This window comes from Streptomyces sp. NPDC004542 (assembly GCF_040610035.1).
Taxonomy (GTDB): domain Bacteria; phylum Actinomycetota; class Actinomycetes; order Streptomycetales; family Streptomycetaceae; genus Streptomyces.
In genome coordinates this window covers 1-50805 of the sequence record NZ_JBEXLP010000053.1, presented here as the reverse complement: position 1 = coordinate 50805, position 50805 = coordinate 1, and the positions used below count along the sequence as shown (strand labels likewise).

At 73.2% G+C, this 50805-nt stretch carries 38 protein-coding genes and 3 pseudogenes; 20 read left to right on the top strand and 21 right to left on the bottom strand.

What is annotated here, in order from left to right; genetic code table 11:
* Window positions 1-102: 102 nt before the first annotated feature.
* Window positions 103-702, bottom strand: coding sequence for a TetR/AcrR family transcriptional regulator (locus ABZX30_RS25360; RefSeq protein WP_355937292.1), 600 nt, complete (start codon window positions 700-702; stop codon window positions 103-105).
* A gap of 118 nt (window positions 703-820) precedes the next feature.
* Between ABZX30_RS25360 and ABZX30_RS25355 the strand changes: the two genes are divergently transcribed.
* Window positions 821-1696 carry an NAD(P)-dependent oxidoreductase gene (locus ABZX30_RS25355; protein ID WP_355937290.1) on the top strand — a complete coding sequence of 292 codons (876 nt, stop codon included), beginning with the start codon at window positions 821-823 and terminating at the stop codon, window positions 1694-1696.
* A 130-nt stretch (window positions 1697-1826) separates the two neighbouring features.
* On the opposite strand, the gene ABZX30_RS25350 is transcribed toward ABZX30_RS25355, so the two are convergent.
* Window positions 1827-2264, bottom strand: a complete 438-nt coding sequence (locus ABZX30_RS25350; RefSeq protein ID WP_355937288.1) for a PPOX class F420-dependent oxidoreductase — start codon at window positions 2262-2264, stop codon at window positions 1827-1829.
* A gap of 69 nt (window positions 2265-2333) precedes the next feature.
* Here ABZX30_RS25350 and ABZX30_RS25345 point away from each other — a divergent pair.
* Window positions 2334-2819: pseudogene (locus tag ABZX30_RS25345) on the top strand (MFS transporter); the annotation flags it as partial.
* 68 nt (window positions 2820-2887) lie between these two features.
* Entirely contained in the window at window positions 2888-4111 is a 1224-nt protein-coding gene (locus ABZX30_RS25340) for a serine hydrolase domain-containing protein (RefSeq protein WP_355937286.1), read from the top strand.
* 35 nt (window positions 4112-4146) lie between these two features.
* Here the strand turns inward: ABZX30_RS25340 and ABZX30_RS25335 are convergent.
* Window positions 4147-4314, bottom strand: a pseudogene (locus ABZX30_RS25335) (saccharopine dehydrogenase); the annotation flags it as partial.
* 162 nt (window positions 4315-4476) lie between these two features.
* Window positions 4477-5136, bottom strand: a complete 660-nt coding sequence (ribA, locus tag ABZX30_RS25330) for a GTP cyclohydrolase II (RefSeq protein ID WP_355937283.1) — start codon at window positions 5134-5136, stop codon at window positions 4477-4479.
* A 39-nt stretch (window positions 5137-5175) separates the two neighbouring features.
* Here ribA and ABZX30_RS25325 point away from each other — a divergent pair, with 39 nt between their 5' ends.
* Window positions 5176-5964 carry a creatininase family protein gene (locus ABZX30_RS25325; RefSeq protein WP_355937281.1) on the top strand — a complete coding sequence of 263 codons (789 nt, stop codon included), beginning with the start codon at window positions 5176-5178 and terminating at the stop codon, window positions 5962-5964.
* Between the two features lie 104 nt (window positions 5965-6068).
* Here the strand turns inward: ABZX30_RS25325 and ABZX30_RS25320 are convergent.
* The 5 genes and pseudogenes from ABZX30_RS25320 to ABZX30_RS25300 all read right to left on the bottom strand — a co-directional run.
* A pseudogene (locus ABZX30_RS25320) lies at window positions 6069-6824 on the bottom strand (lysylphosphatidylglycerol synthase transmembrane domain-containing protein); the annotation flags it as partial.
* A 425-nt stretch (window positions 6825-7249) separates the two neighbouring features.
* A complete protein-coding gene (locus ABZX30_RS25315; RefSeq protein ID WP_355937293.1) occupies window positions 7250-8212 on the bottom strand; it encodes a class I SAM-dependent methyltransferase in 963 nt (320 codons plus the stop codon).
* Between the two features lie 146 nt (window positions 8213-8358).
* Window positions 8359-9543: a glycosyltransferase family 4 protein gene (locus tag ABZX30_RS25310; protein WP_355937278.1), complete on the bottom strand. Its 1185-nt coding sequence runs from the start codon at window positions 9541-9543 to the stop codon at window positions 8359-8361.
* Window positions 9540-9938: a 6-carboxytetrahydropterin synthase gene (locus ABZX30_RS25305; RefSeq protein ID WP_355937274.1), complete on the bottom strand. Its 399-nt coding sequence runs from the start codon at window positions 9936-9938 to the stop codon at window positions 9540-9542. Before ABZX30_RS25305 ends, ABZX30_RS25310 begins: the two co-directional genes overlap by 4 nt.
* Window positions 9939-10111: 173 nt before the next feature.
* The gene (locus tag ABZX30_RS25300; protein WP_355937271.1) at window positions 10112-11092 is read right to left on the bottom strand and encodes a zinc-binding alcohol dehydrogenase; all 981 of its coding nucleotides are present in this window, start codon (window positions 11090-11092) and stop codon (window positions 10112-10114) included.
* A gap of 121 nt (window positions 11093-11213) precedes the next feature.
* On the opposite strand from ABZX30_RS25300, the gene ABZX30_RS25295 reads away from it, so the two are divergent.
* Complete coding sequence (locus ABZX30_RS25295; protein WP_355937268.1) at window positions 11214-11999, top strand: CDP-alcohol phosphatidyltransferase family protein; 786 nt, start codon at window positions 11214-11216, stop codon at window positions 11997-11999.
* Between the two features lie 100 nt (window positions 12000-12099).
* Here ABZX30_RS25295 and ABZX30_RS25290 read toward each other — a convergent pair whose 3' ends face one another.
* Window positions 12100-12876 carry a YcnI family protein gene (locus ABZX30_RS25290; RefSeq protein WP_355937265.1) on the bottom strand — a complete coding sequence of 259 codons (777 nt, stop codon included), beginning with the start codon at window positions 12874-12876 and terminating at the stop codon, window positions 12100-12102.
* A gap of 40 nt (window positions 12877-12916) precedes the next feature.
* A complete protein-coding gene (locus tag ABZX30_RS25285) occupies window positions 12917-13528 on the bottom strand; it encodes a hypothetical protein (protein ID WP_355937262.1) in 612 nt (203 codons plus the stop codon).
* A gap of 357 nt (window positions 13529-13885) precedes the next feature.
* On the opposite strand from ABZX30_RS25285, the gene ABZX30_RS25280 reads away from it, so the two are divergent.
* Both ABZX30_RS25280 and ABZX30_RS25275 read left to right on the top strand, forming a co-directional pair.
* Window positions 13886-16036 carry a competence protein CoiA family protein gene (locus tag ABZX30_RS25280; protein WP_355937259.1) on the top strand — a complete coding sequence of 717 codons (2151 nt, stop codon included), beginning with the start codon at window positions 13886-13888 and terminating at the stop codon, window positions 16034-16036.
* 447 nt (window positions 16037-16483) lie between these two features.
* The gene (locus tag ABZX30_RS25275; RefSeq protein ID WP_355937256.1) at window positions 16484-17398 is read left to right on the top strand and encodes a YceI family protein; all 915 of its coding nucleotides are present in this window, start codon (window positions 16484-16486) and stop codon (window positions 17396-17398) included.
* A 13-nt stretch (window positions 17399-17411) separates the two neighbouring features.
* On the opposite strand, the gene ABZX30_RS25270 is transcribed toward ABZX30_RS25275, so the two are convergent.
* The 4 genes from ABZX30_RS25270 to ABZX30_RS25255 are packed head-to-tail and all read right to left on the bottom strand — an operon-like array spanning window position 17412 to window position 21964.
* Window positions 17412-18776 carry a GH1 family beta-glucosidase gene (locus ABZX30_RS25270; RefSeq protein ID WP_355937253.1) on the bottom strand — a complete coding sequence of 455 codons (1365 nt, stop codon included), beginning with the start codon at window positions 18774-18776 and terminating at the stop codon, window positions 17412-17414.
* A gap of 29 nt (window positions 18777-18805) precedes the next feature.
* Complete coding sequence (locus ABZX30_RS25265) at window positions 18806-19660, bottom strand: carbohydrate ABC transporter permease (RefSeq protein ID WP_355937252.1); 855 nt, start codon at window positions 19658-19660, stop codon at window positions 18806-18808.
* Window positions 19653-20642 (bottom strand): sugar ABC transporter permease, encoded by a 990-nt coding sequence (locus ABZX30_RS25260; RefSeq protein ID WP_355937250.1) that lies wholly within the window; start codon window positions 20640-20642, stop codon window positions 19653-19655. The genes ABZX30_RS25265 and ABZX30_RS25260 overlap by 8 nt, the downstream gene beginning before the upstream one ends.
* A gap of 5 nt (window positions 20643-20647) precedes the next feature.
* Complete coding sequence (locus ABZX30_RS25255) at window positions 20648-21964, bottom strand: sugar ABC transporter substrate-binding protein (RefSeq protein WP_355937248.1); 1317 nt, start codon at window positions 21962-21964, stop codon at window positions 20648-20650.
* A 1247-nt stretch (window positions 21965-23211) separates the two neighbouring features.
* On the opposite strand from ABZX30_RS25255, the gene ABZX30_RS25250 reads away from it, so the two are divergent.
* From ABZX30_RS25250 to ABZX30_RS25240, 3 genes are all read left to right on the top strand, one after another.
* Window positions 23212-24468 carry an MFS transporter gene (locus ABZX30_RS25250; RefSeq protein WP_355937246.1) on the top strand — a complete coding sequence of 419 codons (1257 nt, stop codon included), beginning with the start codon at window positions 23212-23214 and terminating at the stop codon, window positions 24466-24468.
* 120 nt (window positions 24469-24588) lie between these two features.
* Window positions 24589-24798 carry a hypothetical protein gene (locus ABZX30_RS25245; RefSeq protein WP_355937243.1) on the top strand — a complete coding sequence of 70 codons (210 nt, stop codon included), beginning with the start codon at window positions 24589-24591 and terminating at the stop codon, window positions 24796-24798.
* 58 nt (window positions 24799-24856) lie between these two features.
* On the top strand, window positions 24857-27415 hold the full coding sequence (locus ABZX30_RS25240) for a SpoIIE family protein phosphatase (RefSeq protein ID WP_355937240.1): 2559 nt from the start codon (window positions 24857-24859) through the stop codon (window positions 27413-27415).
* Between the two features lie 23 nt (window positions 27416-27438).
* Here the strand turns inward: ABZX30_RS25240 and ABZX30_RS25235 are convergent, their stop codons facing one another.
* The 4 genes from ABZX30_RS25235 to ABZX30_RS25220 all read right to left on the bottom strand — a co-directional run bounded on the left by ABZX30_RS25235 (window position 27439) and on the right by ABZX30_RS25220 (window position 32787).
* Entirely contained in the window at window positions 27439-29073 is a 1635-nt protein-coding gene (locus ABZX30_RS25235; RefSeq protein WP_355937237.1) for a PucR family transcriptional regulator ligand-binding domain-containing protein, read from the bottom strand.
* 178 nt (window positions 29074-29251) lie between these two features.
* A complete protein-coding gene (locus ABZX30_RS25230) occupies window positions 29252-30646 on the bottom strand; it encodes an FAD-dependent oxidoreductase (protein WP_355937235.1) in 1395 nt (464 codons plus the stop codon).
* Window positions 30647-30698: 52 nt separating this feature from the next.
* Window positions 30699-31364: an HAD-IA family hydrolase gene (locus tag ABZX30_RS25225; RefSeq protein WP_355937233.1), complete on the bottom strand. Its 666-nt coding sequence runs from the start codon at window positions 31362-31364 to the stop codon at window positions 30699-30701.
* A gap of 52 nt (window positions 31365-31416) precedes the next feature.
* Window positions 31417-32787 (bottom strand): MFS transporter, encoded by a 1371-nt coding sequence (locus ABZX30_RS25220; RefSeq protein ID WP_355937231.1) that lies wholly within the window; start codon window positions 32785-32787, stop codon window positions 31417-31419.
* Window positions 32788-33198: 411 nt separating this feature from the next.
* On the opposite strand from ABZX30_RS25220, the gene ABZX30_RS25215 reads away from it, so the two are divergent.
* From ABZX30_RS25215 to ABZX30_RS25200, 4 genes are read left to right on the top strand one after another with little or no spacing between them, the layout of a single operon-like run.
* A complete protein-coding gene (locus ABZX30_RS25215; protein WP_355937228.1) occupies window positions 33199-34458 on the top strand; it encodes an aminotransferase class III-fold pyridoxal phosphate-dependent enzyme in 1260 nt (419 codons plus the stop codon).
* Complete coding sequence (locus ABZX30_RS25210; protein WP_355937225.1) at window positions 34455-37406, top strand: FAD-binding and (Fe-S)-binding domain-containing protein; 2952 nt, start codon at window positions 34455-34457, stop codon at window positions 37404-37406. Before ABZX30_RS25215 ends, ABZX30_RS25210 begins: the two co-directional genes overlap by 4 nt.
* Window positions 37403-38896, top strand: coding sequence for an NAD-dependent succinate-semialdehyde dehydrogenase (locus ABZX30_RS25205; protein WP_355937223.1), 1494 nt, complete (start codon window positions 37403-37405; stop codon window positions 38894-38896). Before ABZX30_RS25210 ends, ABZX30_RS25205 begins: the two co-directional genes overlap by 4 nt.
* A complete protein-coding gene (locus ABZX30_RS25200; protein ID WP_355937221.1) occupies window positions 38889-39881 on the top strand; it encodes a D-2-hydroxyacid dehydrogenase in 993 nt (330 codons plus the stop codon). The genes ABZX30_RS25205 and ABZX30_RS25200 overlap by 8 nt, the downstream gene beginning before the upstream one ends.
* A gap of 18 nt (window positions 39882-39899) precedes the next feature.
* Here the strand turns inward: ABZX30_RS25200 and ABZX30_RS25195 are convergent, their stop codons facing one another.
* A complete protein-coding gene (locus ABZX30_RS25195; protein WP_355937218.1) occupies window positions 39900-40787 on the bottom strand; it encodes a LysR family transcriptional regulator in 888 nt (295 codons plus the stop codon).
* A gap of 125 nt (window positions 40788-40912) precedes the next feature.
* Between ABZX30_RS25195 and ABZX30_RS25190 the strand changes: the two genes are divergently transcribed.
* The 5 genes from ABZX30_RS25190 (at window position 40913) to npdG (ending at window position 47381) form a co-directional block, all read left to right on the top strand.
* Window positions 40913-41803 (top strand): MaoC family dehydratase N-terminal domain-containing protein, encoded by an 891-nt coding sequence (locus ABZX30_RS25190; RefSeq protein WP_355937216.1) that lies wholly within the window; start codon window positions 40913-40915, stop codon window positions 41801-41803.
* A 236-nt stretch (window positions 41804-42039) separates the two neighbouring features.
* Window positions 42040-43566 (top strand): PucR family transcriptional regulator ligand-binding domain-containing protein, encoded by a 1527-nt coding sequence (locus ABZX30_RS25185; RefSeq protein ID WP_355937213.1) that lies wholly within the window; start codon window positions 42040-42042, stop codon window positions 43564-43566.
* A 154-nt stretch (window positions 43567-43720) separates the two neighbouring features.
* Window positions 43721-45073 (top strand): 4-aminobutyrate--2-oxoglutarate transaminase, encoded by a 1353-nt coding sequence (gene gabT / locus ABZX30_RS25180; protein WP_355937212.1) that lies wholly within the window; start codon window positions 43721-43723, stop codon window positions 45071-45073.
* 126 nt (window positions 45074-45199) lie between these two features.
* Window positions 45200-46642, top strand: a complete 1443-nt coding sequence (locus ABZX30_RS25175; protein WP_355937209.1) for an aldehyde dehydrogenase family protein — start codon at window positions 45200-45202, stop codon at window positions 46640-46642.
* Between the two features lie 61 nt (window positions 46643-46703).
* The gene (gene npdG / locus ABZX30_RS25170) at window positions 46704-47381 is read left to right on the top strand and encodes an NADPH-dependent F420 reductase (RefSeq protein ID WP_355937206.1); all 678 of its coding nucleotides are present in this window, start codon (window positions 46704-46706) and stop codon (window positions 47379-47381) included.
* A 21-nt stretch (window positions 47382-47402) separates the two neighbouring features.
* Here npdG and ABZX30_RS25165 read toward each other — a convergent pair whose 3' ends face one another.
* Window positions 47403-48935 (bottom strand): PucR family transcriptional regulator, encoded by a 1533-nt coding sequence (locus ABZX30_RS25165; protein WP_355937204.1) that lies wholly within the window; start codon window positions 48933-48935, stop codon window positions 47403-47405.
* Between the two features lie 194 nt (window positions 48936-49129).
* Here ABZX30_RS25165 and ABZX30_RS25160 point away from each other — a divergent pair, with 194 nt between their 5' ends.
* Window positions 49130-50722: a hypothetical protein gene (locus tag ABZX30_RS25160; RefSeq protein WP_355937203.1), complete on the top strand. Its 1593-nt coding sequence runs from the start codon at window positions 49130-49132 to the stop codon at window positions 50720-50722.
* Window positions 50723-50805 lie beyond the last annotated feature (83 nt).

Sequence of the window (50805 nt, the reverse complement as noted above, 5' to 3'; positions counted from 1 at the left end):
CCTTTATCTAGGAGACGTCGGAATCCTAGATTTGTGTTACGGTTACTTGTGTTCAGTCTTGTTGAATTACTATCCGCCCTCGCTCGCGGGGGGCGGCGGCGCTCAGGACGGCCGTACGACGGCGGAGTCCAGCAGGGGGCCGAGTTCCGCGGCCACGGTGGTCAGGGGACGTACGTCCTGTTCGGCGCGGGCGAGCAGGAGAGCGCCCTCGATGGCGCTGATCATGAGGGTGGCGAGCGCGTCGGCCCGGGCGGCCGGCACACCCATGTCCGTGAGGGCGCGGGCGAGCGGGCGCCGCCAGGCCGTGAAGGCGTCGGCGGCCGCGGCCCGGGTGGACGTCCCGGCCGAGGCGCAGTCCACGGTGGCCGCCGCGACCGGACAGCCCCCGCCGAAGCCGGCCGCCTCGTACTCGTCGGTCCACTGCCGCACCATCGCCCCGAACAGCCCGCTAGGCGTCGCCCCGTCCCCCAGCCCGGCCAGGAAGCGCTCGATCCGCCTGCCCGCGTAGCGGCCCGCCCAGTCGACGGCCTCGTTGACGAGCTGTTCCTTGCCGCCGGGGAAGTAGTGCTGGAGCGAGCCACGGGGCGCCCCGGCGTGCGCGGCGACGTCCCGCATGCCGGTCGCCGTGACTCCGTCCCGCCGGATGAGCTGGGCCGCGCTGAACACCATCCGCTCGCGCGGTCCCCGCCCCGACTCCGCCATCGTCGACCTCCCGGCACCCCGCGTCGGCCCGTCCCGGAATCCACTCTATGACCGGCGTCATAACCGCCGCTACTATGACCGCTGTCATAGTCGTTCCTCGAGCGGAGGACGGTCCGCCATGCCCGTCGGTTTCATCGGTCTCGGAGTGATGGGGCAGCCCATGGCGCTGCGGCTGGCGGCCGCGGGCACCCCCCTGGTGGTCCACAACCGGACGGCCGCCCGGACCGAGCCGCTGCGCGCGGCCGGCGCCGAGGTGGCCGAGGACGCCGGCGAGGTGTTCGCCCAGGCCGAGGTGGTGCTGCTGATGCTGGCCGACGACCTCGCGATCGACGCCGTCCTGGGCCGCGGCACGCCCGGCTTCGCCACGCGGGTCGCCGGGCGGACCGTCGTCCACATGGGGACCACGTCCGCGGAGTACTCGCGGCACCTGGAGGCCGAGGTGCGGGCGGCGGGCGGGCGGTACGTCGAGGCTCCCGTCTCCGGATCCCGCCTCCCGGCGGAACGGGGTGAACTGGTGGTCATGCTGGCCGGGGAGGAGACGGCCGTGGAGACCGTGCGGCCCCTGCTGTCGCCCTTGTGCCGGGAGGCGTTCGTCTGCGGTCCGGCACCCGCCGCCCTGCTGATGAAGCTGTCGGTGAACCTGTTCCTGATCACCCTGGTGACCGGACTGACGGAGGCGTTCCACTTCGCCGAGCGACAGGGCCTGGACCGGCGGCTGTTCCTGGACGTACTGGACGCGGGCCCCATGGCCAGTGGCGTCTCCCGCATGAAGGCACCCAAGCTGCACGCCCGGGACTTCGCGGTGCAGGCGGCGGCCGTGGACGTGCTGAAGAACAACCGGCTGATCGCCGAGGCCGCCCGCAGGGCCCGCCTCGCCTCGCCGCTCCTCGACGTCTGCCACAGCCTCTTCGAGGAGACCGTGGAGCGGGGGCACGGCGGGGAGGACATGGTGGCGGTGCTGCGGGCGATCGAGGGGCGGACCGACCGGGTGTAGAGGTGCGGACCGTATGCACGGTTCGTATACGAAAACCGTATGCGAAAGACGCGGACAACGGCCGGGGCCCCGCAGACGGTCGCCCGGCCGCACCCTCTACGACTGCCGCACCCCTACGACTGCCGCACCCCTACGATTTCGGAATGCCGTAGGCGCGCTCCACCCGAAGCCTCAGCACCAGCCGGCGGTCGCGGACCATGGCGGTCCGGTAGTCGTCCCAGTCCGGATGCTCGCCCTGCACATCGCGGTAGAGCCGGATCAGCTCCTCCACCGTCTCGTCGTGCGGGTCCCCGGCGACGGGCGAGAGGTCGGCGGTGCCCTCGGCGACCGTGTACGCCCACCGGTCCGCGGTGGTGACGTGGTAGGAGGCCCTGGGATCCCGGCGGAGGTTCCGGGTCTTGGCGCGGTCGTCGGTGAGCGAGACCCGGATGATCCGTTCGTCGGGGTAGTAGGCGTGGCTGACGTTCGACAACTGGGGCCGGCCGTCGCGCTTGAGGGTGACCAGCACTCCGCCGTGGCCCTCGGAGAGCAGCCCGAGCAGTGCGTCCTGCGTCGCGTCGTGAGTCATGCCTGGATCAACCGCCCCGTCACACCCGCGCATTCCCCGGCAGACACCGTCTACGCAACCCTGCCCACGGTGGGCGCGGCGCTGGGCATCCTGGTGGCCGCGTCCGCCTCGCTGCTGTCCGCGCCCGGGTGCGCGGTGCTGCTGCGCCGGGTGGGCGCCCGCCGTACGACCGGGGCGGCGACGGCCGTCCTCGCGGCCGGTGTCCTGGTGCTCTCCCGGGCTTCGGGCACGCTCGCGCTGGGCGCCGGGTTCGGCACGGTCATGGTGGCGGCCACGCACGTCGTCGTACGGCGGGCGGACACCCGTACGGCCGGGGTGGCGGGCGGGCTGCAGCAGACCGCGCTGCGCGTCGGGCCGGCCCTGGCAGTGGCCGCGGCGACCTCGCTGCTGGACGCGGGGACGGCGTCGGCGCCGACCGTGCCGGCCGTCGTGGCCGCGCTCGGGACGGTGGCCTGCCGGGCACTGCCCGGGCACCGCGTCGAGTCGATCACACCCCGCGCGGATCCGCGAGAACCGGCCGGTGTTCCTGCGACGATGAACTCCGACGACGTGTGAACAGGCCTGGGACCGTCCCGGTGGGGCAGGACGATCCGCACCGGGACGGACACGATCGAAGGAGAGCGATGGCACAGCTGATACAGGAAGCCGACCCGGGTGAGGCCGGGCTGGACGCGAAGGCGCTCGACCGCCTCGACCAGTACCTCGCCCACCACGTCGACGAGGGACGCCTCCCCGGCTTCCTGGTGGCGCTCTCGCGCGGCGGCCGCGTCGCCCACCTCACCGTGCACGGGCACCGCGACCTGGCGGCGGGACTGCCGGTCGAGCCGGACACCCTGTGGCGCGTGTACTCCATGACCAAGCCGGTCACCGCGGTCGCCGTGCTGCTCCTGGCGGAGGAGGGCAGGCTGTCGCTGGACGATCCGCTCGAGACCCACCTGCCCGCCTTCGCCGACCCGCGGGTGTACGTCTCCGGTTCCGGCTCCGACGTGGTGACCCGCCCGGCCGACGGGCCCGTCCTGCTGCGCCACCTGCTGACCCACACCGCGGGTCTCACCTTCGGCTTCTACTACTCCCACCCCGTCGACGCCCTCTACCGCGAGGCAGGCCTGGAGTCGTCGGTGCCACCGGGCGCGGACCTGGCCCGGACGATGGACGTGTACGCCCGTCTGCCCCTGCAGTTCGAGCCGGGCACGCAGTGGAACTACTCGGTCGCCTCCAACGTGCTCGGCCGGGTGATCGAGGTGGTCTCCGGGCAGCCCCTCGACCGGTTCTTCGCCGACCGGATCTTCGGGCCGCTCGGCATGACGGACGCCGGTTTCGAGGTCACGGCCGAACAGTCCGGCCGCCTGGCCGAGTTGTACGGGGAGACGGACACCGGCGGCATCCAGCCGATCGCCGGGCTGCCGCTGCACGGCCGCCCCCGCTTCCTGTCCGGCAGCGGCGGCATGGTCGCCTCGGCCCACGACTACCACCGGTTCATGGAGATGCTGCGCCGGGGCGGCGAGCTGGACGGCACCCGCCTGCTCTCCGCCGAGTCGGTGGCCCTGATGACCAGCAATCACCTCCCCGGCGGCGCCGACCTGCGGTCCTTCGGCACCCCCACCCACCAGGAGCCCGGCAACGCGGGCGTCGGCTTCGGCTTCAACGTCTCCGTCGTCACCGACCCCGCCCGGACGGTGGCACCGGTGGGCCTGGGCACGTACGGCTGGAGCGGCGTGGCAGCCACCACGTTCTGGATCGATCCGGGCCGGGACCTGACCGTGCAGTTCATGACCCAGGTGCGTACGAAGACGCTGAAGATCTTCCCGGAGCTGAAGCGCCTGGTGCACGAGACCGTCGTCGACTGAACAGCGGCCCGCTCGTGCGGTTGCCCTTCACCGCGGCCCTGACCGAGGCCGAGCTCACGGCAGGCGAGGGTGAAGCTGTCGAGGCAGCGCCGCCAGGGTCCGAAGGCGGTGGTGAAGTCCAGCAAGTGGGGCAGCAGGCCGGCGGAGAAGTCGGTGCCGGACTCCCGGGGCAGCAGGGACGGCAGGTTGTCGATGGCGATCAGGTGCCGGTCGCGGAGCCGGGTGTCCCGTCGGGGTCGGGCATGCCGACGAGCAGGCCGGGGCCCTCGGCGTGGGCGTCCGGGGCCCGGAGAGGAAGAGGACGCCCTCGGTCATGGCCTCGTCTTCCTGTCCGGATCTCCGGGCTCGTACGCGCGACAGGTGGTTCAGGACAGGTGGGCGACGGCGTCCAGGTGGGGCAGGTGGTGGTCGAGTCGCTCCCGCTTCGTGCGCAGATAGGTGATGTTGCTCTCGCACGGCGGGATCAGCAGCGGCACCTGCTCGGCGACGTGGATGCCGTGCCGCAGCAGCGCGTCCCGCTTGCGCGGGTTGTTGGACATCAGGCGGACCGAGTTGACGCCGAGGTCGCGCAGCATCCCGGCGGCGACGCCGTAGTCGCGGGCGTCGACGGGCAGCCCGAGGGCGAGGTTGGCCTCCACGGTGTCGAGACCCTCCGCCTGCAGGGCCATCGCGCGCAGCTTGGCGAGCAGGCCGATGCCACGGCCTTCATGCCCTCTCAAGTAGACGACGATGCCGCTGCCTTCGGCGACGACCGCGCGCAGCGCCGAGGCCAGCTGGTCGCCGCACTCGCAGTGCTGGGAGCCGAACGCGTCGCCGGTCAGGCACTCCGAGTGCAGCCGGGTGAGCACGTTCTCGGAGCCGATGTCGCCGTAGACCAGCGCCACTTGCTCGTCACCGCGGTCGTGGTCCAGGTAGCCGACGGCCTGGAAATTGCCGTACACCGTGGGCAGTGGCGCATTGACGACGCGTTCCACGCCCGTGCGCTGCGCTGCCTTCTTGCCGAGTACGCCGATTTTTTCTGTCATGATCTGATTCCTAAAGCAGAGACGAAGGGCCGTGAAGAAATGAGTGGTTCGGGCGCGGGTGGGGCGACGTACGGTACACGGGGCCTGCTTCCGGCGGACACCACGGAAGACGTACGGGCACGGGCGGCGGGCGTCTCGTCACAGGTGGCCGTCCTTCCCGTCGGCAGCTTCGAACAGCACGGCCCTTTCCTCCCGTTGGCGACCGACACCCTGGTCGCCTGTGCCATCGCCCGGGAGATCGCCGCGGCGCACCCGGTGCACCTCCTTCCTCCGGTGACGGTCGCCTGCTCGCACGAGCACGCGGCCTGGCCCGGGACCGTCAGCATCTCCTCGGTGACCCTGCATGCGGTGGTCCGGGACATCGCGGCGTCGCTGCGCCGCTCGGGCGTCGGCGCGCTCGTCGTGGTCAACGGGCACGGCGGCAACTACGTGCTGGGCAACGTGGTTCAGGAGGCCTCCGCGCGCGGGGAGCGGATGGCGCTGTTCCCGTCCGCGGAGGACTGGGAGGAGGCGCGGCAGCGGGCCGGGGTGGTCACCTCGCTGCTCACCGACATGCATGCGGGAGAAATCGAGACGTCCATTCTGCTGCACGCTCATCCCGAATATGTCCGTCCTGGTTATGAGTCCGCCGATTTCACCGCGGACGACCGCCGCCATCTGCTCACCGTGGGAATGTCCGCCTATACCGAGTCGGGCGTCATCGGCCGTCCTTCCCTGGGATCGGCGGAAAAGGGGAAGGCACTGCTGGCGAACCTCGTCGAATCCTTCGGCGCGTACCTGGAGTTGCTGACCTCGCCGGAGGGCGGTTCCGGCAGCGGGCGCGGGTAGCCGCCGCGCAGTCGGGTGTACCAGCGGGCGACGAGGACGAGCGCGCCGGGCAGGGCGGCGACGAAGCTGAGCACGCCGTACACCACGGCGACGGCCAGCCCGCTGCTCGCGCCCAGCCCGGCCGCGCCGAACGCCCAGGCGGTGGCGCCCTCCCGCGGTCCGAAACCGCCGACGTTCAGCGGCAGGCCCATGGCGATCAGGGCGAGCACCGCGAGCGGCAGCAGCACCGGCACGGAGGCGCCGGATCCGGCGACCCGGGCGGCGACGACGAACATCGCGAGGTGTCCGGCCAGGACGACCACGGAGGACAGGGCGACGCCCGGGCCGTAGTGGCGCGACAGCAGCGCGCGGCGGGCCTCGCCGAGGCTGGTGCGCCGGGTGCCCCGGCGTGAGGGGGCGCGGTTCATGCGGACCGCGAGGACGACGGCGAGCGCGCCGGCCGCGGCGCAGGCGGCCGGCAGGGCCCAGCTGCGGACCTCGTCCCGCACCGGCGAGGGCAGTGTCAGCAGCACGGCCCCGCCGATCACGGCGAGCGCGACCTGGCCCGCGACCCGTTCCAGCACCACGGCCCGGACGCCGCGCGCCATGTCGCCGGCGCTCTGCCCGTGGCGCACCGCCCGGTGCACATCGCCGAGGACGCCGCCGGGCAGGGCCGCGTTCAGGAACAGCGCCCGGTAGTAGTCGGCGACGGCCGCACCGAGCGGCAGCCGGATACCGAGGCCGCGGGCCACCAGCTGCCAGCGCCAGGCGCTGAACACGGTGGTGACGACGCCGGTCGCGAGCGCCGCGAGCAGCGTTCCCCCGTCGATCCGCCGCAGCCCGTCGAGGAAGACGCCCGTGCCCAGCCGCCACAGCAGCACGCTGAGGATGACGACTCCGGCGACGGTGCCGAAGTGGGTTCGTACGGCAGGGGTGTTGAGGCGCGCGAGGAGGGCGCGGGCGGCGGAGCGGGGTACGGCGGCCGGGTCCGGGCCGGGGGCCTGGGCGGGTGCCGGTACGGGACCGGCCGTCCGGGAGGACGGTGCCGCGGTGTCCGGGACGCGCAGGGGCGTGGCGGTCCTGCGCACGCGGGCGTGCCCGGCCGCGGTGGGCTGCACGCGCGCGTGGGTGGCCGCACGGACCGTCCTCGGCTTCGCGGCACCGTACGCCTGCGCAGTCCTGGCGGCGTGGGCCCGCGGGGTCCGGGCGGTGCCCGGCCGTGCGGTGCGGGCGCTGGCCGCGAGGGTGGTCCGCGCGCTCGCCGGACGCGTGGCCCCGGCGCTCCCCGGCTGCGGGGCCGCCGCGCTCACTCGGCGCCGCCCCTCGGCCGGGGCAGCGCCAGCAGGTCGCTGTGGTGGACGGTGACGCGCAGTTCGCCGGCGGCGCAGGCGGCCAGGCGCTCGCGGAGGTAGCGGTCGGCGCGCGCGGCGAGTTCGGGACGCTGCTCGACGGCCGCGCCGACCCAGCCGCGCAGCCACTGGGCGGTCAGTTCGGCGTCGTCGGGGCCCAGCCGCCAGGGGCTGGGGTTGACCCGTACGGTGACGCCGCGCTCGCCGAAGGCCTCGCAGGCCGCGGTGACCGCGTCGGGGCCGAGCAGGCCGCCGCGCCGCTGGTGGGCGTTGAACGCCTCGGCGATCTCGGCGTCCAGCGGGTCGGACGGGGCGAATTCGACGCGCCCGGCGACGGACAGGGTCAGCAGCGCCGGGCATCCGGCGCCCACGCAGGCCTCGGCGAGCGCCTCGATCTCCTCGCGGGTGAGGACGTCGAGCAGTGCGGAGGCGGTCACCAGGCAGGCGCCGGACAGGGCGTCGGGGGTGAGGCGGGCGACGTCGGCGCGCCGCGTCTCCACGGTGACCCGGCTGCCGTCGGCGGCCACCCGGGGGGAGGCGACGGCGGCGAAGTGCAGCAGGTAGGGGTCGCGGTCGTGCAGGATCCAGTGCTGGGAGCCGTCCAGGCGGGGGGCGAGCCAGCGGCCCATCGAGCCGGTGCCGCAGCCCAGGTCGTGCACGACCAGGCTCCCGGACCGGCCGGGCAGGTTGGCCAGCCGGATCCGCAGCGGGTCGAGCAGGTCGAGGGCCCGGGCGGCGCCGTCGGCCGGTTCGCGCAGCTGGAGCCACTCGGGCGCGTACCGGGGCGCCTCCTCCGGCTCGGCGTCCCGCAGCCGTACCGTGGCCCGCTCGCCGGGCCGGCCGACGGGTCCCGCGCCGGCGATCACGCCGGACGGTCCGGGTTGGCCGGCGCTGTCGTGCCGCGGTGCCGGTTCCGTCATGTCCGTCCCGCTCTGCTTCGTACGGTCGTTCGCGCTGTCGGTCGCATTCTCCATCGCACTGTCCGTCGCCGCCTTCGCTGCCGCGTCCGGGACGTCCCTGGGGCCGGGCTGGGCCGGGATGGCGTCGGTCGTCGTGGTCGTCCGGCTCATGCCGCCCTCCGGGGTTCGTCGGGGAGTCGCAGCAGGACTCCGGCCAGGCTGCGGGCGGTGGCCGCCCAGCCGCCGAGGGCAGCCCGGCGGCCGCGCGCGGCGGCCTTCAGGCGGCGGCGCACGTCGGCCTCGCCGAACCAGCCGCGCAGTTCGGCGGCGAGCGCGGCGGGGTCCTCCGGCGGTACGAGGATGCCGGGCACGCCGCCGTCGGGGGCGCGGCCGACGGCCTCGGGCAGCCCGCCGACGTCGGTGGCCAGCACCGGGATGCCCCGGGCGAGTGCCTCGGTGACCGCCATGCCGTAGGTCTCGGCGTAGGAGGTGAGGACCATCAGGTCGGCGGCGGCGTAACTGGCGTCGAGGTCGGCGCCGGAGCGCGGGCCGGCCAGGTGCAGACGGTCGCTCAGGCCGTGCTCCTCGATGAGGGAGCGCAGGTGGGCGACGTACTCGGGGTCCTGGTTCAGACCGCCCACGCAGGTGCAGGTCCACGGCAGGTCGCGTACCGCGGCGAGTGCCTCCACCAGCCGGTGCTGGCCCTTGCGGGGAGTGACCGCGGCCACGCACACGAGGTGGGAGACGCCGTCGGTGCCGGCGGCGAGGGGGGCGATGTCGGCGCCGGGGGCGGCGACGTGCACCCGGTCGGGGGCGAGGCCGTGGTGGGAGACGAGGCGGCGCACCGCCCAGTCGCTGGTGGCGATCACGGCGGGCACCGCCCGCAGCACCTCGCGTTCCCGGGCGTCGAGGGCGGCGGCGACGGACGGCTCGAGGCCGGTCTCGTCGCCGAGCGGCAGGTGGACCAGGACGGCCAGGCGCAGCCGTTCGGTCTCGGGGACGACGATCTCGGGGACGCCGCAGGCGACCAGCCCGTCCAGCAGGACGACGGCCCCGTCGGGCAGTTCCCGAAGGGTGCGGGCGAGCGCGTCTCGGGCGGCGGCGCCGGGGCGGGGCCAGGCGCCGTCCACCGGGTGCTTGGTGACCTGCCAGCCGAAGCCGGGCAGGTCGAGGCAGACCCGGCGGTCGTAGGCGTTGCCGCCGCTGGGGTTGGCGGGGTCGTCGACGCCGCCCGGCAGGACGAAGTGGACGGTGCGCAGGGACATGGGGATGATCCCGACGTTGTTCAGGGCCGCGCGCGGGGCGGGCACGTAGGCGAGGGCCGGGCCCCGGCCGATGGTCGTGTCGGTCACAGGGCACGCTCGTAACTCGCCCAGGCGACGTGCGACTCGTGCAGGGTGACCGTGATGCCCGCCAGGCCCTTGGCGCCCTCGCCGAGGGCACCCTCGTGGACGCGTTCGGCGAGCCGGTCGGCGATGACCTTGGCGAGGAACTCGGTGGAGGTGTTGACACCGGCGAAGTCGGGCTCGTCGTCGAGGTTGCGGTAGTTCAGCTCGCTCACCACGGCGCCCAGTTCCTGGGTGGCCAGGCCGATGTCGACGACGATGTTGTCGTCGTCCAGCTGCTCGCGCCGGAACGTGGCGTCCACCAGGAAGGTGGCGCCGTGCAGCCGCTGGGCGGGCCCGAACACCTCGCCGCGGAAGCTGTGGGCGATCATGATGTGATCGCGGACGGTGATGCTGAACAACGGACGACCCTCCAGGTGCGGCGCGTCTGGCTCCCCAGCGGTTCCCTGCCGGGGGATGCCGTGTATTACGGCTCTTCGGTTCCCCGCGTTCAGCCGTTCCTCACTCTTTTCTCAGGTCAGACCCTCTTGCCGGGTCATGCCGGGTCACCGGCCGTCCGGGACCGGACGGCACGTCAGCCGGATTCGGCGTACCGCACTCGGTGGCACAGTGCGGGGATGTCCCCGGAGGCGAGTTTCGGCAGCACGTCGGGGAGCTCCTCGAACGCGGACTCACCGGTGATGAGCGCGTCCAGGGCGGGGTCGGCGAGCAGGGCGAGGGCGAGGGCGAGCCGGTCGGCGTAGGTGCGGCCGGGGCGGGCCGGGGAGACGGTGCCGACCTGGCTGCTGCGCACGGTCAGCCGCCGGGAGTGGAAGGCCTCGCCGAGGGGGAGGCTGATCCGCCGGTCGCCGTACCAGCTGAGTTCGACGACGGTGCCCTCGGGGGCGAGCAGTTCCAGCGACCGGGTCAGGCCCGCTTCGGTGGCGCTGGCGTGCACGACCAGGTCGCAGTCGCCGAGGGCGTCCGCGGGCGAGGCGAAGCCGGCGCCGAGGGCCTCGGCGGTCCTCGCGCGCGCGGGGTCGGCGTCGACGAGTTGCAGCCGGACGCCGGGGAAGCGGGCCAGCAGCGCGGCGACCGAGCAGCCGACCATGCCGCCGCCCACCACGGCGATCCGGTCACCGATCAGGGGGGCCGCGTCCCACAGGGCGTTGACGGCCGTCTCGACGGTCCCGGCGAGGACGGCCCGCTCGGCGGGCACGTGGTCGGGTACCACGGTCACGGCGCTCGCCGGGACGACGTAACGGCTCTGGTGCGGATAGAGGCAGAAGACCGTGCGGCCGACCAGTTCGCCCGGCCCCTCCTCGACGACGCCGACGCTGAGGTAGCCGTACTTCACCGGGCCGGGAAAATCGCCTTCCTGGAACGGCGCCCGCATCGCGGCGTGCTGGCTCTCGGGGACGCCGCCGCGGAAGACGAGCGTCTCCGTGCCCCGGCTCACCCCGGAGTACAGCGCGCGGACCAGCACCTCCCCCTCGCCCGGTGCCGTGAGCGCCGTGTCGCGGATCTCGCCGTACCCCGGTGAGGCGAGCCAAAACGCGCGGGCCGAGTGGTTCATCGGCGTCCTCCTGAACGATCGGGAAGCGGTTCACGTACCGAGGTGTGCACAGGGAGATGTGCACAGGCCGCGCACAGTACGCGGCGATGATCGACTCTGTCACTCGGCCGGAGGATGTGCGGTGGCCCTGAACAACACGTACGGTGCAAGGCTGGTCCAGCAGGAGACCGCTGTGGGAGCGGGCGTCCAGATCCTGCTGCTGGCCCTGCTGGGCTCGGCCATCGGACTCGGGCCGGCCGGCTGGCTGACGGGCCTGGTGTTCGCGATCGCGACCTGGGCGGTGCTCTCCCGGGCGCTGCACCGCTCCCGGCTCACCTCCTTCGGGCCCGCCAACCGCGTCACCCTCGGCCGGGCCACCCTGGTCGGCGGGGTGACCGCGCTGGTGGCGGACTCGTTCGAGAGCTCCCCGCCGGTCACGCTGCTGGTCGGTCTGACCGCGGTGGCCCTGATCCTGGACGGCGTCGACGGCAAGGTGGCCCGCCGCACGGGCACGTCGACGGCGCTGGGCGCCCGCTTCGACATGGAGGTCGACGCGTTCCTGATCCTGGTGCTGAGCGTGTACGTGGCCATGCAGCTCGGCCCGTGGGTGCTGCTGATCGGCGGTATGCGGTATGCGTTCGTCGCCGCCGCCCGTGTCCTGCCCTGGCTGAACGCGCCGCTGCCGCCGTCCTTCGCCCGCAAGACGGTCGCCGCGCTGCAGGGCGTCTGCCTGCTGCTGGCCGGCTCCGAACTGCTGCCGCGCACCGCCAACCTGGCCGTGGCGCTGCTGGCGCTGGGGTCGCTGCTGTGGTCGTTCGGGCGGGACGTGCGCTGGCTGTACCGGACGTCCCGGACCGCGCCGGTGCCGGTGCCGGTGCCGGTGCCGACGATGGAGGTGGCGGAGCTCCTCGAGCCCGCGCTGCGGTGAACCGTCCCGGCGGGCACGCACGAAGGGCCCCGGACCATCGACTGGTCCGGGGCCCTTCGTGCGTGCGGTGGCACGAGCGCGTCACTGGCGCGGTGCGGTGCTACGAGCGCGCGGACCGGCCGCGTACGAGGGCGAAGGCCGCCGCCGCGAGGCCGAGCACTCCGACGATCAGGCCCGCGACGCCGAGACCGCGCGCCGTCGAGTCACTGCCGGAGACGACGCTCGACGTGTCGCCCGTGGAGCTCCCGGCGTCCGGGGACCCGGCCTTGCCGCTCGCCGAGGTGCTGTCGTCGTCCCCGGCCGCGCTCCCGGCGGTGAGCTTCAGCACCGGCGCCGGGTTCTCCGCCTCGTCGGCGCCGCCTTCGGACTGCGCGATCCAGCGGACCGTCTTGCCGTCGGAGTACGTCTGCAGCGTCTTGAACGTCAGCCGGTCGGTGTCGTCGGGCAGTTGCCCGAAGGCGATGTCGAAGTCCTCGTAGTGCCCGGCGGTGATCTTCCCGCCGGTGAAGGTGACCTGGGAGGCGGCCTCGGTCATGGTGCCGTCGTCGGTCTTCACCGGGTTCTCGAGCTTGCTGGTGGTCACCTTGGCGGTCCAGCCGTCCCGCGGGGAGACGAGCACGCCGAGGACGGGATGGTCGGTGGGCAGGAAGACCTGCACCTTGGTGGTGGCGGCGCTGTTCTCCTCGTTGGGCACGCGGAAGGTCAGCACGCCGTCCGTGGTGCCCTTGGCGTAGCTCTCGGGGTGGACCGTGACGTGCGCGGAGGCGGCACCCGCGGCGGTGAGGAGACCGGCGGCGGCGAGAACGGCGACGAGACCGGCACGGCGGGCGTTCCTGGCCATGCTCGTGGGCATGCTGGTGAACCTGGTCTGGGGCATGAGGGAGTGGATCTCCGTCCGTACTGAGAGAGAGTGCGGGTCAGCTGGGGTACGGGATCCGGGCCGGGGGCCCGCGGCGGTTCACCGCGTGCCGCAGCGGGAGGAGACGGAGCGGGCCGGGGTCGGCCGGGGCGCGCAGGGGCCCGTCGAGGACGGCCGGCAGCGGGGCGTCCCGCCACCAGGCCGCGAGCCCCGGCACCAGGGCGGCCGCCCGGCGCAGCAGCGAGAACAGGGCGGCCTCGCCGCGTCTGAGCCACCAGGAGGCGACCAGGGCGGCGAGGACATGGGCGGCCGTGGCGTGCGCGGTCACCGCGTGGACGGGGTGCGCGGGGGACATGCCCGTCATGACCTGGCCGTGCGCCATCGTCATGTCCATGGCCCCCACGGGCGGCGTAACGGCCCGGTGCGCCGCGTCGAACACGAGATGCAAGCCCGCCTGGGTGGCGAGCATCGCCGAACCGATCCCGAGCAGGGAGCGCTCCCGCCCGCCGAGCAGCCAGCCGAGCGCCGACACGCCGAGGAAACCGGCGGCGTCGACCCGCACCGGCGGCATGTCGCCCACGGCGAGCCCGTGCCCGGCGGCGGCCAGCAGCACGCACACCGCGGCGAACACCGCGGCGCGCAGGACGCGTACGGCCGGGGACGGGCTCATGGTGAGGGATCCTCCCACGCAGCAGGGATACGTGCGGCGCGCAACCCACGTTCAGCGGACGGCCTCCCTCCTCGGGCCCGTTGGATGCGCGTCGCGTCCAGGACGGGCTCGTCACGGCCGCACCCGACGAGCCGCTCGACCGTCACCCGGACGGGCACATTTTCTCCACACGTTCGTGCAACCTTTTCCGCATCCGGAAGGTCGGCATCTGCATGTACGCGCTCGTCCTGGACCGGCAGGCCCTTCGGGCCGGTTGGCCCCGCGGTCGTCGCCCGGGGCACACGGCTTCGACGCGTCGGCGGTGTCGACGGACAGAAACCCCGCGTCGGCCGTCGACTCACCCAGCCCGGAGCCTTCATGCCGTTCACCGAGGAAGACACCCGCAAGGTCCAGACGGCCGTGTCCGGGCACGTCGGCTCGGACCTGCCGGTGTTCCTCCCCATGGACGCCGACGACTTCGCGTCGTTCATGCGCCTGCACCCCGAGCGCTCCTTCTTCTGCGGCACACTCCTCGGCGGCTGCGGCAGGAAACTGGCCCCCAAGCAGTACCGCGACCGCAAGTGCCACTTCGCCCACGTGGCCGGCGCGGTCGACTGCCGTCGTACGGACGGTGACGAGGCCGGCGCCGATCATCTCTACATCGGGCGGGCACTCGCCGACTGGCTGAAACGGCAGAAGCAGCGCGCGGCCCAGCCCGCCTACAAGCCGAAGGGACACCAGGTCCGGGACGTCGTCGACGTGGCGTACGACACCGGGCGGCTGATACGCGTCCAGCTCGCCCGGCGGTCGAAGCGCGAGTGGGAGACGAGCGACGCGGAGCTCCGCGTCCGGCGCCCGCAGCTCGACTGGATCTTCGGACCCGACAGTCTCCTCGCCAACTGGCAGGTCGACCGCACCGGGTACGCACTCCGCGTGCAGTGCCGGTCCCTCGGAGCGACCCGCATCGTCGAGATCGGCACCCAGTTCCCGGACAGGCCGGTGAAGTGGGTCCCGCTCGCGCAGTGCACGCTGTCCCCGCAGGGCATCGTCACCCCGGAGCTCCTCCACACGCCGAACGGCATCGTTCCGCGTCATGCCGTCCCGGCGGGACTGCCGCTCACCCCGGCCTCCGTCCTCATCGGCGGGGCCAGGCAGTCCCGCACCACCGACACGCACCGCTTCTTCGAAGTCTCCCTACGCGTCGACGCCCGCCTGTCCCTGCCCGCTCACGCGCCACCTCCCGATGCCGAGGCCGCATACCTGCCGACGGGCGCCACCCTCTCCGTCGACGACGACGGCACATGGCTGATTCACGCCGAGGCACTGCACCGCCTCCAGCCCGAGACCTCCGCCGGGCAGCGGACGGACGGCAGCCGCCTGCCCTCTGACGCCGACCTCGTCAGGTCCTTCCGCGAGACGCTGGAGAACGCGGCACGGAGCGGGAACGTCGTGACGGTGTCCACGCTGTGCAGGCGAGCGTCCCTCCCCGGCCACGGACTTCCCGCGGAGCGATGGCGGGAACTGCTCGTCCGGGCCGAGCAGCCCCGTACGCCGGGCAAACCCGTCCTCTCCGCCCTCATCAAGGGCCGGCACGGCGGCCCGGCCCCGTTCTTCGGAGAGGTGCTGCGCGGGCTCGGCCGGCCGGGGCCCTTCTCGGACGCCGAGGTGGCCGGCATCTGGGACCGCGAGCGCGCACGTGCCCACGCGGCGTACAGCAGGGACGCAGAGGCGAACTCCCCGTCCCTCCCGGTCCACGAGACCCGGCCTCGGCCGTCGGAGGGCGGACAGCGGACCGACCCCGCCGCCACCCGGCGCCGCGCGGCCTTCGACGCGCTGCTCGACCTGGCGCACGAGGCACAACAGGCCGGTGATCTCGTCGCCTTCGAGCGCAACCTCCACCTGGCGGAACGGGCCGCCTGGTCGGCGGAGACCCACGAGCTCGTGCGGGGCCTCACCGCAGGACTGGTGGACCGGTTGGCCGAGGAGTTCCACGACACCTGGGAGCGCCTGTCCGTTCTCGTCGACCGGCTCAACCGTGAGGGTGACGACCTCCTCCCGGACCAGCTGGGTCGCGCGCTGCGCGGTGCCGAGCGACTCGCCGCAGAGCTCGGAGAGGAGCTGGCGGAGGAGGAACGCCGTGACATCGCACGCTGGCGGCGGCACCTGACGCGTATCACCGAGCGCCCCACGCTGTCCGAGCTGCGCCGCCACGCCGTCGCCGTACGCCTCGCACTACGACGGGCCGCGCGTGAGGGGCGTACGACGACCTGGGGCGAGCTGAGTCTGCGGATCGGGGCTCCTCTTTCCGCTCTCCACCCGGACGACAAGGTCGCGGTACTGGTCGAGGCCGACCGTGACACACCGGCCGGGCGGCCCCTGCTGTCCGCGCTGGTCACCGCGCACGGCAGTGACCGGCCCCATCCGCTCTACCGGCAGGTCCTGTGCCACCTGGACCGGACGACACCTCCGCCCGAGGCACTGCTCATGCACTGGCGCACGGCACTGCGCCGGCACCAGGAACTGCGGTGACGAGCCGAGGCCCAGCCCTACGCCCTGACGTAGTTGCCGCGGCAGCCGTCGTCCATGACCACCCGGAAGCCGGTGCTCCCGCCCACCACGCTGCCGGCGGGAGGCCCGGCGGCGCCCGGTGAAGTGTGCGGACCTCGTGAGGGAACCGCGCGTCACGCGTGAACACCGCACCGCCGACGCGTGGCCTTCGCCACAGCACCGATGCAAAGCGACAGAGGTGATCACCACCGCCGAGCCCGCGATCAGGCGGACATCGGCGATCCGGCACACGGGAAAGGAGTTTCGTACCGCGGTACGGGTGCAGGTCGACACCGCGTCACCCGACTATGATCGTTGAACAGTTGACTTCATCGCGCCTGCAACGAGCCTGGACGCGTTGTGGCGGCCGAGAGGCGTCGGCAGCGGGGCGGCTCGCCGTGGTGGGACGTACGAGGAAAGGTGGACAGCATGGCACTCGGACTGCTCCAGCGGTGGCGTTCCGGCAGCGCTTCCGGTGCCGCGCCGGGCCGCTCCGTGCCCCTGCCGGCCGGCGCGGGAGCGTACGGCTGCGAGGTCGTCGATCCGATGGGGCAGCCCCTGGCCGGTGTCGAGGTCACGGTGACCGCGCTGGACAGCCATCGGGCCGTGGCCCGCGGCACCACCGATCCGTACGGCCTGTTCATGGTCACGCTGCCGCCCGGGACCTACAGCGTGATGGCCGTGGCGGAGGGCCTCACGCCCGCCCGCGACAACGTCGAGATAGCTGCCGGAGCCGTCCTTCCCCCGGCGCGCATCGGGCTGCTGCCCGCCCGTCAGCTGGAACTCCCGCCGCCCGGAACCTGGTTGTTCGATCCGCCGCACACCGCCATCCGGTTCATCGCCAAGCACGTGGGCATGGCTCACGTCCACGGCCGCTTCACCCGTTTCCAGGGCGGTATCCGCATCGCGCCGGACATGGCCGATTCCCAGGTCTCGGTGCGCATCGACGCCTCCAGCATCACCACCGGCAACAAGACCCGCGACACCCATCTGCGGTCCGCCGACTTCCTCGACGTCGAGCGCTACCCGTACATCGACTTCACGAGCACCCGGTTCGTCTACCGCGGCGGCTCCCGCTGGACGCTGAACGGCACGCTCACCATGCACGGGACCAGTCGTTCCGTGGGCCTGGACACCACCTACCTCGGCACGGTGAACGGCGGTTACGAGCAGGAACTGCGCTGCGCGGCACTGGCCAGGACCGAACTGCACCGCGAGGACTTCACCCTCAACTGGCGCTCGATGCTGGCCCGCGGCATCGCGGTCGTCGGACCGACCGTGCAACTGGAGCTGGACGTCCAGGCGATGTACCGCGACGCCGGGACCCCCACACCCCCGGAGTAGGCCGGCCCGGCGGTCAGGCGGCCCTCGCCACCCCCTCCCGGTGGCCGCGGACGATCTCCCCGTACCGGTACCCCGACCCCTTGATCGTCCGCGCCTGGGTCCGGTAGTCCACGTGGACGAGTCCGAACCGCCTGTCGTAGCCGTACGCCCACTCGAAGTTGTCCAGCAGCGACCAGGCGAAGTAGCCGGCCAGCGGCGCCCCCTTGCGGGCGGCGGAGGCGCAGGCGGCGAGATGCCGCTCCAGGTAGTCCCGGCGTTCGGGATCGTCGACGGTGCCGTCGGGGCGGACCACGTCCGGGAAGGCCGAGCCGTTCTCGGTGACGTGGATCCTGCGCGCGCCGTACTCCTCGGTGAGACGCAGCAGCAGCGTCTCGATGCCGCTCGCGTCGATCTCCCAGTCCATGCCGGTGCGCGGGACGCCCTCGCGGCGCACGGAACGGGCGTACGGCGCCGGGCCGTCGGGGTCGTCGGCGACGTACGCCGGGAAGTAGTAGTTCAGGCCGAGCCAGTCCAGGGGCGCCGCGATCGTCTCCGGGTCGCCCGGCAGGGCGGGCAGTTCGACGCCGTACGTCTGGAGCATGTCCGCCGGGAATCCCCTGCCGTGGACCGGGTCGAGCCACCAGCGGTTGACGTGGCCGTCGTGGCGGCGGGCGGCCGCGGCGTCCTCGGGGCGGTCGGTGGCCGGGTGCACGGTGGAGAGGTTGTTGACGATGCCCACCTGGGCGTCGGGTGCGGCGGCCCGGACGGCGCGGGTGGCGAGGCCGTGGCCGAGCAGGAGGTGGTAGGAGGCACGGACGGCTGCCGTCAGGTCCCTCCAGCCGGGGGCCATCGTGCCCTCCAGGTGGCCGATCCAGGCCGAGCAGGACGGCTCGTTGAGGGTGGCCCAGAGCTTGACGCGGTCGCCGAGGCGGGCGGCGACGGCGGACGCGTACTCGGCGAACGCGAGGGCGGTGTTGCGCTCCGGCCAGCCGCCGCGGTCCTGGAGCGCCTGGGGCAGGTCCCAGTGGTAGAGGGTGACGGCGGGGGTGATGCCCGCCTCCAGGAGGCCGTCGACCAACGCGTCGTAGAAGTCCAGGCCCCGCGGGTTCACCGGGCCCGTTCCGTCGGGCATCACCCTGGGCCAGGCCACGGACAGGCGGTAGGCGTTGGTGCCCAGTCGCCGCATCAGGGCGATGTCCTCGCGCCAGCGGTGGTAGTGGTCGCAGGCCACGTCACCGTGGTCGCCGTTCGCGGTCTTCCCCGGGGTGTGGGAGAAGGTGTCCCAGATCGACGGCGCGCGGCCGTCCTCGGCGACGGCTCCCTCGATCTGGTACGCGGCGGTGGCCGTGCCCCACAGGAAGTCGTGCGGGAGTGCGGCGAGGTCGATGGGTACGGACACGGAAGTCCCTTCGGGGTGCGGGGTGCGGTTCACTTGACGGCGCCCGCCGTCAGCCCGGCGACGAGGTAGCGCTGCAGCAGCAGGAAGCCCGCGACCACGGGCACGCTGACGACGAGCGAGGCGGCCATGATCTGGTTCCAGTAGACGTCGTTGAGCGTGGAGTAGCCCTGGAGGCCGACGGCCAGGGTGCGCGTGGTGTCGTTGGTCATCACCGACGCGAAGAGCACCTCTCCCCAGGCGGTCATGAACGCGTACACGGCGACCGCGACGATCCCCGGGACCGCGGCCGGCACGACGATCCTGAGCAGCGCGCCGAGCGGCCCGCAGCCGTCCACCAGCGCCGCCTCGTCCAGGTCGCGCGGCACCGAGTCGAAGTACCCGATCAGCATCCAGACCGAGAACGGCAGGGAGAAGGTGAGGTAGGTCAGGATCAGGCCGCCGCGCGAGCCGAACAGGGCGATGCCGGTGGCGTTGCCGATGTTGACGTAGAGCAGGAAGAGAGGCAGGAGGAAGAGGATGCCCGGGAACATCTGCGTCGACAGCACGGTGACCGTGAAGACGCGCCTGCCCCGGAAGCCGTAGCGGCTGACGGCGTAGGCGGCGAACACCGCGACGACCACCGAGCAGACCGTCGCCGCGCCCGCGACGATCAGCGAGTTCATGAAGTACCGGGCGAGCGGGACCGTCGACCAGATGTCGAGGTACGGACGGACCGTCAGATGGCTGGGCAGCCAGCGGAACTCGCCCGTCACGTCCGCGAGGGGCTTCAGCGAGCCGGAGACCATCACGTACACCGGGACCAGTACGAAGCCGGTGAGCAGGGTGAGGAAGATCCGCCGGGACCACAGGAACGAACGGGGCGGCGCCGTCGGCGAGTCAGACATCGGCGGTCCTCCGTCCGCGCGAGGTGAACATCAGGTACAGGCCCGTCACGAGCAGCAGGAACAGCAGCAGCAGGACGGACATGGCCGAGCCGGTGCCGAAGTTCCAGGTGACGAAGGAGGCCTGGTAGATGTGCACCGAGACGAGGTCCGCCGCCTGCGGCGCGGCCCGGCCGAACAGGACGTACGGGGTGTTGAAGTCGTTGAACGTCCACAGGAACAGCACCAGGACCAGCACCTGGTTGACCGGGCGCAGCGACGGCAGGGTGATGCGGCGGATCCGCTGCCACACCCCGGCGCCGTCCAGTGCGGCGGCCTCGTACAGCTCGCCGGGGATGTTCTGCAGCCCCGCCGTCACGATGAGGAACGCGAACGGCCAGCCCTTCCACACCGACACGACGAGCAGCGCGTAGAAGCTGTTGTCGCCGATCAGCCAGAAGGACGGCTTGCCGGTGAGGTGCAGCTGGTCGTGCAGGACGTGGTTCACCAGGCCGTTGTCGTGCTGGAACATGAACACCCAGGTGATGACGGCCGCGTAGACGGGCAGCGCGTACGGCACCAGGAACAGGGCGCGCAGCAGGCCGCGGCCGCGGAAGGTGTCCTGCATGAAGACGGCGGCGGCCGTGCCGGTCAGCCAGCACAGGGCGACCGACAGCAGGGTGAAGCCGACGGTGACGAAGAAGGAGTGCAGCAGCGCCTCGCCGACGGGGGCGTCGAAGTCCACGGCGACGCGGTAGTTGGCGAAGCCGGACCATGGGGCGGTGCCCCAGTCGCGGATGTAGAACTGTGTCAGTTCCTTGAAGCTCATCACGACGCCGACGGCCATCGGCACCAGGTGGACGAGGAGTTCGAGGAGCAGGGCGGGCAGGAGCAGCAGGTACGGCAGCCCGGTGCGGCGGATCCGCCCGGCGCGGCGGCGGGGTTCGCGAGCCGGCGCACCGGATGCGTCCCCCCGCGCTGTCTCCCGCACGGCGGTGGTCGTCATCGGGCTCACTTCGCGGGCATCTGCTGCTGGGCCTTGGCGAGCCGTGCCTTCACCGAGGCGGTGGTGACCGCGCGTCCGGCGGCCGCGTCGGCGAACAGTTCCTTCACGGCCGTACCGACCGCCGTCTCGAACTGCGACTCGTCCGCGACCTGTGGCAGCGCGACGGCGCTCTTGGCCAGGGTGTCCTTCAGGACGGCGTTCGCGGGGGTGGCGAACGCGGCGTCGGACTGGGCGGAGCGGACCGGCGGGATGGTGCTGTAGGCCGTGTTGAGGATCTTCTGCTCCTCGTCGCCGGTCATGAACTTCACGAACTTCATGGCGCCGTCGAGGTTGTCGGTGTTCTTGAAGACGGCCAGGTTGATGCCCGCGACCATCGAGTTGACCTGGGTGCCGGTGCCGGGGGTGCCGGAGGGGACGGGCACGGGTGCGATGCCGTAGTCGTCCTCGTTCATGCCCTGCGACGTGAGGTTGGCGGACGCGGACTGCCACAGCAGCATCGCCAGCTTGCCCTTGGCGAAGTCGCTCACCGACTGGTTCTGCGCGTACTCGGCGTCACCGGCGGGGATGACCTTGTCCTTCGCCATGAGGCCGACGTACTGCTGGACCGCGGCGACCACGCCGTCGTCCGTGAAGTCGGGTTTGCCGTCGGCGGTGAAGAAGTCGGCGCCGTGCTGCTTGGCGAAGACGAAGACGTGGTGGATGTTCTCGGCGAGGTTCGCGCCCTCGGCGCCGAGGACCGCCTTGCCCTTCGCCCTGATCTTCCTGCCGTCGGCGACGAGTTCGTCCCAGGTGGCCGGGGGCTTGGCGATGCCGGCGTCGGCGAAGATCTTCTTGTTGTAGTAGAGCGCGTACGCCATCGAGTACAGCGGCACCGCGGCCGGATCCTGGCCGGCCGCGCCGGTCGAGCCGAGCGCCGAGTCGACGAAGCGGTCCTTGCCGCCGATCTTGCCGAAGTTCCCCGCGTCCCAGGGCAGCAGCGCGCCGGTGGCCTGCAGGGAGGCGCTCCAGGTGTTGCCGATGTTCAGGACGTCGGGGCCCTGACCTGAGGTGGTCGCGGTGAGGATCCGGTTGAGCAGGTCGGACCAGGGCACGACCTCCAGCTTCACCTTGATGCCGGTCCGCCTGGCGAACTTGTCGAGTTCGGGCTGGAGGACCTTCTTGTCCACCGGGATGCTCGCGCCCTGGTTGGACGCCCAGTAGGTCAGCGTCTTCGGTGAGTCGTTGGACCCCCCGCCCGTCGGTGAACCGCCTCCGCAGGCCGAGGCGGCCAGGGCGAGAGACAGGGTGACGGCCCCCACGGCCGCGACTCGGATGCTGCGCATGGCTCCCGGTGTCCCTTCGGGGATGACACTCACGGCTTAATTTAGGACGTGAGTTAAACCGAGGAGAAGAGACCCGTCAAGGGGTGCGGCAACGCTCACGGAACTCCGGTCCCGCCTCTTGACGCGCCCGTTCGGGCAGTTGAAACATTCACCGGCGAGAGAGCGCTCCCAAGACCCCACCGCGCCGGCGTCGACGTGGGCGAGGATGCCCAGATCGCGGACGGCGGCCGACTCAGGGGTGACGTGCGGACGGAGTGCGGTGCGCATGACCCGATGCCTTTCGCATGGATGCGGAATGGGCGGCGCGATTCCCGGGCAGACAAATGGCCGATCGACCGTCGGCAGGAGGTCGTCGGTGGGCACCGAGGCGACGGATGTGGCATACGGATGCGGAATACGTCAGCGGTGTGCCGCGGGGTTCCGGTGCCGGCCGCGCTGCGGGCACCGGACGGACGAGGACACGAGGATCACCTCGTACCGGGAACGGGGAGCGGCGACGACGGCGTGGTCACGCACGGCGCAGCTCCCCTCACCGGTCGGCTGGTCACGCACAGCACGCCGTCCCGTGGTGGCGGCGCGCGACGCATCGTGGGTGCAGGGAGGACGGCCGGGTTGGGGCACCGAATTTCTTTCGGTGCCCGGTATTGCCGAAGCTCCCCGACAGGCGGGGAAAACACGGAGATTCCGGTTCGGTACCGTTCCTCCGCGCTCTTCCTGGAATTCGTTCCACCGGCCCGATACTTTCCGGACATTCGTCCGACAGGCATCGGCCAACCACGGGGCGGCGGCGGCACGCTGCCACGCAGGGAGCGGCGTGCCGGAGACGGTGCACCGGGAGGGCTGTTACGGACCCGCGTCCGTCCGAAAAGCGACGGTCGAGTGCCGCTGACAGAACACCGGCGGACAGCGGCCGGAGAATCCGCCACCCGGTCGCGATGGCGGTGACCACACGCCCGGCACACGGAAGTTGCGCCGCGGCGACCCATGGGCGGGCGGGCGGGACGGCCGCCGAAGCCCCCGCGGTCCGCGGTACCGGCGCGCCGGGTGTCCGCCCGCGCCCGGCACCGGACATGGCCGAGAAGCCGGGATGCCGGCGTCCGGTCCGGGCCTCGCCGGACACCGCCCGGGCGGTGTCCGGACGGTGGCCGGGGCGTGGCCGGTGGACGCCCTCCCGCCTTCGGAGCAGACCTAACCTGTTCCCACAGCAGACTTGAAATGATCACGGCAAGCAGATGGATTGGACTCGATTGGACACGCACAAAACGCGGAAGACGAGGTTCGCCACACTGCGCCGCGGCCTGATGATCCCGGCACCCGCTCTGGCCCTGATCGCGGGAACGCTCTTCTCGCGCGTGGGCGACTCCCTCGCCTCCCTCGGCATGGTGCTGGACGCGGCGGACCACGGCATCCGCTGGGGGGTCACCGAGGTCTTCCTGGCCGAACTGATCCCCACCGTGCTCGCCGCTCCCCTGGTCGGGGCACTGGTGGACCGGATCAGCGCCCGGTCGGTGTGCCTGTCGGCGCTGACCGTTCAGGCGCTGTCCTTCGGTGCCGCCGCCGCCGTGGACGCCTTCCACCTGCGGGTGGCGCTGATCGCCCTGTCGGGGCTGGCCGGTGTGGCGTCGGTGACGGCCGGTTTCAAGATGCTGCCGGTGGTCGCGGGCAGCGAGCACACCGGACGGGCCAACAGCCTGCTCACCGCGGGACTGTCGACGGCCGGGCTGATCGGCCCGCCGCTGGCCGGCTTCCTGCACTCCGCGCGCGGCACCGCGTTCCTGCTCGGCGCCGACGCCGTGTCGTTCCTCCTTCTCGCCGGGTGCACGGCACTGGCCGTCCCGCGCCGTACGGACGTGTCGGTCGGACGCCGGCCGGCCGCGAAGCTCTCGGACGGCTACCACGCCCTGCGCGAGGCCCCGGTGGTGGGCATGCTGCTGCCCACGCTCGCCGCGGCGATGCTGGCCACCAGCATCGAGGGGGTCGCCGGCGTCTTCTATCTGCGCAACGTCGCCGACGGCAACGAAACCCTCTTCGGGTTCTTCCTGGCCACCTGGGCGCTGGGCAGCATTCCCGGCGCGCTCCTGGCCGGCCGCGCGGGCTGGTCGGCGCGGCACACCGCGCTCATCCTGGGCGGAGTGCTCGGCATCTCCGTCGCCCTGCTGAGCGCCGGACTGCTGCCGGTGGCCGCGGTGATCTTCCCGCTGTTCCTGCTGGGCGGGTTCGGCAACGGTGTATGCAATGTCGGTCTACGAAATGCCGTGCACAGCCAGGTGCCGGCAGAGGTGCACGGCAGCGCGTGGGCCTGCTACCAGGCACTGTCGCGCATCTGCATCGGCCTGGGCTTCGTCCTGGGCACCCCGAACGCCCTCGTCTCCAGCCGCGGCCAGGTGATCGTCTCCGGGGCCGTCCCGCTGGCCTTCTCCCTGTGGGCCCTGCTCGGCCTGGGCCGCCGGGGGCAGTCGTTCCTCGGCGAGTCCCCGGCCGGGATCGGCAAAGCCCCGGGCTGAAGAGGCACCCGTCCGCGCCGCCGTATCATGCCGGGCTTTCGCCCGATCCACGTCGTTCGCCCAGGTGTGCTGTGGTTTCGTTGCATCATCCGGGTCGTCCATCGGCGGGAAGTGGTTCGCATGGCTCACGACGGTCCCGGCGACCGTGCCATGGCACTGAGCCGTGAGCGCTTCCTGGCCGGTGAGCCGGTGGGGCCGGGGCGTCGGGCGGCCATGACCGACGAGGGCGGTCACGGCCTGTTCCTCGCCCGGCTCGCCCAGCGCTGGGGTACCCGTCACCCACCCTGCGGCAAGGTGATCTGGGCGGAGCAGCCGATCCCCGGAAGCTGAGCCGCCGGCCCGGCCGCCGGGGATACACCATCACCCGTTTCGTGCGTATGGTGCACATATGCGTGATGTTCGGTGCGGCTGGTGCGGGACGCCGCTGCCGGATCAGGGCGGCGCCCAGCGGCGGTACTGCCGCCCGGCGCACCGGCAGGCGGCCTGGCGGGCACGCCGTCGCTCGGAAGGCGCGGCCACGGCCCGGCAGGCGATGGTGCTCGCCGACGCGGAGCTGCTGGCCCGGGCGCGGACGGTACTGCACCAGGCGGACGACCTGCCCGCGGGGCAGGCCGCGATGGGCGGGAACAGCGCCGCGGTGGCCGAGGTCTTCCGGCTGGCCGGGCAGCTGGTGGAGCGTGCGGTGCTCGCCGACCGGCGGGCCGGGGCCAGCTGGGCGCGCATCGGTGCCGCCCTGGGCATCACCGGGACGACGGCCAGACGCCGCTTCGGGCGGGTCGAGGCCGCGCCGGAGGATGCGCGGGCCGCGCCGGAGGATGCCACCGCCGGTGGCACCGGCTGCGAGCTGCTGGAGCCCCTGCTCCTGCGGGCGGTGCGGGAGGCGGACGCGTCCGCGGGCGGTCTCTTCCTCCTGTCCCCGGACCGGGGGGAGCTGCGGCCGGCCGTGACGACCGGCGGCAGGGCCGCGGGAATCTGGGAACGGGTGGCGCCGGCGGGCGCCGGGCCGGTGGCCGACGCGGTCCGTGAGCGGCGGCCGGTGTGGGTCGGCAGTCATACGGAACTGGCCCGCCGCTACCCGAGGATCGCGCTCGCGTTCCCCTACCCCGCGGCGGTGGCCGCCGCACCGGTCACGGCCGACACGGTCACCTGGGGCGCGCTGGCACTGCTGTGGCCCGGCTCGCATCCGCCGGAACTGAGCGCCCACCAGCGCGAGGTGATCAGCGCCGTCTGCGAGCGTACGGGTGCGCTGCTGCGGCAGGCCGCCGGGGACGGCCGTCCGATCCTGCCCGGGGAACGACCGCACGTGCCGGGCCCGCAGGGCGCCCAGGTCCCCCGCCTGCCGGAGGCGCTGGCCGCCGTGGACCTCGTCGACCGCCTCGCGGAGGGCTGCGTCGGGCTCGATCTGGAGGGCCGGATCACCTTCGTCAGTGCCGCCGCCCGCGACCTGCTCGGCGGCGGCACCGCGGACCTGCTCGGCACACCGCTGTGGGAGGCACTGGCCTGGCTGGACGAGCCGGTCTTCCAGGATCACCACCGGGCCGCCGTGATCAGCCGCCGCCCGGCCTTCTTCACGGCCAGGCGCCCACCGGACCAGTGGCTGGACTTCCAGCTCCACCCGGACGACTCCGGCGTCAGCGTCCGCATCACCCCCGCCGAGCGCACCGGCCCGGCGGACCGCCCGCGCCCGGGCTCCGGGGCCGGCACCGCCGGGCCGACCAGGGCCCGCGCCCTGTACGACCTGCTGCACCTGGCCGCCTCCCTGACCCAGGCCGTCAGCGTGCGGGACGTGGTGGAACTGTCCGCCGACGAGATCATGCCCGCCTTCGACGCCCAGGGCTTCGTCCTGGCGGTGACCGAAGGCGGCCGGCTGTGCATCGTCGGCTCCCGCGGGTACCGGCCCGAGGTCCTCCGCCCCCTCGACGGGCCGCCGCTCACGGACCGGTCGGCTCCCACCGTGTACGCGCTGGCCGAGGCGGCCCCGCTCTTCTTCTCCACCCCGCGGGAGATGGAACGGTTCCACCCCGACATCCCGCGGCTGACCAAAAGGTCGGCCTGGGCCTTCCTGCCGCTGATCGTCTCCGGCCGTCCCGTGGGCTGCTGGACCCTGACCTTCGACCGGCCCCGCCCCTTCACCTGCGACGAGCGCGCCGTCCTGACCTCGCTGGCCGGACTCATCGCCCAGGCCCTGGACCGCGCGCGGCTGTACGACGCCAAGCACCAGCTCGCCCACAATCTGCAGACCGGCCTGCTGCCCCAGGCCCTGCCGGCCGTGCCGGGGCTGGAGATCGCCGCCCGCTACCTGCCCGCGGCCCACGGCATGGACGTCGGCGGCGACTTCTACGACCTCATCCGGCTGGGCGGCACCGGGGTCGCCGCCGCCATCGGCGACGTCCAGGGCCACAACATGACCGCGGCCGCCGTCATGGGACAGGTCCGCACCGCCGTGCACGCCACCGCCGGCGCTCCCCCGGGTGAGGTCCTCGCCCGCACCAACCGCCTGCTCACCGACTTCGACGCCGGGCTCTTCGCCAGTTGCCTGTACGTCCACGTCGACCTCGCGCACCACCGCGCCCGGCTGGCCAGCGCCGGACACCCGCCCGCGCTGCTGCGCCGTCCCGACGGACACACCGAGGTCGTCAGCCCGCCGCCCGGGCTCCTGCTGGGCATCGACCCCGCCGCCGACTACCAGGGCGAGGAGATCGCCCTGCCGCCCGGCACCGTGCTCGCCCTGTACACCGACGGCCTGGTCGAATCACCCGGGGTCGATCCCGACGACGCCACCGCCGCGCTCGCCGACCACCTCGCACGGGCGGGTGACCAGCCTCTCGACGCCGTCGCCGACCACCTCATGGACCACACCTCGCGGGCCGTTCCCCGCAGCGACGACATCGCCCTGCTGCTGCTCCATCCGCGGCCGCCGCGGGCGTCCCGCCGGGCCGGGGACTGACCCTCCCCCGCCGCGGCGCGGGATCAGGCGCCGGACCTCCGGCCCCGGCACCGCTCCGGCTGCGCGGACGCCCCGCCGGTCAGGGCGTCCAGCGCGGTGATCGCCACATGGAGCTGGGTGCACTGCGCGCCGGACTCCAGGTCGCTCCCGAGGAGCCGTTCGATGGTGTGCAGCCGCTGGTAGAGCGCCTGCCGGGAGAGGCCGACCTGCCGGGCCGCGATGGACTTGTTGCCCCCCGCGGCGAGGTAGCCGCGCAGGGTGGCGAGCAGGTCCGAGTCGTGCCGGTCGTCGTGCTGGACGAGCCGGCCGAGCTGCCGCTCCACGTACTTCTGCACCCGGACGTCCTCACGCAGCGCGTACATGAGCTCCGGCAGTCCGATGTCGGAGGGCACGTGGAACGGCCGGGAGGGGGTGGCGGGTCCGATGGCGTCGGCCACCTGCTCGGCCTCCCGGAAGGACCGGGCCACCTGCCCGATGTCCGTCTCCCCGGGGCCGACGGCGACGACGGGCCGTGCGCCCAGCACCTCGGTGGCCATGTCGGACAGCCGCTCCACGACCGGCTGCCAGGCGCTCGCCAGGGCCAGCGCCAGCAGGACGCCGAGGCGGTGCGGGGACAGACGGCCGACGAGGGCCCGCACCCCGGAGTTGCGCAGTTCCTCGGCGAGGCGGTCGTCGAGGCCGTCCCCGGCGCCGGCGGGCAGGCATCCGTCGTCGACGACCAGGCCGATGAGCCGGTGCCCGACGGTGGGCAGCCCGAGTGCCTCGGTGCGTATCCGGGCCTCGGTCCGGCTCGTCACCCGCCATTCCATCAGGTCCACCAGGACCGACCGGTGGGCCTGGCGGTCCCACCGGTCCTGGCCGGTCAGCCGGGCCAAGGTCAGGGCGACGGCGGCACGCTCGAGGATCATGCCGTGCTCCGGTCCGGCCGGACCGCCGGCCGGGGCGGGCAGCATGACCAGTCGTCCCCAGCGCCGTCCCTCCTGCACCACCGGCGCCACCATCCAGTCCTCGGGCCCGCTCAGGCCCGTCCGGTCCGGGGTGGGCGTCGCCCGGGAACGCCGCGGCCACGCGTCGAGCACCTGGCCGACGGGCAGCCCGGCGGTGTGGTACTCGACCGCGTGGTGCACCAGGTTCTCCAGCACCACCGGCTGGCCGGTGAGCTCGGCCGCCGCCTTCACCAGTTCCCCGGGCCGGGCCCTGCGCAGGGTGAGGGCGGTGAAGATGTCGTGCACCTGCTGAGAGCGGCGGAGCAGTTCGCCCTGCGCGTCCAGGATGAGCGCGTGCACGGTCTGGGTGACCTCGATGAAGCGGACGCCCCGGGCCAGCACGATCAGCGGCAGGTCGCGTTCCCGGCAGGCGGTGACCAGCTCGGCGGGGGCCTGCTGGTAGCGGCGGCCGAGTTCGATGACCAGCCCGGCGGCCTGGACGTCGGCGAGCTGGTCGACGTAGTCCCGCAGCCGGGCCGGGTCGCCGGGCTGCGGCATGCCGGTGGTGAGGACCAGCTCGCCGCCCTCCAGGAAGGAGGCGGGGTCGAGCAGTTCGGTGACGTGCACCCAGCGGACGGGCCGGCTCAGCCGGCCCTCCCCGGCCACCACTCTGGGCAGGCCGGCGGCCAGGACGGGCAGCCGCAGACAGTCGGCGACCGTGAGGAACGGCATGGGCGAAGACTCCGGGGGCGCCGGTCGCGGGTACCGGCAGGTAGACGGAATGTTTCCGGCCACTCTGGCAAGAGTGCGGGCGTCACGCAAGAAAGGATCTTGCCTACCCCGCTATGCCACCGCCGCCCGCCCCGCCTGCGGAAACAGGAAGGACGGGCGGCGCGAGGGGCGCCGGCCGTCAGGGACGGCGGGCGATCAGATCGGCCAGGGTGGCGATCGGCGAGGTGCGGGTCCGGCCGCCCGCCTCGTGCCGGTCGGCGTACCCGTACGCGACGTACAGTCCGCGCACCCCGATCCAGCGGAACGGCTCCGGCTCCCAGGTGCCGGAACGGTGCCCCACCCACGGCAGCCGGGTCAGCCCGCTCTCCCGCCCGAGCACCAGGTCGGTGAGGGTGCGGGCGGCCAGGTTGGTGGAGGTCACGCCGTGGCCGACGTAGCCGCCGGCATGGCCGAGGCCGGTGGAGCGGTTCAGGCCGATCGTCGCCGACCAGTCGCGCGGCACCGCGAGCACCCCGCACCAGGCGTGGTCGACCCGGGCCCCGGTGGTGGCCGGCATCATCGTGTTCAGCGTGGCGACCAGCTGCCCGACGGTCTTCTCGCTGACCCGCCCGTCCTTGTCCGTGCGGGAGCCGAACCGGTAGGGCACCCCCCGGCCGCCGATGGCGATCCGGTCGTCCGGGGTGCGCTGGGCGTACATGTGGCCGTGCGCGGTGTCGCCGAGGGTCTCCCGGCCCTCCCAGCCGATCTCGTCCCAGACCTCCGCGGGCAGCGGCTCGGTGACGATCATCGAACTGTTCATGGGCAGCCAGGCCCGGCGCAGCCCCTTGAGCGAGGAGGTGAACCCCTCGGTGGCACGGAGCACCACCGGCGCCGACACGACGCCCCGCGAGGTGACGGCCCGGCCCGGCCTGATCTCGGTGACCGGGGTCTTCTCGTAGAGGGTGACGCCCATCGCCTCGACGGTGCCGGCCAGTCCCCGCACCAGCGAGGCCGGCTGGAGCCGGGCGCAGTGCGGGGTGTAGGCGGCGGCCGTCACCCCATCGACGCGGATGTGCCCGTCCGCCTCGGCCGGGGTGAGCAGCACCGACTCCTTGACGCCCCACTCGTGGTCCTGCTCGACCTTGTGGCGCAGCCGGGTGGCCTGGGCGGGGGTGCGGGCGACCCGCAGGGTGCCGCCCTTGACGATGTCGGCGTCGATGCCCTCGCGGGCCGCGACCTCGATGATCTCGTCGACCGCCTCGTTCATGGCCTGCTGCCAGTCCAGCACGGCCTCGCGGCCGTACTGTCCGGCGAGGCGGTCCCGGGCGCCCGGGACCAGACCGGAGGCCCAGCCGCCGTTGCGTCCGGAGGCGCCGAACCCGGCGAACTCCGCTTCCAGGACGGTGATCCGCAGCGAGGGATCCGCCTTCTTCAGGTAGTACGCCGTCCACAGACCGGTCAGCCCGGCTCCGACGATGCAGACGTCGGCGTCGCGGTTGCCGGGCAGCGCCGGCCGTGGGACGGGGAGTTCGGCGAACCAGTGGGCGACGCGGCCGTTGACCAGGGCGGTCGGGCCGGCTGTGGGGGCGGACATGGGATCCCTTTCGCAGCGGACTGAAGCGGGTGTCTGTTCGGGCGGACCGTCGTCAGACACCGAGCAGGCCGGGCAGCTCGGACAGGTCCTTGATCTCCTCGTACGGCTGGAAGTGGGCCGAGCCCGGGAAGCCGTAGCGGTTGACCCAGATGCGCCGCATGCCCTCGTACCGCTTGGTGGGCATGATGTCGTACTCCCAGCCCTGGGCCGTGTGGATGATGTCCTGCGGGCCGCGGCCGGTGGCCTTGAACAGGTACTCGAAGGCCTGCGGGAGCGGCTTGTAGGCGCCGGCCTGCTCGGCGGTGAGGACGTAGTCCCACTCCACGCCGAGGGCGTCGACGGCGTAGGAGATCAGGTCGTCCTCGCTGTTGGAGAGGATGGCGATGTCGTACTCGCCCTTCAGACGGCGCAGCGCGTCCGGGACCTCCTGGAACGGCTGGAACTTCTTGATCGCCTCGATCAGCGCGTCGCCGTCCTCGTCCCGGTACTCCAGGCCGTGCAGCAGCATCACGTTGTTCAGGGTGCTCCGGACGACCTCCCGGTAGGGGCGGTAGCGGTCGACGACGCCCTGGAAGCGCATGACGTAGGCGTCGTGGTGGAACTGCTTGGGGTCGACGCCCGCCTCGGCGAGCCGGTCCTTGACGATCTCGTGGGTCGCGGCCCGGGTGTCGAAGTTGATCAGGGTGCGGTAGCAGTCGAAGGAGACGACCTTGCGCATGGGAGGAACCTTTCGCTGGTGATGTCGTGCGGGAAGGGTCGGAACAGGGTGATCAGGTCCGGTTGCTGGCGTCGGCCAGCTTCAGGTCCTTGGTCTCGGGTGCCAGGAACACCGAGACCAGCAGGCCCAGCAGGGTGATGGCGACGCCGACGCCGAGGGTTCCGCGGACGCCCAGGTCGGCGGCGGCCACCGGCAGCAGGAAGGTGCTGGACGCGGAACCGACCCGGCTCATCGCGGTGGCGATGCCGACGCCGGTGGCCCGCAGGTCGGTCGGGAAGAGCTCACTGGGGTAGACGAACTGCAGTCCGCTGCCGGCCGCCTCGAAGAACTGGAAGGCGGCGAACAGCGCGACCACCACCAGGGCGTAGTGCGGCGGGAACACCACCAGTGCCGCCAGCGACCCGAGCACGCCGGCGAAGCTGCTGATCAGGAGCTTGCGGCGGCCCACCCGGTTGACCACGACCAGGCCCAGGGCGATGCCGGCCACCGCGATGGTGGTGATCAGGGCGCTGGCCCCGAAGGTGCTGGTGACGCCGAACGCCGCCAGCATCTGCGGCTGGAAGGACCGTACCGCGAAGGCGGGGGCCACCTGGCAGATCCAGAACAGCGAACAGAACAGGACGGGGATGCCGTAGCCGCGCTGGAAGATCACCGCGAGGTTGCCCAGACCGGATCCGCCGCGCCGCTCCCGGCGGGACTCCACGAGCAGTTCCTCGGTGCTGACGTCGGGACCGTAGTACTTGCGGACGATGGCCTCGGCCTCGTCGACCCGTCCGCGGGAGGCCAGCCAGCGCGGCGATTCGGGCACCCCGGCCCGCATGAACAGGAAGATCAGGGCGGGCACCGCGCCGGAGGCGAGCATCCAGCGCCAGGAGTCGTCGCCGAGGCCCAGCAGCGCCCAGCCGACCCAGTAGCTGACGCCGTACCCCACCCACCAGGCCAGGACCAGGCCGGACAGGGCCGGGCCGCGCATCCTGCGCGGCACCAGCTCGGTGGTCAGCGCGGAGGCGATGGGGTAGTCGGCGCCGATCGCGATGCCGATGAGCAGGCGCAGCACCAGCAGCTGCCACGCCTCGGTGACGAAGAACTGCAGCGCGGAACCGACGACGAACGCCACCAGGTTCAGGACGTACATCAGGTGCCGGCCGACCCGGTCGGTGACCGGCCCGAAGACCGCGCCGCCGATGAAGACGCCGACCAGGACCGAGGCGGCGATCAGGCCCGTCCACAGGGTGTCGAGCCCCAGGGCCGGGGTGATCAGGGACAGCGCCACGGCGACGATGCCGAGCAGGTAGCCGTCGCAGAACGGGCCGCCCATGGCGACGGCCACGATACGGCGGTGGAAGGGGGTGACCGGGGCCTCGTCGAGGTGCCGAGCGGTGGCGGTGGTCTCTGAGGCGTTGGAAGCGTTGGACAGGGACATGCTTGAGCTCCTGTGGACGCAGGGGCGTTCGGGACGCAGGAGGTGCGGGGACGGGGGCGGTGGGGACGCCGAGTCAAGCATTCGCGAGGTACGCACAGCGCTGTACGCGGGGCGGACACCGGTCGGTGGCCGGCCCGGCCCGGACGCCGTGGGCTCCGGGTGGCCATCACCCTGGTTCAGCCCGGAGCCACCGTCAACGGACACGGTGTTCGCCCGCCGGACACCCGGTGGACACTCTGTTCCGCCCGGACAGACCGTCCACAACCGCCCGCCCGCGCGAACAGTGTGGCCGTTGCCGCCGCCCGGCGCCGACGGGGACAGTGTCGGCATCCCGACTTCCCCCGTCACTCATCCCCCGTCCCCGCCCCCCGTGCCTCGTCCGCACGCCTCACGTCCGTGGGAGAGCTGTTGATGACCACCCTGTCCGAGCACCTGCGCCAGGCCACTCCGGTCGTCGCCGAGCGAGGCGAAGGAGTCCACCTGTACGGCGCGGACGGCCGCCGCTACCTCGACTTCACCGCCGGCATCGGCGTGACCAGCACCGGTCACTGCCACCCCAAGGTGGTCGCGGCCGCCCAGCAGCAGGTGGCGACCCTGATCCACGGCCAGTACACCACGGTGATGCACCGGCCGCTGCGCCGGCTGACCGAGAAGCTGGGCGAGGTGCTGCCGGAGCGGCTGGACAGTCTGTTCTTCACCAACTCCGGCAGCGAGGCGGTGGAGGCCGCGCTGCGGCTGGCCCGGCAGGCCACCGGCCGGCCGAACATCGTCGTGTGCCAGGGCGGTTTCCACGGCCGCACCGTCGCGGCGGCGTCGATGACCACCTCCAACACGAAGGTCCGCACCGGGTTCGGCCCGATGATGGGCGGTGTCGTCGTCACCCCGTTCCCGCACGCCTTCCACTACGGCTGGGACATGGAGACCGCGACCCGGTTCGCGCTGCGCGAGTTCGACCAGCTGCTGCGGACCGTCTCCGACCCGGAGGACATCGCCGCGGTCGTCGTCGAGCCGGTGCTCGGCGAGGGCGGCTACGTCCCCGCCGGTGCCGCCTTCCTCCAGGGGCTGCGGGAGCGCGCCGACCGGCACGGCTTCCTGCTGGTCTTCGACGAGGTGCAGACCGGCGTCGGCCGCACCGGGAAGTTCTGGGGGCACGACCACTACGGGGTCCGTCCCGACATCCTGGTCACCGCCAAGGGCCTGGCCAGCGGCTTCCCGCTGTCCGGCATCGCCGCCCCCGCGGAGCTGATGCGCCGCGCCCGCCCCGGCTCGCAGGGCGGGACGTACGGCGGCAACGCCGTCGCCTGCGCCGCGGCCGTCGCGACCCTGGAGGTCGTGGAGGAGGAGAAGCTGGTCGCCAACGCCGCCGCCATGGGCGCCCGGCTGCGGGCCGGCCTCGAGGAGGTGGCCGCGCGGACGGCGGCCATCGGCGATGTGCGCGGCCTCGGGCTGATGCTGGCCAGCGAGTTCGTCACCGAGGACGGGGAGCCCGACGCGGCCACCGCGGCGCGCGTGCAGCAGGCCGCCGTCGACGAGGGACTGCTCCTGCTGACCTGCGGCCCGGCCGGCAACGTCGTACGGATGATCCCGGCGCTGGTCGTCGACGAGGCCGGGGTGGACGAGGGCCTGCGCGCCTGGGCCGCGGCGGTGCGGACGGGGACCGGCGCGGCATGACCGGCACCGCAGCGCCGCCCGGGGCGGGACGGCCGGCCGGCGAGACCCCCGGGCCCACGGCGGCACGGGCGCTGGTGCGTGAGCTGCGCGCCGCCGCCCCCGGCCTGGAGATCGACACGAGCGGCGGCCGGCGCGCCCAGTACGCCTACGACGCCTCCAACTACCGCGTACCGCCGCTCGCCGTCGCCTTCCCGCGCGAGGAGGACGAGGTGGCCGCCGTGGTGCGGGCGTGCCGCGCGAGCGGCGTACCGCTCACCGCGCGCGGCGCGGGCACCAGCATGGCCGGCAACGCGGTGGGGCCCGGCGTCGTCCTCGACTTCTCCCGCCACATGAACCGGATCCTGTCCGTCGACCCGGCGGGCCGTACCGCGGTCGTCGAACCCGGGCTGGTTCTCGACGACCTCCAGCGGGCCGCCGCCCCGTACGGGCTGGCGTTCGGCCCCGACCCGTCGTCGCACAGCCGCTGCACGATCGGCGGCATGATCGGCAACGACGCCTGCGGCAACCACTCGGTGCGCCACGGCCGCACCGTCGACCACGTCACCGAGCTGCGGATCGTCACCGCCGACGGCGACCGGGCGGTGGCCGGCCCGGGCGGGCTGCGCGCCGCCGACCCCGGCGACGCCGCCGCGGCCGCCCGGATCTCGGCGCTCGACGCGGCGCTCGGCGAGCTGGTGGCCGGCAACCTGGCCGCTCTGCGCACCGAGCTGGGCCGTATCCCCCGCCAGGTCTCCGGCTACCAGCTGCACCACCTGCTGCCGGAGCACGGCCGCGACGCCGCCCGCGCCCTGGTCGGCACCGAGGGCACCTGCGCCGTCGTCACCGGCGCCACCGTCGCGCTGGTGCCGGTGCCGGCCGCGACCACGCTGCTCGCCCTCGGCTACCACGACGTGGTGGACGCCGCCCGCGACGTGCCGGCGATCCTCGGTCACCGGCCCACCGCCGTCGAGGGCATGGACGAGGCCATCGTCGCCACCATGCGCCACCGCCGCGGCCCCGGCTCGGTGACCGGCCTGCCCGAGGGCAGCGCCTGGTTGTACGTCGAACTCGACGCGGACGACGAGGAGGAGGCGCTGCGCCGCGGCCGGGCGCTGCTGGCGGAGCTGCGCGCCGCGGGCCGGCTGGTCGCCGGGCGCGTCGTGGAGAGCGCCGCCGAACGCCGCTCGCTGTGGCGGGTCCGGGAGGACGGCGCCGGGCTGGCCGCCCGGCTGGTGGACGGCGGCGCGTCCTGGCCCGGATGGGAGGACGCCGCCGTCGACCCCGGCGACCTCGCCGCCTACCTGCACGACTTCCGCGCCCTGCTGGCCCGGTACGCCCTGACCGGGGTGCTGTACGGCCACTTCGGGGCCGGCTGCGTGCACGTCCGGATCGACTTCGAGCAGTCCACCGCCGAGGGGCGCACGGCGATGCGGGCCTTCCTGACGGACGCCGCCGCCCTGGTGGTCCGGCACGGCGGGACGTTGTCCGGTGAGCACGGCGACGGCCGGGCCCGCAGCGAGCTGCTGGGTGTCATGTACAGCGTGCGGATGCGGGCGGCGTTCGCCTCCTTCAAGCGGCTGTTCGACCCGGACGGGGTACTCAACCCCGGGGTGATCGTGGACCCGGCCGCCGTCGACGCCGACCTCGCCCTGCACACCCTCGCCCCGCCGCCGGCGAAGCTCACCCCCGGCGGGTTCACCTTCCCCCGCGATGCGGGCGGGCTGGCCGAGGCGGCCGGCCGCTGCGTCGGCGTCGGCCGCTGCCGCAGCGACCACGGCGGCGCGATGTGCCCCAGTTACCGCGCCACCCACGACGAACGCGACTCCACCCGGGGCCGCGCCCGGCTGCTCCAGGAGATGCTGCGCGGCGGCCCGGAGGCGGCCGTCGCCGACGGCTGGCGGTCCACCGAGGTCCGCGAGGCCCTCGACCTGTGCCTGTCCTGCAAGGCGTGCGCCTCCGACTGCCCGGTCGGCGTCGACATGTCGACCTACAAGGCCGAGTTCCTGCACCAGCACTACGCCCGGCGGATCCGCCCGGCCAGCCACTACTCGCTGGGCTGGCTGCCCTGGTGGGCGGCGGTCGCCCGGTGGATCTCCCGCCCGGTCAACGCCGTGCTGCGCTCACGGTCCGGCCGGCTGATCGCCCGGGCCGGCGGTGTCACCACCGAGCGCGCCCTGCCGCCGTTCGCGCCCCGTCGCGCGCTGCGCGCACAACTCCGTCAGGTGCCCGAACCCGGGCGGCCGGCCGCCGTGCTGCTGGTCGACTCCTTCACCCGGGCCTTCCGTCCCGAGGTGGCGGGCGCCTCCGCCCGGGTGCTGGCGGACGCGGGCGTGCCCGCCACCGTGCGCAGCGGGCTGTGCTGCGGGCTGACCTGGGTGAGCACCGGCCAGCTGTCCCTCGCCCGCAGGGTGATGGCCCGCACGGTCGCGGCCCTGGACCAGGGCCCGCACCGGGACCTGCCGATCGTGCTGCCCGAACCGAGCTGCGCCGCCGCGCTCCGCCACGACGCCCCCGACCTGCTCGGCACCGAGGCGGCCCGCCGGGTCGCGGCCCGGATTCGCACCTTCTCCGGCGCGCTGTCCGAACTGGCCCGCCCGGACTGGAAGCCCGAGGTCCCCGACCACGTCACCCTGCAGACCCACTGCCACGAGTACGCGGTGTTCGGCGGGGACTCCTCCCCGGCCGCGCTGCTGCGCCGGCTGGGCACCGGGAGCCTGGACGAGGCCGAGGGCTGCTGCGGACTGGCCGGCAACTTCGGCTTCGAACGGGAGCACTACACCACGTCGATGGCGGTCGCCGCCCTGTCCCTGGCCCCGAAGCTGCGCGGCCTCGGCCCCGAGGCCGCCGTCGCGGCGGACGGCTTCAGCTGCCGTACCCAGGTCTCCCACCTCACCGGCCCCGACGGCCCCCGCGCCGTGCACCTCGCCGAGATCCTCGACCCGAACCCGCCCGGAGGGAACCCGTCATGACCGACCCCCACAGCAACACCGCTCCCGAGGCCGCCGTGCTCCGCGGGGTGCCCAAGCAGCTGTTCATCGACGGCAAGTGGCTCGACGCCGCCTCCGGCGCCACCCTCGCGGTCGACGACCCGGCCACCGGCGAGGTGCTGTGCGAGGTCGCCGACGCCTCGCCCGCCGACGGCGCGCTCGCCCTGGACGCGGCCGTCGCCGCACAGCCGGCGTGGGCGGCCACCGCCCCGCGCGTGCGCAGCGAGATCCTGCGCCGGGCGTACGAGATCATCCTGGAGCGCACCGAGGAACTCGCCCGGCTGATGACCCTGGAGATGGGCAAGCCCCTCGCCGAGGCGCGCGGCGAGGTGGCGTACGCCGCCGAGTTCTTCCGCTGGTTCTCCGAGGAGGCCGTCCGGATCGACGGCGGTTTCACCACCACCCCGGACGGCGGCAACCGGGTGCTGGTGATGCGCCAGCCGGTCGGGCCCTGTCTGCTGATCACCCCGTGGAACTTCCCGCTGGCCATGGGCACCCGCAAGATCGGGCCGGCCGTCGCGGCGGGCTGCACCATGGTCCTCAAGCCCGCCCCGCAGACCCCGCTGTCCAGCCTGGCGCTGGCCGGGATCCTCACCGAGGCCGGCCTGCCCGAGGGCGTGCTCAACGTCGTCACCACCTCCGACGCGGCCGGGGTGATCGAGCCGCTGCTGCGCGGCGGGAGGATCCGCAAGCTGTCCTTCACCGGCTCCACCCAGGTCGGCCGGATCCTGCTCGCCCAGTGCGCGGACGCGGTGGTGCGCACCTCCATGGAGCTGGGCGGCAACGCCCCGTTCCTGGTCTTCGAGGACGCCGACCTGGATGCCGCCGTCGACGGCGCCATGGTGGCCAAGATGCGCAACATGGGAGAGGCGTGCACCGCGGCCAACCGCATGTTCGTGCACCGCTCGGTCGCCGGGGAGTTCTCGGCCCGGCTGGCGGAGCGGATGGCCGCGCTCACCGTGGGTCCCGGCACCGAGCCCGGCAGTGAGGTCGGCCCGCTGATCGACGCGGCCGGCCGCGGCAAGGTCGAGAGCCTGGTCCGGGACGCGGTGGAGCGCGGCGCGACGGTGCTGACCGGTGGCCGGACGCCGGACGGGCCGGGCAGCTTCTACCCGCCGACCGTGCTGACCGGTGTGCCCGCCGACGCGGAGCTGACCCGTACCGAGATCTTCGGACCCGTGGCCGCCGTGATCCCGTTCGACGACGAGGACGACGTGGTGCGGGCGGCCAACGACACCGAGTGGGGCCTGGTGGGCTATGTGTTCACCCGGGACCTGGACCGGGCGCTGCGGGTCGGCGAGCGGCTGGAGACGGGCATGGTCGGGGTGAACACCGGCCTGGTCTCCAACCCGGCCGCGCCGTTCGGCGGGGTGAAGCAGTCCGGGCTGGGCCGCGAGGGCGGCCGGGTCGGCATCGAGGAGTTCCTGGAGTACAAGTACCTGGCGATCCCGGCCGGCGGACGCCGTGGCTAGCCGGCTCGTCGTCCTGTACCGGGACCACCTGCCGTACAACTCCGCGACGATCGAGGAGCTGGCCGACACGGTCTACTGCACCGAGGACGAGCTGCCGCTGCTGCTGCCCGGCGCGGACGCCCTGCTGGCCTGGTGGCCGATGAGCCGGGCGGTGGCCGCCGCCTGGCCGGACGACCCGGAGAAGGCGCCGCGCTGGGTGCACGTGGCCGCGGCCGGTGTCGACCCGTTCCTCTTCCCGGCCCTGGTCGAGGACGAGGGGGTGGCACTGACCAACTCGCGGGGCGTGTACGACCAGCCGATCGCCGAGTACGTGCTGGCCCTGATCCTGGCGCTCGCCAAGGACCTGCCGGGCACCTGGGAGCACCAGCGCCGCCACGACTGGCGGCCCCGTGACAGCGAGCGGATCGGCGGCCGCACCGTGCTGGTGTGGGGCACCGGCGCCATCGGCCGGGCGACCGCCCGGCTGCTGCGGGCGGCCGGGATGCGGGTGTCCGGCGCCGGGCGCACCGCCCGCGCGGACGACGCCGACTTCGGCACCGTGCACGGCCCGGCGACCCTGCGTGGCGCCCTGGCCGAGGCGCATTACGTGGTGCTGGCGGCGCCGCTGACCCCGGACACCCGGGGCATGGTCGACGCCTCGGTGCTGGCGTCGATGCGGCCGGGGGCCCGGCTGGTCAACGTCGGCCGGGGCGCTCTGGTCGACGAGGAGGCGCTGGTCGCGCACCTGGCGGAGGGGAAGCTGGCGGGCGCCGCGCTGGACGTGTTCCGGCGCGAGCCGCTGCCCGCCGGCTCACCGCTGTGGGACATGCCCGGGGTGATCGTCTCCCCGCACACCGCGGGCGAGGTGACGAGCTGGCGTGCCGACCTCGCCGACCTGTTCCTGGACAACCTCCGGCGCCGGCTGGCGGACCGGCCGCTGCGCAACCTCGTCGACAAACGCCGCGGGTACGTGCCGGCGCCGCCCCCCGGTTCCGACGGGGGGTGACGGCGGCCCGGCGGGGGGTCAGGGCGAATCTGCGAACCGCTCGACGACGAACCGCCGGAAGCGCTGGGCCGGCAGGGCCGGCACGTGGTCGCCGTGCCAGGCCAGGCCGATCGTGCGGAAGGCGTCCTCGTCGGAGAGCGGGACGAGCACCAGGTCCTTCGGCGGCGTCACGTGCGGCCCTCCCGGTACCACCGCGACGCCGAGGCCGCTCGCCACCAGCCCGTGGATGGTGGCGATCTCCGCGCTCTCCAGCACGACGGCCGGCGTGAGCCCCCGGCGCCGGAACATCGCGTCCATGGTCTGGCGCAGCCCGAACTCGGACTGCATCGCCACGAACCGCTCGTCCGCGGCCTCCGACAGGCGGACGGCCGTCCGGCCTGCCACGGGGTGGTCCGCCGGCACGGCGAGCACGAGGGGCTCGTCCAGCAGCGGCTGCCAGGCGACCAGGGGATCCGCCGGGCGCGGGCTGGTCAGCACCAGGTCCGCCGTGTCCTCGCACAGCGAGCGCGCGACCCGGTCCGCGGAGTCCTGGTGCAGGACGAAGCGCACCAGCGGATCGAGCCGCCCGAAGTCGCCGAGCAGCTCGGGCACCAGCCAGGTGCCCAGGGAGTGCAGGAAGGCCAGCCGCAGCGTCCCTTCCTGCGGTGCGCGCAGCGTCGCGATGACGTCGGTGGCCCGGTCGATCTCGCGCAGCGCCCGGTCGGCGTGCGCGAGGAACACCTCGCCGTACGCGTTCAGCCACAGCCGTTGACTGCGCCGGTCGAACAGGGGCACGCCGACCCGGCGTTCCAGCCGCTGCAGCGCCCGGGACAGCGTCGGCTGGGTGATGTGGAGCAGTTCCGCGGCCCGTGTCGCGTTCTGGGTCCGGGCGAGCACGAGGAACCAGCGCAACTCGTCGATGGTCACCCGCGCGACTATACGCCCCACGTATGACCCCACTTGGATCCGGTAATTTCCGGGTGCCGGGGGCGGACCCCAGACTGAGGTGGCGATCGGCGAGAAGTGCGAGAAGGACAGGAAAGGGAGGGGTCATGGCGGATCGGGACGGTCTGGAGAAGATGGTCTCGGGATGGTCGCCCGGGGAGGTACGGACGACCGACATCATCGACCCGTGGCGGGTGGCGGCCTTCTCGGCGCTGCTGGACCTGCCCGGCACCGCGGCGGCGGAGGGCGAGCCACTGCCGCCGCTGTGGCACTGGTTCTCCTTCCTCGACTGTCCCCGGCAGTCCGAGCTGGGCGAGGACGGGCATCCGGCGCACGGGCACTTCATGCCACCCGTCCCGGACCGGCGGCGCATGGTCGCGGGCGGACGGCTCACCGTGCACCGGTCCCCGTGGGTCGGGGCCGAGGTCACCCGCCGGTCCCGGCTGCACGACGTCCGCGTCAAGCGGGGCCGCAGCGGGGAGATGGTGTTCGTGACGGTCCGCCACACCCTCCACCGCGGTGACGAGCTGCTCGTCACCGAGGAGCACGACGTCGTCTACCGGTCGCAGCCGGCCGGGGCACCACGGGCGGCGGCAGCCGCACCCGGCTCGGACGCGGCCCCCGACGAGGAGCCGCGCCCCGACTGGAACCTGGCGCTGACACCGGACGCGGCCACCCTGTTCCGGTTCAGCGCGCTCACCTACAACACCCACCGGATCCACTACGACGTCCCCTACGTCACGCAGGTGGAGGGCTATCCGGGGCTCGTCGTGCACGGGCCGCTCCTCGCCCTGCTGGCGCTCGAGCTGCCACGGCGGTTCGCCCCGTCCCGGCCGGTGGAGACGTTCACGTACCGGCTCCAGCGGCCCGCGTTCGCGGGCGCCGAGATCGCGGTACGCGGCTGGTCCGACGCCGGCGGCCGGGAGGCGCTGCTCGCCGTGGGCGAGGCCGGCAAGGCCGCCTCGGTCCGGGCTGGCGTACGCTTCGGCAGAGTATGAACGAATCCGCTCATCCTGGCCGGTTTCATGATTCCGTCCCGGGGGGGGTCGCCGCGGTCACCCGCCGCGGCTATCGTGGAGCCGCAGCCTCCGCACCGCGCGGCGCACCGCCGCTCCCGGCCCTCACCGCCCGCCGGCGGCCTTCCCGGACGCGAGAGCTGCCGTCTTCCGGCCGCACCGTGATCCCGACGCCGATCGGATGGGCCGGACCGTCGAGAAAGTGGTGATCGGCCGCCGTGGAACTGCACTCCTTGCTGGACCACCCCGACTTCGGGCTGCGTCAGCTGACCGGTGGCGCCCCCGGCCCGGGCGCCGAGGTCCGGGGAGCACACGTGCTGGAGGTGGCGGAACCCCTGCGCTGGGTGCCACCCGGCTGGATCATCCTGACCACCGGTCTGCGCCTGCTGCGGCGGCCCGAGGAGCAGCGGCGGCTGATAGCCGACCTCTCCCGGGGTGACATCGCCGCGCTCGGCTTCGGCGTGGGCGTGGTGTTCGAGGACGTGCCGAGCGCCCTGATGGAGGAGGCGCACAAGCGGCGGTTCCCCGTCTTCTCCGTGCCCGAGAAGACCTCCTTCCGCGACCTGGTGCGCTTCGTGGACGGGGAACTGCTCAACCAGGAGTCGCACGTCCTGCGCCGCACGATCGGCGTCCGGGACCGGATGATCGAGGCGATGGGCGATCCGGAGCCGGAAGCCGCCCTCGTGCGGCGGGTGGCCCAGTCCCTGCGCTGCGCGGTGACCGTGTTCGACCGGCTGGGGAACGTGGTGGCCGCCAGCCACCGGGAACACACCGCGGACCAGTGGCGGCACATCACGGAGCGCTGCCGGACGCCGGTCCGCGATCCGCTGCCCACCGGGCAGGTGCAGGCCGTGCGCGTCCTGGTGGAGGACACCCCGGTGCGCTGGCTCGCCGCCACCTCGGGCCCCACCTCCCTGGAGTACGTGTCGGTGGAGCGCGCGCTGCGCGACGGCGCCCTGCTGCTGGGCGCGCTGCACCGGATGCGCCGCCACGAGGTGCTGGCGCTGCGGACCCGGCGGGCCTGCCTGCTGCGGGAGATCCTCGGCCTCGGTGAGGACCGCGGTGCCGGTGCCGCGGCGGAGCGTGAGCTGACCGAGCGGGCGCTGGACCTGGGTGTCGACATCGCCCGTCCCGACTGTGCCGCGCTGGTGCTGGCCGATCCGGGGGGCCGGGCGCTCGGCAGCGACATCGCGGACGACGTCGACCGGGAGCTGTCGCTGGCGGGACGGGCCGCGCTGGTCGCCGTGGCCGAGGGACAGGTCGTGGTGGTGCTGGGCGGGCCCGGGGCGGTCGACGCGGTGACCTCGCTGCCCGCGGCCGGGTCCCTCGCCGTCGGGGTCGGTGCCGAGGCGCGGGGAGCCGCGGGCCTGGCCCGGTCGTGGCGCGAGGCCCGGCTGGCCTGTGCCCGGGCCCGCCAGCAGGCCGGGCACGGCGGATCCGCGGTGGTCCGGCAGGAAGAGCTGGGCCTGGTGGACTGGATGACGCTCCAGCTCGGCGTGGAACAGCTTCAGCCGAGGGCCCGTGCCCTGCTCGCGCCGCTGCTGAAGGACGGGCAGCTGCTGGAGACCCTGCGGCACTACCTCGCCACCAACCGCAACGCCTCGCAGACCGCGCGCGATCTGCTCCTGCACAAGAACACCCTGGGGTACCGCCTGCGCAGGATCGAGCAGCTGCTCTCGGTGGACCTGAACAACGCCCGCGACCTCACCGAGGTGCAGGTCGCCCTCACGGTCCTGGACAGCTGACGGCGGTCGCCGCCCTGCGGGCCTGCGCGGCGCGGTGCCCCTCGTGCACAACTCGGCGTCCGCAGCCTGTGAACTCCGCCCAACGACCCGGTCCGTGATCACTGCCTACGCTCCTCGCGTCACTGTGACGACACCCGCAGCCCGAGGAGGAACCGTGTCCTCAGACCTCGTCAGCCGAGAACCTACGGCTGACCGTCTCCGCTCCGCCGTCCCCGGCCCCAGGTCGGCCGAGCTCGACCGCAGACGCCATGCCGCCGTCTCCTCGGGAGTCGGCGTCCTGCTCCCGGCCTACGCCGACCGCGGCGAGGACGGCCTGCTCGTCGACGTCGACGGCAACCGGCTCATCGACCTGGCCTCCGGCGTGGCCGTGACCACGGTCGGCAACCGCAACCCCCGGGTCGTCGCCCGGGTCCGTGCCCAACTCGACCGGTTCACCCACACCGGCTTCTTCCTCACCCCGTACGAGAGTTACGTCGAGGTGGCCGAGGAACTCAACCGGCTGACGCCCGGCACCCACGAAAAGCGCACGGCACTGTTCAACTCGGGGGCCGAGGCGGTGGAGAACGCGGTGAAGATCGCCCGGGTGGCCACCGGCCGGCGGGGTGTCATCGCCTTCGACCACGCCTTCCACGGGCGGACCAGCCTGACCATGGCGCTCACGGCGAAGAACCAGCCGTACAAGGCCGGGTTCGGTCCCTTCGCCGGCGAGGTGCACCGGGCCCCGATGGCCTACCCCTACCGCTGGCCCTCCGGCCCCGACCGCGCGGCGGAGGAGGCCTTCGCGGCCTTCCGGACGATCGCGGAGAAGCAGGTCGGGGTCGAGAACACGGCCGCGGTGATCCTCGAACCCGTCCAGGGCGAGGGCGGCTTCGTCGTGCCGGCCCCCGGCTTCTTCCGGAGGGTCGCCCAGTGGTGCGCCGACCACGGCGCCGTCTTCATCGCCGACGAGGTGCAGACCGGGATGTGCCGTACCGGCGACTGGTTCGCCTCGGCGTACGAGCAGACCGTGCCCGACCTGGTCACCACGGCCAAGGGACTGGCCGGCGGACTGCCCCTGTCGGGCGTGACCGGGCGGGCCGAGCTGATGGACTCGGTGGGCCCGGGCGGGCTCGGCGGCACCTACGGCGGCAACCCGCTGGCCTGCGAGGCGGCCCTCGGTGCCATCGAGGCCATGGAAGAGGGCGAGCTGTGCGTGCGCGCCCGGGAGATCGAGGCGGTGTTCCGCACCCGCCTGGGCGAGATCGCCGACCGGCACGCAAGCGTGGGCGAGGTGCGGGGCCGCGGCGCCATGATGGCGCTGGAGCTGGTGGAGGACCCCGAGACCCGCAAGCCCGCCGCCGGTCTGACCCGCCGGATCCAGCAGTACTGCCTCGACGCCGGCGTCCTGGTGCTCACCGCGGGCACCTTCGACAACGTGCTGCGTTTCCTGCCGCCGCTGGTGATCGGTGACGACCAGCTGGAGCGGGGCCTCACCGTGCTGGGCGAGGCGTTCGACGCCCTCGCCTGACGCCACAGCCGTACCAGAGGCCGTGCCGGGCGAGGCGTTCGACGCACTCGCCTCACGCCACAGCCGTGCCAGAGGCGGCCGGCCGGTCCCCCGTACCCCACCATCATGCCGAGAAAGTGAGACCCGATGAACATCGCCCCGGAGCCCAAGGGTTTCTGGATCGGGCGCCGCGAGGCGACCTCGACCGAGACCTTCGAAGTGCGTTCGCCCTACGACGACAGGCTGGTCGCGCGGGTCGCCGTACCCACCGACGAGCAGGTGGAGGAGGCCGTGGCCGCCGCGGCCGCCGCGGCCCGCCCGGCTCGTGAACTGAGCGCCCATCAGCGTGCCGCGGCCCTCGACCACATCTCCCGCCGGCTGACCGAACGGGCCGAGGAGATCGCGCAGATCATCACCGCGGAGAACGGCAAGCCCATCGCCTGGGCCCGCGGCGAGGCCGCACGGGCCGCCTCGACGTTCCGCTGGGCGGCCGAGGAGGCCCGGCGGTTCTCCGGTGAACTGCAGCGTCTGGACACCGACGCGGCGTCCGGCGGCCGCCTGGCGGTGACGCGCCGCTTCCCGATCGGGCCCGTGCTGGCGATCGCCCCCTTCAACTTCCCGCTCAACCTGGTCGCCCACAAGGTCGCCCCGGCCCTCGCGGTGGGCGCTCCCGTGCTGGTCAAGCCGGCCTCCGTCACTCCCCTGTCCGCCTTGCTGCTCGGCGAGATCATCGCCGAGACGGACCTCCCGGACGGCATGGTCAGCGTGCTTCCGCTCTCCGGACGCCGCACCGGCGACCTGGTCACCGACCCACGGCTGCCGGTGATCTCGTTCACCGGGTCGGAGCCGGTCGGCTGGGGCATCAAGCAGCAGGCGTGGAACAAGCACGTCACCCTCGAACTCGGCGGTAACGCGGCGGTCGTCGTGCACGACGACTGGACCGACCTGAAGGCGGCCGCCGAACGCATCGCGCTGTACGGCACCTGCCAGGGCGGCCAGGTCTGCGTCAGCGTCCAGCGGGTCCTGGTGCACGAGCGGATCGCCGAGGAGTTCACCGGGCTGCTCACCGACGCGTTCCGGACCCTCGGCCAGGGCGACCCGCTGAGCGACGGCGTGCAGGTCGGCCCCGTCATCGACGAGGAGAACGCGGCCCGCATCGAGTCCTGGATCGAGGAGGCCGTGGGCGCCGGGGCCGAGGTGCTGCACGGCGGCGGCCGCAAGGGCACCTCGGTGGAGCCGACGCTGCTGCGCGACGTCCCGGCCGGCACCCGGCTCGCCGAGGAGGAGGCGTTCGGACCCGTCGTCGAGATCAGCGCCTACCGCGACCTCGACGAGGCACTCGCCCGCGTCAACTCCTCCCGCTTCGGGCTCCAGGTCGGCGTCTACACCACCAGCGTCTCCCACGCGTTCCTGGCCCACCGCGAGATCGAGGCCGGCGGCGTGCTCATCGGAGAGGTCCCGACCTGGCGGGCCGACCAGATGCCCTACGGCGGCACCAAGGCCTCCGGGGTGGGCCGCGAGGGGGTGCGCTACGCCATGGAGGACATCACCGAGAGCCGTCTGCTCCTGCTGACGGGGCTGGCCCTGTGACGGGACGGCCAGGACCGCCGCAGAGACCGGGAAGACCGACACGACAGGGAACGCAGGAGAGATGACAGAGCAGTTGAAGATCGCGGTGGTGGGCGGTACGGGCCCGCAGGGGCGGGGCCTCGCCTACCGGTTCGCCCTCGCGGGGCACGCGGTGACGATCGGGTCCCGCTCGGCCGGACGGGCCGGCGAGACCGCGGACGCCATCGGGGCACGCCGGCCGCCCGGCCGGGTCGACGCGGCCGACAACCTCGCCGCCGTGCGGGGCGCGGACATCGTCCTGCTGGCCGTCCCCCACGCCGGGCACGACGACCTCGTCTCGGCACTGGGCCGGGAGCTCGACGGAAAGATCGTGATCAGCTGCGTCAACCCGCTCGGCTTCGACGAGCGCGGCCCCTACGGTCTCGACCTGGAGCGCAGCGCGGCCGAACAGGCGCAGCTGCTGGTGCCGCGGGCCCGTCTGGTCGGGGCCTTCCACCACCTCGCCGCCGCGTCGCTGTGGGCCGGCGGTGAACCGCTGGCCCACGAGGACGTGCTGGTGTGCGGCGACGACCGGGAAGCCACCGCGGTCGTCGCCGGCCTCGCCGGGGCGGTGACCGGTCACCCGGGCATCGACGTCGGGCCGCTGCGCCTGGCCCGCCAGCTGGAGCCGCTCACCGCCGTGCTGATCAGCGTCAACCGGCGCCACAAGGTCCGCTCCGGCCTCCGCCTCGTGGGCCTGCCCCGCGGCACCGCCGCCTGACGGTCACCGCACGCCTGACACTCACCTCGGCGACGCCACGGCGTCTATCCCCAGCGTCCGTATCGCCAGCCAGAGACCGGCCCGCAGGTCGGCGTCGTCGAGGTCCCCCTGCAGCAGAGTCCGGATCCGCTCCAGCCGCCACCGCAGCGTGTTGCGGTGCACCGCGAGGTCACGTGCCGTGGCCTCGCCGTTGCCGTTGTTGGCCAGCCACGCGTACAGGGTGTGCAGGGCGCTGGACTGCTGACGGTCCGGCAGGGCCAGCAGGGGACGCAGCAGTTCGGTGGCCCAGGCCACGTGCGCGGAGTCGTGTGTCAGCGGAATGTAGGCGTGGTCGAAGTTCGCCTCCAGATCCACCAGGTGTCCCGGCGCCGCGCTCCTGGCCGCGGTCGACGCCCTGCCCAGCACCTCGGCCAGCGACGTGCTCTGGAAGGCGACCGCGGTGGCCCCGGTGAGCGAGTCGTCCGCCCGCAGCCGCTCGGCCAGCCAGCCGGCCGACCACGCGTTCTGTTCCGCCAGCACGACCAGACAGCGGTCGTCGTGCAGCGCGGTGAACTGACGTGCTCCCGGCGCCACCTGGGCCTCGTACTTCTCCAGCAGGTCGAACAGGTCGCTCCTGCCCTGGACCACCGTGACCCGCAGCGGGAACCGCGGCAGGTCCAGCCCCGTCTCGTAGCCGAGCCGTGCCGCCAGGTCGTAGTGGCCCGACAGGGCGGTGCCCAGCAGTGCGGAGCGCACGTCGAGCCGCGCCCACAGCGCCTGCCGCTCCCGGTCGGCGTTCATCGCCAGCAGGAGCACCGCCGTCTTGAGCACATGCTGGTCGTGCGCGGTGAAGGCGGTGGGGCGCCGGACCACCAGTTCCCCGCGCGGCTTGCCGCCCACCACGATCGGCAGCACGAGGACGCGCTGGCTCGAGGTGTCCTGGACCGCCGCCTGCCAGCCCTCCGACGCACCCCGGGGCCGGCGGTGCCCGGCCAGCCACGACCGGAAGTCCTCACCGCCGGGTGAACTCCAGGCGAGGATCCGCCCGTCGGCGTCCACCCAGCCGGCGTCGGCGCCCAGGGCCGCCGCGATCCGGTCGAGCAGCAGCCGGGGTCCCGCGCCGTCGGCCGCGGCGGCCAGCAGGGACTCGCTGGCCTGCAACGAGCCGCGCAGCGACTGCTGTTCGTCGCGCATGGCCGACTTCCACACCGCTCGTTGCACCAGGCTGAACGGCGTGGCCGCGGGCACCGCGAGCACCGGCAGGCCGACCTGGTCCGCGGCGGCGGTCAGCTCCGGGGGCACCTCCCCGTGCAGGATGCCCACACCGAACCCGATCCCGGCGGCCCGGGCCGCGTGCAGCCGGCGGACGTAACCGCCGGCCGCCTCCGGCACGGCCGGGTCCAGCCACATGCCGGTGGTGAGCAGGAACTGGTCGGGCTCCAGCCAGGGCGTGGGATCCGGCTGCTCGGAGGCGTGCGCGCTGCGCAGGCTCCTGCCCAGCCCGGCGGACCCGGCGACGACGGACAGCTCCAGTCCCGGTTGGCGGGAGAGCCAGTTGACGGTCAGTTCTGACATGCCGGTCACCTCCGTGCGGTGTTGTGGTGGGCTGCGCGGCGCACGGCGCGGGGCGACCGCCCGCGTGCGCTGGCCAATCTGCATAGGCCGGCCGGTCGATCGGTGCACATAGACCATGCCGTTCGCGCCACTGCGGCTCGAACAATGCCCGTCACCAAGGGAAACCCCTGAACACCCCGAACAAAGGAGTAGGGATGTCCACATCCGACGTCGCCGTCCCGGCGGCCCAGGTGACGGAGGCCGACGACCCCCGTGTGGTGAAGGAGGCCGTGACCGAGGACTACTCCCGACACGTCGTGCCGGAGACGGCGAGGTCGGGCCGGTGGAGCCTCGCGATGGCCTGGTGGGCCCTGTTCAGCGCCATGTTCTGGCTCTACATCGCGGTGTCCGTCGCCCAGGCGGTGGGCAGCCGCGACGCGATCATCGGCATGGTGCTCTCGGTCGGCGTCTACGGGCTGGTCAACAGCGTCCTGACCCGGCACGCGATCCGGAACGGGATCACCGTCTCCCTGCTGTCGCGGCGCATCTTCGGCAACCTCGGCGCGGCCATCGCCCCGCTGCTGTTCGCCGCGACAGCGGTGTACTACGCGGTGTTCGAGGGCTCCATCATCGCCGTGGCCCTGCAGAAGTACTTCGCGCCCGGCAGTGACATCCGGCTGTGGTACCTGGTGGTGGTCGTGTACGCGATGCCCCTGGTCATCGGCGGGGTGCAGGTGTGGCTCGACAAGCTCAACGGCTTCCTGCTGCCCTTCTACGTGATCGGCCTGGTCTACATCGTCATCGCGGCCGGCCAGCAGCACGGCTTCTCCGGCGGCTTCCTGCACATCCCGTCGCCCGGAGCGGCCTCCGTCCCGGGCTGGATGTGGTCGTTCTGCATCTACATGGGCGTGTGGATCATGATGATGTACACCGTCGACTACGCCCGGTTCGGGAAGAAGGAGGACGCCACCTTCCACGGCGTCGTGACCTTCGGCTACGTCTTCTACGCGGCGACCTTCCTCGTCAACGGCCTGGTCGGCCTGTTCGTCATGAACACCGTCTACCCCAAGCTCGCCGCCAGTGAGGTCGGCCTCGTGGACGCCATCCTCCAGGTGAGCGGCTTCGTGGGCCTGCTGGTCGTCTTCATCAGCCAGACCCGCATCAACACGGCCAACTACTACCTGGCCTCGACCAACCTGGAGGCGTTCGCGGCCCGCTACCTGAGACTGCGCTGGCCCAGACTGGCCTGGGTGGGCATCACCGGCGCCCTCGTCTACCTGCTGATGCTGACCGACGTGCTGTCGTACCTGCTGCGCGCCCTGGCCTGGCAGGGCGTGGCCGTCGTGGCCTGGGTGGCGATCGCGCTCACCCATCTCGCGCTGGCACCGAAGGACGCGCACGGCGTGGTGGAGTTCCGCCCCGGCCGGGTCGGCAGCTTCCTGCCCGGCCTCTGGGCGATCCTGGTGGCGACGGCCGTCGGCATCTGGATCACCGAGGAGGGGACGCCGGGTTCCTGGTACGTGCTGACGGCGCCGCTCATCACGTTCGCACTGGCCGCGGGCGGGTACGCCGCCGTGCTGCGGCTGGGCGGGGGCGGGCTGCTCAAGCGCGTGCACGACCCCCGGGACGAGGTCGACGACGTGTGGGGGCAGAGAGTGCGGTGTCATGTCTGTGACCGCTCCTACACGGCAGTGGAGATGGATCGTGACCCCTCGGCGGGACAGGACCTGATCTGCGCCGCGTGCGCGGAAGGCAGTACCGCCTTCCTCACCTCGGTACGCACGGAGTCGCAGTCCCTGAGGGGCTGAGCGCCCGAAGGCGCGGCGGGGGCTGGAGCGTCCTGGTGCGCGGCCCCGCCACGACGGTGACCGACCCCGACGCCGTACGCCGC

Coding starts and splice junctions, on each gene's coding strand:
- ABZX30_RS25360 (WP_355937292.1), bottom strand. CDS start 702: ATGGCGGAGTCGGGGCGGGGACCGCGCGAGCGGATGGTGTTCAGCGCG.
- ABZX30_RS25355 (WP_355937290.1), top strand. CDS start 821: ATGCCCGTCGGTTTCATCGGTCTCGGAGTGATGGGGCAGCCCATGGCG.
- ABZX30_RS25350 (WP_355937288.1), bottom strand. CDS start 2,264: ATGACTCACGACGCGACGCAGGACGCACTGCTCGGGCTGCTCTCCGAG.
- ABZX30_RS25340 (WP_355937286.1), top strand. CDS start 2,888: ATGGCACAGCTGATACAGGAAGCCGACCCGGGTGAGGCCGGGCTGGAC.
- ribA (WP_355937283.1), bottom strand. CDS start 5,136: ATGACAGAAAAAATCGGCGTACTCGGCAAGAAGGCAGCGCAGCGCACG.
- ABZX30_RS25325 (WP_355937281.1), top strand. CDS start 5,176: ATGAGTGGTTCGGGCGCGGGTGGGGCGACGTACGGTACACGGGGCCTG.
- ABZX30_RS25315 (WP_355937293.1), bottom strand. CDS start 8,212: ATGACGGAACCGGCACCGCGGCACGACAGCGCCGGCCAACCCGGACCG.
- ABZX30_RS25300 (WP_355937271.1), bottom strand. CDS start 11,092: ATGAACCACTCGGCCCGCGCGTTTTGGCTCGCCTCACCGGGGTACGGC.
- ABZX30_RS25290 (WP_355937265.1), bottom strand. CDS start 12,876: ATGCCCCAGACCAGGTTCACCAGCATGCCCACGAGCATGGCCAGGAAC.
- ABZX30_RS25285 (WP_355937262.1), bottom strand. CDS start 13,528: ATGAGCCCGTCCCCGGCCGTACGCGTCCTGCGCGCCGCGGTGTTCGCC.
- ABZX30_RS25280 (WP_355937259.1), top strand. CDS start 13,886: ATGCCGTTCACCGAGGAAGACACCCGCAAGGTCCAGACGGCCGTGTCC.
- ABZX30_RS25275 (WP_355937256.1), top strand. CDS start 16,484: ATGGCACTCGGACTGCTCCAGCGGTGGCGTTCCGGCAGCGCTTCCGGT.
- ABZX30_RS25265 (WP_355937252.1), bottom strand. CDS start 19,660: ATGTCTGACTCGCCGACGGCGCCGCCCCGTTCGTTCCTGTGGTCCCGG.
- ABZX30_RS25260 (WP_355937250.1), bottom strand. CDS start 20,642: ATGACGACCACCGCCGTGCGGGAGACAGCGCGGGGGGACGCATCCGGT.
- ABZX30_RS25255 (WP_355937248.1), bottom strand. CDS start 21,964: ATGCGCAGCATCCGAGTCGCGGCCGTGGGGGCCGTCACCCTGTCTCTC.
- ABZX30_RS25245 (WP_355937243.1), top strand. CDS start 24,589: ATGGCTCACGACGGTCCCGGCGACCGTGCCATGGCACTGAGCCGTGAG.
- ABZX30_RS25240 (WP_355937240.1), top strand. CDS start 24,857: ATGCGTGATGTTCGGTGCGGCTGGTGCGGGACGCCGCTGCCGGATCAG.
- ABZX30_RS25235 (WP_355937237.1), bottom strand. CDS start 29,073: ATGCCGTTCCTCACGGTCGCCGACTGTCTGCGGCTGCCCGTCCTGGCC.
- ABZX30_RS25230 (WP_355937235.1), bottom strand. CDS start 30,646: ATGTCCGCCCCCACAGCCGGCCCGACCGCCCTGGTCAACGGCCGCGTC.
- ABZX30_RS25225 (WP_355937233.1), bottom strand. CDS start 31,364: ATGCGCAAGGTCGTCTCCTTCGACTGCTACCGCACCCTGATCAACTTC.
- ABZX30_RS25220 (WP_355937231.1), bottom strand. CDS start 32,787: ATGTCCCTGTCCAACGCTTCCAACGCCTCAGAGACCACCGCCACCGCT.
- ABZX30_RS25215 (WP_355937228.1), top strand. CDS start 33,199: ATGACCACCCTGTCCGAGCACCTGCGCCAGGCCACTCCGGTCGTCGCC.
- ABZX30_RS25210 (WP_355937225.1), top strand. CDS start 34,455: ATGACCGGCACCGCAGCGCCGCCCGGGGCGGGACGGCCGGCCGGCGAG.
- ABZX30_RS25205 (WP_355937223.1), top strand. CDS start 37,403: ATGACCGACCCCCACAGCAACACCGCTCCCGAGGCCGCCGTGCTCCGC.
- ABZX30_RS25190 (WP_355937216.1), top strand. CDS start 40,913: ATGGCGGATCGGGACGGTCTGGAGAAGATGGTCTCGGGATGGTCGCCC.
- ABZX30_RS25175 (WP_355937209.1), top strand. CDS start 45,200: ATGAACATCGCCCCGGAGCCCAAGGGTTTCTGGATCGGGCGCCGCGAG.
- npdG (WP_355937206.1), top strand. CDS start 46,704: ATGACAGAGCAGTTGAAGATCGCGGTGGTGGGCGGTACGGGCCCGCAG.
- ABZX30_RS25165 (WP_355937204.1), bottom strand. CDS start 48,935: ATGTCAGAACTGACCGTCAACTGGCTCTCCCGCCAACCGGGACTGGAG.
- ABZX30_RS25160 (WP_355937203.1), top strand. CDS start 49,130: ATGTCCACATCCGACGTCGCCGTCCCGGCGGCCCAGGTGACGGAGGCC.